Source organism: Microbispora triticiradicis (genome assembly GCF_005864065.1).
GTDB lineage: Bacteria > Actinomycetota > Actinomycetes > Streptosporangiales > Streptosporangiaceae > Microbispora > Microbispora triticiradicis.
Genome location: NZ_VANP01000025.1, coordinates 1 through 57,671 on the forward strand (window position 1 = coordinate 1; position 57,671 = coordinate 57,671).

The window sequence follows — 57,671 nt, forward strand, 5'->3', positions numbered from 1 at the left end:
GAAGAAGCAGACCCGCCGCGACCAGCAGACGCCATGATGGGCGGCACGCGGGTCGGCCGGGCGGAGTCCCGCAAGGCGCTCAATGACGACTGGCAGGTCAACTCGGATATCGCAATCTCAGCTGGTCTATTGAGCCCTTTTTAATCCTGAGTAGGGGTCGGCTTCGACGGCGTGCAGGACGAGGACGGCCTGCACGATCGCGGTGGCCCGGCGAGGACAGCAGCGTGCCACCTGCGCCTTGGTAGCCCTTGTCGGCGAAGGTCAGCACGCCGTTGGCCGTCAGTGCGTCGATCAGACCCACGATCCGGGCTGCGCTCAGGTCGTGCATCGCACCGGGAAGAGCAGGAGAGGCCCAGACCAGGCGGCCGGCGGGATCGGCGAGGACCTGGACGTTCATCCCGTGGCGCTTGTGCTTGCCGGAGTAGTACGGCTTCTGGTCGGCGACGTGGTCGATCGGGATGAGCGTGCCGTCGAGGATGGTGTAGGCCAGCCGGGAGGCCCGGGTCGCGGCGGCGTGGACATCGTCGGCCAGGGCGGCGAGCAGGTCGACCGACTCGCGCACGTACCGCCAGGCGGTGGTGGTGCATACCGCCGAGGTGAGCGGCCTGAGCTGCATGAACGCCCGGCAAAGCCCGAACCTCTCCCACGATTGTCCCAGGCAGGCGTCCGCCCATGACTTTGGTGGTGCCCTTGACCACCCTCGCCCCCGCTCTCGCCCCGCGACCACGCCCCAGCTCATCGACACAGTGCACGAAACGACATCAAGTGTGCAGAAAAAGACAAGACACTCATGTCCGTTCGCTTGCATGCTGGTTCAGCGGATCCCGGCAAGCGGTCGAAGCGTAGCGTTACGCAGGATGAAAAATACTTAATGTATTCCTCATCACACCAAGGGGCTGAAACGTTGCATGTCGGCGTGCGGGTTTTACTTAGGTGAGCCGGGAAGATGTCCTGTTGTGCAGGGGTGGTGACATTACCGCGTATCCGATAGTTAAGGCATTGTCAAGATCTATGCGGCTCGTACATAACGGGGCATATTTTTCGGGTGAAAGCGATCTAGCGTGTGGTTCTGCCCACGCGGCGCGACATAGCCGGATGGTCGAGGGGAGCGGAAACCGTGATGGAGCGTAGTGACGGGGGCGCGATGCAGGATCCCAGTCCAGATTGGCGGGACGCGACCATCACGGACCTGTTGGACGAGCAGGTGCGTCGCAGGCCTGACGCGGTCGCCCTGCGCTTCGACGGGCAGGACATGACCTATATGGACCTCGACCGGCGCGCCGAGCTGCTCGCCCGTCACCTGCGCGACCTCGGCGTGCGCACGGAGGCCGCGGTAGGGGTGTTCTTCGAGCGCTCGTTCGAGATGGTGATCGCACTGGTTGCCATCCTCAAGGCCGGCGGTGCCTACGTGCCGCTGCACCAGAACGAGCCCCCCGACCGGTTCCGCTACATGCTGGAACAGGCCGGTTGCCGCGTCGTCCTGACCCACGATGCCCTGGTCGATCGGATTCCCAAGATCGACGGGACGGTGGTGAACCTCGATCACGAGCCGGCGACGACGCCCGGCGCTGAACCGGTCGATGGGGCGATAAGCCCAGACAATCTCGCCTACATCTGTTACACGTCCGGCTCGACCGGCATGCCCAAGGGCGTGGCCGTGCGGCATCGCGGTGTCGTGCGCCTGGTCCAGGACGGTGACTACGCCTCTCTGACCGAGAACGAGACATTCCTGCAGCTGTGCTCGCTGCGGTTCGACCCCTCGGCCTTCGAAATCTGGGGTGCGCTGCTCAACGGAGCCCGTCTGGTTGTTTACCGTCCGGGTACGCCGGCGCTGCACGAGCTGGCGGACTTCCTCGAGGCCGAGCGGATCACCACCCTGTGGATGACCACCGGCCTGCTGCACCGCATGGTGGACGGCTACCTGGATCGCCTGGGCGGGTTGCGGCAGTTCCTCGGCGGCGGCGAGGCGCTGTCACCCGTGCTCATCAACAGGCTCCATCGCACCTACCCGGATCTGCTGGTGGTCAACGGGTACGGGCCCACCGAGGACACCTGCTTCACCTCGTGTCACGTGGTGTCGGAGGAGGTCGGCGACACCGTCCCGATCGGACGGGCGGTCACCGATACCCGCCTCTACGTCCTGGACGAACGACTGCGGCCGGTGCCCGACGGCGAGTGGGGTCTGCTCTACACCAGTGGAAGCGGACTCGCCCGTGGCTACGTGGGACGCCCAGGGCTGACCGCGGAGCGGTTCGTGGCCGACCCGTTCGTGCCCGGCGAGCGGATGTACGCCATCGGCGACCTCGTCCGCCGCGTGGAGGGCGGTGTGCTGGAGTTCCGTGGCAGGCTCGACGACCAGGTCAAGGTGGACGGTTACCGCATCGAGCTCGGCGAGATCCAGGCCGTGCTGGCCGGGCAGCCCGAGGTGAACGAGGCGGTCGTGGTCGTAAGGGAAGGGCTCACGCCTGGCCGCAAGATCCTGGTCGCTTTCGTCGTACCGGTCAGCGGGACCGAGGGCCTGGTGCCGAAGCTGCGTGTGGCTCTCCACCGCAAGCTGCCGAGGTACATGCATCCCGCGGCGATCATCGAGATGGAGGCGCTTCCGGAGACCCTCGGCAACAAGATCGACCGGAAGTCGCTGCCGGCCCTCGAACAGCTTCCCCGCGACGTGGACGCGGACTACGAAGCGCCGCGTACGCCCTTGGAGGCGCTGCTGGCCGACCTGCTGACGGACGCGCTCGCCGTACAGGACATCGGCGTCCATGACGACTTCTTCGAACTCGGCGGCAGCTCACTGGTCGCCATGGATCTCCTCGCCCACGTCCGCGAGGTGTTCAACGCGGACGTGCCCGCAGGCGAATTCTTCGCCGGCGCCACGGTCGCCGGACTGGCCGAGCTGATCGGCGAATTCGCGCCGCACGCGGACGCCGCGGAGCCGCAGTCCTGGATGTCGGCGAAGAGCGGGTCGGTGCGGTGACGGGCCCCCGCTTTGCGACTTTGGCCGTGCGGGGCTCTTACGATCACGAAGAAGCGGCGTCCAATCGCGGTTCGCTCAGCGAGCCCGCGTACCTTACGACCGCGCAGCACTTCGACTCGGCGGAGACGATGCGCGCTACCGCCGCCGGTGAGCGAGAGGGCTGGGTGTACGCCCGGCGCGGCAATCCGACGGTCGGCTACCTCGAGGACACCGTTGCCGCGTTGGAGGGCTATCAGGTCGACGCCGAGGTGAGCGCGGCGGTCACCACGACGGGGATGGCCGCGATCACCCTGGCCACGAGTTCGTTCCTCAGCACGGCCGTCGGCGCCAAACCCAACATCGTCGCCTCCCCCGCGTGCTACGGGTCGACCGTCATGGTCTTCGACAAACGGTACGGCGATGAACGTGGGGTGTCCGTCCGGTGGGTGGACGACCCACTGTCGTTGGATGCCTGGGAGCGGAATGTAGACGAGGACACCCGGTTTCTCTTCGCGGAGTCGCCGTCCAATCCGATGGTCCAGCTCGTCGACATTCCGGCGCTGGCCGCGCTCGCCCACCGGGCCCAGATCCCGCTGATCATCGATGCGACGCTGGCAACGCCGGCGTTGATGCGCCCGCTTGCCCTCGGTGCCGACATCGTTGTCCATTCGCTCACCAAAGCCGCCGGTGCCAGCGGCCGCAGTATGGGCGGTGCGGTGATCGCCCGGCACGACCTTCACTTCCGCGGGCAGCCCGCGCAGATGACCGCGGACTTCGCCGGTTATCTCCGGCGCGGCCCGATGCGTGACATGGGCAGCGTGCTCAGTCCGTTCAACGCCTGGACCCTGCTGGCCGACATCCGCGAACTTCGTGCGCGAGTGGACACGATGTCGACCAGCGCGCTGCGTGTGGCCGAGTATCTGGCCGATCGCGGCGACGTCGTCGAGGTCTTTTACCCCGGCCTGCCGAGCCATCGCACCCACCACCTCGCCAAGCGCGACATGTGGTTGGTCGACAGTGGCGGTCCCGGTCGCGAGGCGGTCAACCGGTTCGGGTTCCTGCTCGGCTTCCGGCCGGCCGGTGGGGTGCCCGCCGCGCACCGGGTGATGGACCGGCTCGACCTCGTCTGGCGGGCGAACAATCTCGGGCAGGTCAAGAGCACCGCGACCATCCCCGCGATCGGTACGCATCAGCAGATCGCGGGGGACGCCCCGGTACCGCCCGACATGATCCGGTTGAGCGTCGGCCTCGAACATGCCGACGACATCATCGAGGACCTGGCCCAGGCGCTCGGCCGACCCAGCTGAAGCCGTGGCGGAGATCGCAGCCGATCGAGTCGAGTAAGGGAGTCGTGCAATATGGAGACCGACCTGGCCGAGGCGTATCCGCACCGGGTGGTGCTCATCTCGCCACCCAGGACCGGCTCAACCGCGGTGGCACGGTTGCTGTGGCAGCACGCGCTGATCACCCACCACTGCCACGAGCCGTTCGAGGCTTGCTATTGGGGTGGTCAGGGCGCCGAATCGGTGACCGCCTGCCTGGGTAACCCCATGCGGGTGGCCACGGGCGATCGGGTCAGGCTGGCCGACGTGCCACCCGGCAGTGGCCTGCTGATCAAGGAAATGAGCTTCCAGCTGACCACCGACCAGTTCGACGACCTGGCCGGAATCGCCACCGCGCCGCTGATCTTCGTGATGTCCGATCCCCGGCTGTCCACCACGTCGCGGCTACGCATCGTGCGCGAGTTGTCGGAGGCGTCGACGTTCCCGCCGTTCGAGAGCGGGTGGCCGTCGTTGGCCGGGCAGGTGGCGCGATGCCGCGAGCTGGGCATCCCGTACGTGTTGGTCGAGTCCGACGACCTGCGGGCCGACCCGGCCGGGATGACCGCCGCGCTGGTGGCGGCGGTCGGGCTTCCGTCGCAGGCGGGACTGGAGAAGTGGTCGCCCCGGCCCGGCCTGCAGTTGTGTTCGCCCGAGGTGGGCGCGCTGATGAGCGACTCGCGACGGACCGATGACCCGTTCTACCGCAAGGTGCTGAGCAGCACCGGTATCCAGCCCCGCGCGCGCGTGGACTGGGCCCGCGAGGAGGCGCTGATCTCGGCCGCGGGCCTGGCCGGTGACGTCGAGACGTGGCTGGGCCTCTACCGGGAGTTGCGGGCGGATCCGGGCCGGCTCGGCGTCCCCGGACAGGCCGCGACTCCCCTGCAAAGGGATGAGACGGGCCGCGATGACGAGACGCGGCTCGGCCCGGAGTACGTGGAGACGGGCTCGTGACCGCTGACCGTGCCGGCGGATCGGCATCCGACTGCGTCGACGTGATCGGTGTGGGGTTCGGGCCGGCGAATCTGTCACTGGCCATCGCGCTGAAGGAAGAATCGCCCTCGACGACCGCAGTGTTCCTGGAAGCCGAGATGGACCCGGTGTGGCAGGGCGGCATGCTGCTGGACGGCTCCAACATGCAGAACCATCCCAGCCGCGACCTGGTCACGCTGCGCAACCCGCGCAGTCATTACAGCTTCCTCAATTATCTGTTCGAGCAAGGGCGGCTGCTCGAGCACCTGAATCTGCCCATGGAATTCCCGCTGCGCAAGGAGTACGCGCACTACATCCGATGGGCGGCCCACCAGTTCCGCGAACAGGTCGGCTTAGGCGTACGGGTGAGCGACATCGCCATCACCGAAGTGGACGGCACACCGGCGTACGTGGTGACCGGATCGGACGGTTCGCGCCGGTACGGCCGGGCGCTGGTCCTGGGTACCGGCCGGACGCCGTTCGTGCCGAGCCCGTTCGACACGATCGACTCGCCTCGGGTCGTGCACCTCACCCGGTATCTGCCGACCGTCCAGAGCCTGGATCAGGATGCGCCTGAAACGATCGCCGTAATCGGCGGCAGCCAGAGCGCCGTCGAGATCGTCCTCGACCTGGCTGCCCGCTTCCCGCACGCCCGGATCGTCAACTACGTCCGCCGTTTCGGGCTGCCGCTCAAGGACACCAGCCCGTTCAGCGAAGAAGGGTTCTTCCCCGGCTTCACCGACTACTACTACCGGGCGAGCCGGTCGGCCAAGAACACGCTCGACGCGTACATGCGGCCGACCAACTACTCCTCGACCGACGCCGACGTCCTGCACGAGCTGTACGTGCTGATCTACGAACAACGTCTCGACGGAGACCAGCGCGTCTTCGTGCAAGGCAACCGTCAGGTGCGCGCCGCCCAGGTGGAAAGCACGGGCGTACGGCTGAATGTGGAGGAGGTGCACACCCACGACGTGGTCACCGACCGGGCCGACCTGGTGGTGCTGGCGACCGGCTTCCGCAACCTTGGGCCACATCCTGACCAGGAACGCTATCCCGCGATGCTCGCCGGCGTGATCGACCGGTTCCAGTTCGACGCCGACGGCTACCTGATCGTCGAGCCGGAGTACCGGCTGCGGCCGGTGCTGGACGGCACGCCGCCGCTGTTCCTCAACGGCCTGTGCGAGTCGAGCCACGGTATCGGCGACGCCGGGTCATTCAGCCTGCTCTCGCTGCGCGCGGCGACCATCATCGACGGGCTGCGCAAGGAAGGGATCGCATGAGAGGCCGGTCCGGGGTCTCCTCACTCCCGAGTCGTCTGATTGGAGCCGTCGACCATGTCCCATGCACCTGACACTCGGCAGTCCGTCATGCACCTTGACTACGACGACGACGTCTCCAGGCGGCGTACGATCCCGGAATTGTTCTCCCTCGTTGCCGGCTCACGGCCTGACGCGGTGGCGCTGATCGGTCCGGCCGGCCAACTGACCTATGCCGAGCTCGACCAGCTGGCCGAAAAGCTTTCCAGCAATCTGGTGGCACGCGGCATCGGCCCCGAGAGCCTCGTCGCGATCAAAGTGCGAAACCCGATGCACAGCATCATCGCCATGATTGCCGTGACGCGGGCCGGAAGTGGTTACCTCGCGATCGACCACACCTACCCGCCGGACCGCCTGAAATTCATCCTCACCGACGCGGCGCCCCAACTCGTCCTCAGCGACGACGCCGACTTGGGCGTCGAGCTGAACGGCAGCCTGCCGGTCCTCACGTTCTCGCCGGACGTCGCGGGAGGCGAAGGCGAAGTTCCTCGCACCGAGCGTCGTCCTGAAGGACCGGGTCTCTCCTCGGAGAATCTGGCGTACGTCGTCTACACCTCCGGGTCAAGCGGTGTTCCCAAGGGCGTAGCCGTGTCGCACACGGGGATCGAAACGCTGGTTCGAGAACAGTCCGTCCGCTTCGGTGTCGGCCCGGATGATCGAGTACTGCAATTCGCCTCGCTGAGCTTCGATGCCTCGGTCTCCGAGATCTGGGTGACCCTTCTGGCCGGGGCTACGCTTGTCTGCTCCGACGGCGAGCGCATCCTCCCCGGCGGCGACCTCGTCCGCCTGGTCGAGCAGTTCGCCGTCACACACGTCACGCTGCCTCCTTCGGCGCTGCTCGCGATGGTGCCCGAGGACCTGCCCGGCACCACGATCATCGTGGCGGGCGAGGAATGCCCAGGTCACTTGGCGGCGCAGTGGGGCCGGGGCCGGCGTTTCATCAACGCCTACGGCCCTACCGAGACCACGGTATGCGCCACGATGAGTGACCCACTCGATTCAGCAGAGGTGCCCATCGGTCGTCCGTTGGCCGGGCGGTGTGTGTATGTGCTGGATGCGGCGCTGCGGTTGGTGCCGGCGGGTGTGGTGGGGGAGTTGTACGTCTCCGGTGCGGGGGTGGCGCGCGGTTATGTGGGGCGTGCGGCGCTGACTGCGGAGCGGTTCGTGGCGGATCCCTTCGCTGGTGGTGGTGCGCGGATGTATCGCACCGGTGATCTGGTGCGGTGGGGCGCTGATGGGGTGCTGGAGTTCGTCGGCCGGGCCGATGCGCAGGTGAAGATTCGCGGGTTCCGGGTGGAGCCGGGCGAGGTCGAGGCGGCGCTGCGTGGGATTGCCGGTGTGGCGCAGGCGGTGGTGGTGGCCGATGGTGAGGTGGGTGTTCGCCGACTGCTGGGTTATGTGACTGCCCAGCCTGGTGCGGTTGTCGACGGTGACGGTGTGCGGCGGTCGTTGTCCGCGATGGTGCCGGATTATCTGGTGCCTGCGATGATCACGGTGCTTGACCGTTTTCCATTGACGGGTAACGGGAAGGTCGATCGCGCTGCCCTGCCGGTGCCTGGTGGCGTCGCGGTGGCAGGGCGGCGCCCGCGTACCCGTTGTGAGCGGGTGGTGTGCGAGGCGTTTGCTGATGCGCTCGGGCTGGAGTCGGTGGGAATCGACGCTGACTTCTTCAACCTCGGCGGCGACAGCATTCTTGCCATCAAGCTGATTTCGGCCGCGAGAAAGGCCGGCCTCGTGATCAAGCCACGAGACATCTTCCGGCACCGGACGGTTGTTCGCCTGGCCGCGGTCGCCGGCCAGGTGAAAGACTCGCCGACGAATGCGGGGACGGACGATCTCGGCATCGTCCCACGCACACCGATCATGAATTGGCTCGCGGAACGCACTGACGACCTGCGCGAGTTCTACCAGTCCATGGTGATCCAGGTTCCTGCCGGAGTGTCCCTGCCGACTCTGGCCGGCGCGCTGCAAGCCGTAATCGACCACCATGACGCCCTGCGGCTGCAGGTCGTCCGCGGTGAGACGGACGAGACCTGGAGTGCGCTGGTCCAAGCCCCCGGCAATGTCGATGCCATGGCCTGCCTGGTCCGTTCGGATATGCGGAACCAAACGCCGCGTGCCCGATCCGCGATCTTCGATGCAACCCTCTCCACCGCTCGTACCCGCCTCGAGCCAGAGGCCGGGGTCATGCTGCAGGCGGTGTGGTTCGACTGCGGACGACAGCCCGGCAGGCTCCTGCTCGTCGTCCATCACCTGGCGATCGACGGCGTGTCCTGGCGAGTCCTGTTGCCGGACCTTCAGGCCGCATACGAAGCGATCGAGGCCGGCCGGAAGCCTGATCTGCCGGCGGTCGGCACTTCTCTGCGGCAGTGGGCACGCCAACTGCAAGCGGAGGCCACCAACCCGGCAAGAACAGCCGAGACGACCTTCTGGCAGGCGCTCACGGCGGCGGACCAGGTGGAGATCGGTCGACGGCCACTGGACCCCGCGGTCGACACCGCCGCCGCGGCCGAGACCCTCACCACGGAAGTGTCGGCCGATGTCACCGCGGCCGTACTCGGCAAGGCGCCGAAGTTCATCCACGGGAGCATCAACGAGGTTCTGCTCGCGGGTCTGACACTCGCGGTCGGCCGCTGGCTCGCCCAGCGGGGAAGGCGCGGCCCCCTTCTCGTGGATGTGGAGGGCCACGGCCGGGAGGATATTTTCGCGAATACGGACCTGTCCCACACTGTCGGCTGGTTCACGACGGTCTATCCCGTCCGGCTCGACCTGGCAGACGTCGAGGACGATGCCGCGACGAGTGGTGGGCCGAGCGTGGCCGCAGCGTTGCAGCGGATGAAGGAACATCTTCGGGAGATTCCCGATCACGGCATCGGCTACGGCATTCTGCGTCATCTCCCGGGGCCGGCCCAGGAGACCTTGCTCTCCGGCGCACGACCCCAGGTCGCGTTCAACTACCTCGGGCGATTCCCCGAACCGGCGGATGCCGACTGGCAACCCGCGAGCGAAGCCAACGGCGTGCTCCAGGGCGACTTCGGGCCGTACCAGCCGATGGCTCATTCGCTGGAGATCGGCTGCGTGACTCTGGACTCCGCCGACGGTCCGCGGCTCGTCAACACCTGGACGTGGCCCTCCGCAGTGCTCAGCCGGGACGAAGTGGCAGAGCTCGCCGCACATTGGTCGCAAGCACTGGCGGACATCGCGCGCCATGTCTCCGATGAGCACACACCCGCGGATTTCCCGCTGGTGAACCTCACCCAGGACGACATCCAGGTCATCGAGTCGCGCTTCCCGGCCCTGGAGAACATCCTTCCGCTCACGCCGCTCCAGAGCGGGCTCCTCTTTCACTCCCTCTACGACGAGCACGGCGAGGACGTCTACATCGTCCAACTCGGTATCCGATTCCGAGGCGACCTCGACCCTGGGCGGATGCGATCCGCGGTACGGGCACTGACCGTACGGCACCCTGCTCTCCGGGCCCGGTTCGTCCGGGACGGCCTTCGCGAACCGGCACAGGTGATCGCCGCGGCGGAGCCGGTGCCATGGGACGTCCGAGACCTGCGGTCGATGCCCGCGGCCGACCGAGACGCCGAGTACGCCGCTCTGAGCGTCGCCGAGCGAAGCCACCGCTTCCGGCTCGACGCCGATCTGCTGCTGCGCGCCATCTTGGTTCGCACGGACGACGACGAACATAGGCTGCTTCTCACCAGCCACCATCTGACTTTCGACGGCTGGTCCTCCCAGCTGATGGTCCGTGATCTCCTGGCGCTGTACGAGGCGGGGGACCACGGGGGCGCCCTACCGGCGATAAGGCCCTACGAGGACTACCTGGCGTGGTTGAACGAACAGGACCACGCAGCCGCACTCAGCGAATGGCGCTCGGCCCTGGCCGGGCTGCAAGGCCCCACCTTGGTTGCGGACAGCGGTCGTCGCGACGAGGAGGCCGCCAAGCGCCTTGAGATGACGCTGACCAAGAGCGAGACCGCGGCCCTCGTCACCACGGCCAGATCGGCGGGCCTGACACTCAACTCGATCTTCCAAGGCGCCTGGGCCCTGGTCCTCAGCGATCTCACCGGTGTGCACGACGTCGTCTTCGGAACCACGGTAGCCGGCAGGCCGGCCGATCTGCCTGGCATCGAGGAGACGGTCGGCCTGTTCATCAACACGTTGCCGGTGCGAGTCAACGTCCATCCGGCCCGCTGCGTCGACGACGTGCTCGCGAGCGTCCAGGACGAACAGGCACGCCTCATGGAGTTCCCTTACGTCAGCTTGAGCCAGATTCAGGATCTTTCCGGCCATCGGACCCTGTTCGACACGCTTCTCGCCTACCAGAGCTTTCCCGCCGGACAAAACGAGGAGAGCACTGACGGATCATCGTCGCTCGACCTCATCGGCATCGACGGGTACGACGCGACCAACTTCCCGTTGGAGCTCGTGATCTTTCCGGGCAAGCACATCGACCTGCACCTGAACTACCGTCACCCGTCGATCTCCGACGAGCTCGCGCAGCAGATTCTTCCCCTCTTCCGGCATGTACTCACCCAAGTCGCCGGCAGGAGCTCGGAACCGGTCGGCCGGTTGGCCCTGCCGGCACCGGAGCAGGCAGAGGCACTGCTCACGCTCGGCGTGGGAACCTCTACTGGGCACCCGGAACCGGCCATCGGTGTGGGCGAGGCGATCAGCCTGATCGCCGAGCAGAAGCCGGATGCCGTCGCTGTGCGATACGCCGACACCGCGATGACCTACGCCGAGCTCAACGCGTCGGCCGACGGTTTGGCGAAGCACCCCGCCTTCGCCCGGTTACCGGGCGAGAGTCCTGTCCTGGTGGTGCAGGAGAGCTCGCCGCACCTGATCCTGTCCCTTCTCGCCGTGGCGAAGGCGGGTGGCGCCTACCTGCCCGTGCCGCCCGAAACGCCCTCGGAACAGCTTCGCGGCATCCTCGAGGAGGTCGCGCCGACGGTCATCCTGACCGACCGAGCCTCGGTGCGTCACGACGTCTTCCAGCCTCTTGTGGATCGCGGCATCACGACCGTCATAGTCGTGGACGAGATCGAACTCCCGGCATGGGAGGGCGACTCCGCCGGCACTCCGCCGATACATCCGGAGCAAGTGGTCGGACTCGTCCACACGTCTGGGTCGACCGGCATCGCCAAGGCGGTCGGCATGACACACGCCGACTTGCTTCGACTGGCGGCGGACCCGAGCTGGACCAGCCACCGACCCACTGTGCTGATGTACACGCCGCATGCAGGGGACTCACTGGCGTTCGAGATGTGGATTCCGCTACTGCAGGCAGGTGAGGTCGTGCTGGCCCCGGCCGGCGACATCGACCCTCTCCAGCTCGGCCAGTTGACACGGCATCACGGCGTGACGCGCATGTGGGTCAGTGCCGACCTGTTCGACACGCTCTCCCGTGATCGTCCGCAGGACTTCGCCGGCCTCGCCGAACTCTGGACCGGAGATGCGGTGTCGCGGGACGCCGCACGGAGGTTCCGGGCCGCGGCGCCTCAGGTCGCGCTCGTCAACGGCTACGGGTCCAGCGAGACCGCCGTGTTCACCACCCGTCACCGGGTGTCGGCGGATGATCCTGGATCCGCGGTGCCCATCGGTCGTCCGTTGGCCGGGCGGTGTGTGTATGTGCTAGATGCGGCGCTGCGGTTGGTGCCGGCGGGTGTGGTGGGGGAGTTGTACGTCTCCGGTGCGGGGGTGGTGCGCGGTTATGTGGGGCGTGCGGCGCTGACTGCGGAGCGGTTCGTGGCGGATCCCTTCGCTGGTGGTGGTGCGCGGATGTATCGCACCGGTGATCTGGTGCGGTGGGGCGCTGATGGGGTGCTGGAGTTCGTCGGCCGGGCCGATGCGCAGGTGAAGCTTCGCGGGTTCCGGGTGGAGCCGGGCGAGGTCGAGGCGGCGCCGGGTGCGGTCTCGGATGCGGGGCGGCGTCCGCGTACCCGTTATGAGCACGTGTTGTGCGAGGCGTTCGCTGATGCGCTCGGGCTGGAGTCGGTGGAACTCGACGACGACTTCTTCGACCTGGGCGGCAACTCGTTCGCCGCTATGCGCCTTGCTGATTATCTGAGCCGGGAGTTGAACTCCGAGGCGAGCATCCGCGACATCTTCGAGGCCCCGACAGCCGGACAACTGGCCGCCCGACTGGCCGAAGCCGACGAGCGGCATCATGACGCGTTCGCCGTCACCTTGCCGATCCGGCACACCGACCAGGGACCGGCCATGTTCTGCGTCCATCCCGTGGCCGGCCTGGGCTGGAGCTACGTTGGGCTGCTACCGCACGTGCCGCCCCAGGTGGCGGTGTACAGCCTGCAGTCCCGGGGCCTCTCAGAGGAGACCGACGCGCTGCCGGGTGACGTGGACGAGCTTGTCGCCGACTACCTCGACCAGATTCGCCGCACGCGGCCTCACGGGCCCTATGTGTTGCTCGGCTGGTCGTTCGGCGGCAAGGTGGCACAGATTCTCGCGGCTCGTTTGCAGGAGCGGGGCGAGCGGGTGATGTTGGTGATCTTGGACGCGGCTCCCATCGTGCGCAGCCACGACACCGAACGCACACCGGAAGGGGCAGCGCGGGCCCTGCTGCGACTGGCGGGACACGACTGCGACGCTCAGGGCTGCCGTCCCGAGGATCCCTCGGCCCACGTCGCGGCGGTACTCGCCGAACCGCACAGCCGGCTCTCGGCCATCCCCACCACCCACATACCTCGAGTTCTCCTCGTCACCGCGAACAACATGAGACTGGCTTCCTCGCTACGGCAAACCCGTTTCGACGGCGAGAGCGTGCTGTTCCTTGCCAGCCGGTCGGAGTCGGATCCGGAGACCGTAGCCCGATCCTGGCAGCAGTATCTGAGCACGTCGATGCACGTTCATTTCGTCAACGTCACTCATGACGACATGACCGAGCCTGACGCCCTGGTCACCATCGGCAAGGTGTTGACACCGGCGATCGAAGGCTTCGCGGCAACGGACGCGAACCATCAAGGGAGGTAACGATGACCAACCCATTCGAAGACGAAAGCGCTCGCTATCTTGTTCTGGTCAACGACGAGGGCCAACACTCGCTGTGGCCGGAATTCGCAGAGATCCCGCAAGGGTGGGTGGCCGTCTGCGGACCGGACAACCGTGACGTCTGCCGGGCCTACGTCGAAACCCACTGGACGGATCTTCGCCCGCGGAGCCTGGTGCGCCGGATGCAGGAAAGGGCCGCGCTCAGCTGACGCGACGGGTCGGATGACAGTCCACTCGGTTTCGGCGGTCACTGACTGCTCGCCCCACGGCACGTCGCGGCGCGTCCGAGAGGCCACCGGCATTACGTTATCGATCCGGTCGTTCCTCGAGGCGGGCCGCGGCGGCCGTGCACGCCGGTATCAAGCACACGGGAAGGCGACATGACCGAAGGAGCGACCGGCGGGTGGTTTCCCTCTGACATCGGCACCGGTTCCGCCGAGTACCTGCTGTTCTGCTTCCCGCACGGCGGCGGCGGGGCAAGCGCGTTTCGGCACTGGAAGGCGGAGCTGTCACCACGCATCGAGGTCGTCCCCGTGCAATTGCCCGGCCGAGAATCCCGATTCACCGAGCCGCTTCTGACGTCAGCCGAGGCTGTCGTTACCGCACTTCTGAAGCCACTGTCCGCCCACGCGCGGGAACCCTTCGCCCTGTTCGGGCACAGCATGGGCGCGCTTCTGGCGTACGAGGCAGCCGTTGCCCTGACGGAGCAGGGCTTGCCTCCGGCCCGTCTTTTCGCTTCAGGCCATCATCCACCACATCTCCCCAACGCGACGCCAGCTCTGCGCGGTGCGACCGATCAGGAGTTCGCCGAACGGCTGGCCGATTTCGGGGGAACGCCCGCCGAGCTGCTTGACAATCCAGTGATGATGGACTGTCTGATGCCGCGCCTCCGGGCCGACTTCGAGATCTGTGAGACGTACCGGCATTCGCAGCGGTCGCCCATCCCCGTGCCCATCACCGTGTTCGCCGGCAGGGAAGACCCGGCCGTCGATGTCAGCGAACTCGGCCGATGGGGCGAACTCACGACCGAGGGCGCCGAGGTCCACATCCTCGACGGCGGCCACTTCTGTCATGTGGGCCCGAATGAAGCCGGCGTTCGCGAGATTTTGGCGGAGTCACTGGAAGGAACCAGCCAGCGATGACGAATGCGACCGTTCAGGGCGTTGCCGACCTGGGTGATCCGCATATCTACCAGACAACAGACCGCTATCGCATGTGGGAGAAACTGGTAGCGGAGGACAGGGCCGTGTGGAGTGCGCCGGAGACCTCGCCCGGCGGATTTTGGTCCATCTTCTCTCATCAGGCATGCTCGGAACTGCTGGCGCCGAACGCTCCCTTCACGTCCGAATACGGGATGATGATCGGGTTCGACCGGGACCATCCGGACAAGGCCGGCGGCAGGATGCTGGTCGTCAGCGAGGGCAGCCGGCACAATCAGCTTCGCCGCCTCATCGCTCCGTTCCTGTCGCGCACGTCGGCGCAGTCTTTGTCGGCATTTATGCATCAGGAAGTGACCGAAATCCTGCGGAGGCTGCGTACCGACGGGAGCTCGATCAAGTCGACCGCGACCGGCCAGGACATCGCCTCACACGTCGGGTCCCGCTTGCCCGCCGCCGTGGTCTGCGAACTCCTCGGCATCCCGGCGAGCGACCGCGACCTGGTGGTCGGCCTGACCAACCACGCCTTCGGCGGAAAGGAGCCGGCATTCGCTGACATGGAGCCTTCGGAGGCCCATACGCAGATTCTGAGCTACTTCGTGGACGTCATCGTACGGCGACGCGCCGCCCCAGGCGACGACCTCGTAACGGCCTTGCTTGCCGACGGATCGTTGAAGGACAGCGAAATACTGATCAATTGCGACAACGTCCTGATCGGAGGAAACGAGACCACACGCCACGCAGTGACCGGTTGCTTCCACGCCCTGGCCGAGAATCCGGAAATTCTGCCCGCCCTGCGAGCGGAGCCGGCCCTGATTTCCGCGGCCGTGGAAGAGATCCTGCGATGGGCCTCGCCGGCGATGCACGTGCTGCGGGTGTCCACACGGCCAACCGTCGTCGCCGGCCAGGAGATCGACGAGGGCGTCGCCGTGGTGGCCTGGCTGCCCGCTGCGAATCGGGATCCCGGCGTCTTCCCCAGCCCGAGTGAGCTACGACTGGACCGCCATCCGAACCGTCACCTCGCTTTCGGCCACGGACTGCACCACTGTCTCGGCGCCGCACTGGCCAGAGCAGAGCTGACAGCACTGCTCGAGGCGCTTGCCAACACTCTGGACAGTGTGGACCTGCTGGCCGAGCCGCAGTGGATGAGCGTCAACCAGGTACAGGGATACCGCGCCCTTCCTGTGGTTCTGCACTGGAGGTGAAAGTCCGGTCCAGACCTGCTGATCATTCAGATGAGTGTTCCCGAAGAAGCATTGGAAAATGACCGAAAAAACACAGCCACCGAACACCGGTGAAGCGACCACGCTGATCCGCAATCGAGACTTCGTCCGCCTCTGGCTGAGCCAGACGCTGTCCGCCATCGGCTCGCGGGTCAGCTATCTGGCCTACCCGCTCCTCATCCTTGCCATCTCCGGATCAACCGCGGCGGCGGGGGCGGTGGCAGGAACTGCCGCACTGGTCGAGATCGCGGTGCGCATCCCGGCAGGCGTACTGCTGGACCGGTTCGATCGCCGGAAACTGATGCTGTGGACCGAGGCTGCGCGAGTGGCGGCGATGATCACCGCATTGACCGCAGCGGCCCTCAACTGGATCTCGGTTCCTCTGGTCTTCGCCGTAGCGGCTGTCGACGCCGGCGGATCTGCCCTGTTCGAATCCGCCGAGCGTACGGTCCTTCGGCACATCGTCGCCCAGGGTCAGATCCCGGTCGCGATCGCTCGCAACGAGGCCCGTACCTTCACCGCCGAGCTGCTCGGTCCGGCGCTCGGCGGCGCTCTCTTCGGACTTGCTCGCGCCCTGCCCTTCCTCTTCAACACTGTTGCGTACGCCACATCGTTCTTCGCGGTCCTCGCCATCAGGCGATCGTTTCGAGGAAACCGCCCGGAACAACACGAAGGCATCACGAAGGCCTTCGCCGCAGGATTCGAATTCATCTGGCGGCAGCCGTTCCTCCGTGCCGTTGCGATGGTTGAGCCATTGCTCAACATGGCATTCTCCGGCACCCTGTTTGTGATCATTGTCGTACTTCATGACGCCGATATCCCCGCCTATGGCATCGGTGTGGCGATGGCCGTCATGGCTGTGGGTGGAATTCTCGGCGCGGTGGCTTCCCCATGGCTTCAAAGGTTGCTCTCCCCGCGGCTGCGCATCGTGCTCTTGGCGTGGACGAGTGCGCTGATGGCGGCAACCTGTGTCGTTCTTCCGTCGGGATACTGGGTCGTTGCGCCGATGCCGATACTCGTATTTTTCGCCCCCTGCACGACAGCCACCGTCTTGGGGCACCAGACCGCGATCACCCCGGACCACCTGCACGGGCGAGTGGTGGCGGCGCTGCGGCTCTTCATGACCGGGATGAACCCGATAGCTCCGCTGGCGGCCGGCGTTCTGCTTGAGCATCTGAGAAGCCCGGCGGTCTTTGCCATATTTGCGTCGGTCTTTGTGCTGGCCTCCGTCATCGTGACTTTCAGCAAGGGGATCCGAGAAATGGGTGAACATGCGCGACTCGAACCCATTGCCATGGGCAATTAGCTGCGGCCGCTTCTCGAGGCGACATCGGAGGAATGGTTGAATGGTAAGCATGGACTTGCACCGGAAAGAGCGACCACGACTAATCGTCATGTTCGAAGAGGGTGCGGTCACGCCTGCGGAGATCATGCTCAGCCTGACCGACTGGGCCGACGTCATGCTCGTTGTCGGCACCTCGCCGTACACCGCAGCGGTGAAGCCATTCCTCTACGAAATCGCGGAGGCGATCACATGGGACCAGCCGCGCGCAGAGCTTCTTGATCGCCTGCGCAGGTGGCGGCCGGACGGCATTATCACTTATGCCGAGAGAATGCTCGTACCGACCGCCGAGGTGGCTGCCGAGCTGGGACTCTTGTTTCACTCCGTAACGACTGCGAACCTGCTGCGCGATAAATTCCAGCAGCGCAGGCGCTTGGCGGAGGCCGGAGTGCAACGGACGAGATCGGTATCACTGACCGGAGTCGACCAGTGGCGAGATGCCGCCGCCCAGGTAGGATTTCCCCTGGTCGTGAAGCCGCGACTGGGTGAGGGGAGTCAATACACCCACCTGGTCCACAGTGTCGCCCAAGGGGAAGCGCTACTCTGTGACCTGTCGAAATCCTACTCCGGAGTTCTTGTCGCAGAGGAATTCATAGCCGGAAAGCGGCGGCCGCCGTTCGGTGACTACGTGTCGGTGGAAAGTTGTGTGGTGGATGGAAAGATCACACATCTGGAGATCACCGGTAAGTTCCCCATTCTGCCCCCATTCCGTGAACAGGGACACTTCTGGCCGGCGCCCGTCTCCGACTCCGAGAGAGACGACATTCTCGATCTCACCCAGCGGGCATTGGCCGGTCTCGGTATTTCGACAGGATTGACTCACACCGAGGTGAAGCTGACCGCTGACGGGCCGCGCCTCATCGAGGTGAACGGGCGTATCGGTGGCCAGATCAACGAGCTGGCGGTTCGTGCCTGCGGAACCGACCTCATCGCTGCCGGAGCGCGAATAGCTCTGGGCCTGAGCAGCGATGAGCTCGTATTGAAACCGAGCAAGACCTACTTCCAATATCACAACTTGCCGCCTCTGGAGGCTCGGCGACTAACAGGCGTTCGGGGTGCCGCAGCAGCCAAAACAGTGGCGGGGGTCACCTCCTACGAGATCTACCTGCATCCACCGGCGCCTTTGGAAAGAGGTGTCATGACGACGTGGATCGACGCTGTCCGGGGAGAGGCGCATGACCATGACGAGATGCTCGCCGTCTTGGACCAGGCGAATGAACTCTTGTCGTTTGTCTACGAGACCCCTTCGGGTGAGGTCACCTTGCCGGCGATGTGGACACAGCAGCGAACGAGCCACAGATCGTGAGTGAGCCGGTGTGGCCGGCCGAAGACGGCGACCGAGTGAACCGGCCGCTACCCGACCGACCCACAGAACTATTGACAACGGAGGACGAGCAGTGAGCGTCGTTGCACATCGTGAATCCGAGGTGCGTAGTTACAGCCGTATTTGGCCGGCGATGTTCGACCACGCCCGTGGCAGCTGGCTCTACACGAAGCCAGGCACCGCCTACTTGGACTTCTTCTCCGGCGCAGGCACGCTCAGCTACGGGCACAACGAGCCGCGCCTGAAGCGCGCGCTCATCGACTACCTCGAGCGCGACGGGGTGACCCATGGCCTGGACATGTTCACGACCGCCCGGGCGGACCTGATGAACACGCTCAGCACGCTGATCCTGGAGCCCCGCAGTCTGGACTACAAGATTGTCTTTGCCGGCCCGGCCGGCGCGACTGCGGTAGAGGCTGCACTGAAGCTGGCCCGCAAGGCGAGCGGCCGCAAGGTTGTCGGCTACTTCAACATGGGCTACCACGGCATGACCGCCGGTGCGCTGTCGGTGGCCGGCAACGCGGAGCGCCGTGCGAGTGCCGGCGTGCCGTTGGGCTACAGCGTCGAGTTGCCGTACGACCTCGATCCCAACGGGCCGGCCACCGAGGTGCCGGACTTCGACCGGCTGCTGGAGGGCACTGGTCGGTTGGCTGACCTTGCAGCGGTGATCGTGGAGACGGTCCAGGGCGAAGGCGGCATGAACACGGCACGCAGCGCCTGGCTGCGAGCTTTGGCCGAAGCGTGTCGGCGGCACGGTGCTCTGCTCATCGTGGACGACATCCAAATGGGCTGCGGGCGGACCGGACCGTTTTTCAGTTTCGAGGACGCCGGACTCGTGCCGGACATGGTTTGCCTGTCCAAGGGAATCGGCGGGTACGGTTGCCCGCTGTCGCTCTTGCTGATCCGGCCGGAGCTGGACGTGTGGCGGCCCGGTGAGCATAACGGCACCTTCCGCGGGTTCAATCTGGCGTTCGTGACCGGGGCGGAAGCACTGCGCACCTACTGGAGTGACGACAAGCTGGAGCGATCGACCCGCGGGCGAGGTGAACAGGTCGATCAGGCGCTGCAGAATATCGCCGACGAGTATCCCGAGGCCGGACTGAACGTCCGCGGTCGCGGTCTGGCGCGCGGCCTTGGGTTCCCCGACCCTGCGCTGGCCCGGCAGGTGCAGTCCGCGGCGTTCGAGCGGCGTCTGCTCATGGAGACCTCCGGTGCGCGCGACGACGTAGTGAAGCTGTTGCCGCCGCTGACCATTACCGATGACGAGTTGGAGGAGGGCCTGGCAATCGTGCGGGCCTCCGTCCGGGCGGCGCTCGGAGGCGAGTGAGCACGATGGCGAAGCACCCCTGGTTTCCCTTCGGAACAGGGCCGGACGCGCCGGTCCGGTTGCTCACCCTCCCGCACGCCGGTGCCGGCGCAGCCGTATTCCGGGCATGGGCGCGGGGGATGCCCGAAGGGGTCGCCGTTTGCCCGGTTCAACCGCCGGGAAGAGAGGGGCGGTACGGGGAGGCTCCGTTCAACCGGGTCGCACCGCTGGTGCGGGAGCTTGCCGAGCAGATCACCGCATCGGTTAGCGTGCCGTACGCGGTGCTCGGTCACAGCACTGGGGCGCTGTGTGCGTACGAGGTGGTTCGCGAGCTACGGCGCACCGGTGGCCCCCTGCCGGTGCATCTGTTCGTATGCGGCCGCCCGGCACCGCATCTGCCGCCGGCCCGGCATGATGTGGCCGGTCTGTCGGTAACGGAGCTGGCGGCGTTCCTGCGTGAGCTGGAGGGCACCCCGGAGGGGATGCTGTCAGATCACCGCGCGCTGCAATGGATGCAGCCAATCCTGGTCGCCGATCTCGCGGTCAACGAGTGTTACACGTTCTAGTCGGAGGCACCGCTCAACATCCCGATCACTGCGTTCGCCGGCCGCGCCGATCCCGTCGCCGGCGAGGAACTGATGGAGCCTTGGCAGTCTCAGACCGTCGCCGGGTTCCGGCTGCACCTGCTCGACGGCGGTCATTTCGCCATATTCGACCGCGCGACCTATGTCCTCGCGGAAATCGCGGCCGCACTGGCCGAACCGGTCAGTCGATCCTTGGCCCGGGCGCAGCCGCGAACCATCTCGCCACCTGCGGGCCGCCGACCTGTCCGGCCTGCGTGAGCCGGGTGTCGTCGTGCGGACCGGCGCTCAGCCGCCGACAACCGCGGCCCCAGTTCTGGATCTTCCAATCGTGCAGGAGAGGTAGGCCGTCGTCCATGGTGGATTCGTCGATCAAAAAGCCGAACTGGCTGCTGCGCCGGCCCGACCCGGACGCCGGGGCGCGCCTCTTCTGCTTCCCGTACTCGGGATCCGGGGCCACGATGTACGAGCGTTGGCCACGGCGCATCGGTGATGTCGAGATCTGCCTGGTCCAGCCGCCGGGACGGCAGAACCGGATCCGGGAGCCGCACTACGAGACCTATGAGCGCCTCGCGGCGCAGCTGATCGAGGTCCTGGTGCCGTACCTGGACCGGCCGTTCGCATTCTTCGGGCACTGCAGTGGCGCCCTGCCGGGAGTGGAGATCACCCGGCAACTCGCCGCGGCCGGGCTGCCGCTGCCACAGCGCCTGTTCGTGTCCGCGCAGGTCGCCCCGCACGACGGCCCGTACGGCCGGCTCCTCGAGCTGGACCACGACGGGCTCCGGCAAACGCTGGCCGACCTGATCACCAACATGGGCGGCACGCCCAGCGATGCCTTGCTCGACTTCGGTCTGGACCTCCTGATCCGGGACGTGGAGGCGAACAAGCGCTATGTCGTGCCGGCACCGCTGGACATCCCGTGCGGAATCACCGCAATCGGCTGGAGCCAGGACAACCAGATCCCGTTCTCACTAATGGGGGGCTGGGAGGCGATGACGGCGGACTGCCGGTCGATGCTGCTCGACGGCGGGCACTTCTCTTTCCTGGCCGCGCCTCCGGCCCTGCTGGCCCAGATCGCTCGCGACCTGACCGGCGGCGCGGGCGCCCGGGGCCCGGCTTGATCGTGCGGTTGACGTGGCTCATCAGGAACTTCTGCGGGCCTGCACTAGGATTGCAGCCCGTGGATAAATGGGGCGCAAACCTGTATGGGGATCCGTGCGCTGGTTGCGGCTTCGGGTGGTCACTGACCCCGCAAGAAGCAATTCGAATCGTCGAGGAACTGCCGACTCGATTCCGTGTGCTTCTCTCGGGGCGTACGGGGTTCGAGCGTCATCCCGACCTGGCGTGGACTCCGGCGGCTTACGTCAGCCACGTCACGGACAACCTGCGGAACTGGGCTGAGCGGCTTGCCGGAGCCCGGCTGTCCGGGATGGTCGAAGTCCCGGGCTACGACCCAGACCTTGTCGCTCAGGGTCGCCGCTACAACGAGATCGCACCTGTCGCGGCTCTCTGGTCACTGGAGCACGCGGTCGATGCCTGGATGGCAGCGGTGACCGCCGCGCTCGAGAACGACATCGTCCTGCAGCATGCCAGTCGGGGAACCCAGCGGGCCGAGGATGTCGCACGGAACAACGCCCACGACGGTCATCACCACGCCTGGGATGTCGAGCGCATCCTGCAGTACGCCAGCCGATCGGACGCCTGAGTTCAGGCGCCTGAGAAGTCCTGACAAAGTGGCCGAGAACGCCCGCCTGAGGGGCAAGAGCTCGATCATGCGCATGGGGCCGAAGCAGTTCATGATGTGCGCGTGGTTTGAGTACGTGTAGCCCTCGCGGGTGTCGTCGACCATCAGATCGGCTCCCAGGGGATGGACTCGTACAGGCCGGTCACGACCTCGGTGATCCCGGCGTTCAACGGGATCCTCAGGCCGTCGACGCGGCCGACCGGGGCGATGCCGTGGGAATTGGTGACGAAGACCGCCCGGTACGACGGCAGGTCGGAGCAGCGGATCGGGCGGCGTTCCGCGAGCATCCCGGCGCGGCGGAGGAGTTGCATGGTGGTGCCGGGCAGGGCCGGCGCGTTCGGCCAGACGAAGGTGTCGCCGTCGTGGCACAGGAGGTTGGCGATACTCGTTTCGATGACATGACCGGAGGAGGTGAGGAGCAGCGCGTCGTCGAAGCCGTCACGCCTGGCGAGGTCTCGGTAGAAGAGCTGCCCGAACGTCCCGGTGTGCTTGATGTGGGGCGCGGGCCGCTGGTAGGCGAATGTCCTGAGGCTCTGAGGGGTGGTCGCGGCGTCGGCGGGCGGACGCACTGTCACCATGACGGCGACAGAGGCGCCGCGGAACACGCTGACGCGAACGGTGGCGTCGGAGGTGTCGAGCAGGGCATGCCGGATGTGACGGCGAACCCTTTCAGGGTCGAGAGGCTCGCCGAAGAGTTCCCTGTTGGCGGAGTCCAGCCGGGCGAGATGGAGGTCGAGACCACGTACCAGCTTGGCGCGGATCTGCATGACGGTCACGTGGCCGTAGTTGAAAAGGGCCGGGGCGAGGAGCTCGTCGGCCGTGGGCGGTCGCCCGTCGATCTCGGTACGCGGTAGCACGATCTTTCCTCAGACGGTTTCGGTCGAAGCGAATCGAGTGCGCGTCCGGCGCGCGGTCAGGGGCGCTTGGGTTCCGGAGGACGGTCAGCTCTCGCTTGCCCACGTGCTCGCTCCCGGTGTGTCGCGCGGGATCGGCACAGAAACCAGGCGGCGGGATCAGGCGGAGTGCGCTTCGTCGTCCGCGGGGGATTCGTCCGCGGGCAGGGCGCGCAGGGTCGCCGCGGCCTTCAGAAGCATCTCCTCATACTCCTCGACCGGGTCGGAATCCAGGACGATCGCGCCGCCCGCGCCGATCCGCCACTCGCTGTTCACCCGTACGGCGGTCCGGATCACGATGTTGAGGTCGGCGGTGCCGTTGAGGCCCAGGAACCCGATGGCGCCCGAGTAGACGCCGCGGGCCTCCGTCTCGAGTGAGTCGATGATCTCCAGGGTGCGCAGCTTGGGCGCCCCCGTCATCGAGCCGCCGGGGAAGCAGGCCCGCACGCAGTCGACGATGTCGGCGTCACCGCGCAACCGGCCCCGGATCGTGGAGACCAACTGGTGGACGGTGGCGTAGGTCTCGGTGACCATCAGCTTCGGCACATGCACACTACCGACCTCACACACCCGGCCCAGGTCGTTGCGGAGCAGGTCGACGATCATGAGGTTCTCGGCGCGGGTCTTGGAGCTCTCCACGAGTGAGTCGCGCAGTCGCGCGTCTTCCGCGGCGGTGACCCCGCGCGGAACGGTGCCCTTGATCGGCTTGCTCTCGACCGTGCGCTCCCGGTCGACGCGCAGGAACCGTTCCGGCGACGAACAGGCGATCTCCAGCTCGCCGAATCGCAGGTAGGCGGCGTATGGCGCGGGATTGACCCGACGCAACCGCCGGTAGAAGTCCAGCCCGTCTGAGGCGGCCGGCAGGCGCGCCTGGCCCGTCAGGCAGATCTCGTAGCTCTCGCCGGCGAGCAGCTGCTGTTTGCAGGCGGCGATGTCGGCCAGGTACCGAGTGCGGCCCCGCGCGAGCCAGGGTTCGGCCAGGGAGAGCGAGGAGGTACGGGCGGGGGGCGGCCGGTCGCCGCCCCCGCCGGCGCGGCCCATCGTGGTGCAGCGGTCCGCGGTCGCGTCCAGCCAGCTCAGCGTGTCCGCCGGTGCACCGTCGCTCAGCGCGAGCAGGTAGGTGACGCCCTGCTCATGGTCGATGGCGACCATCCTGTCGGCGAACAGCCATGCGGCGTCCGGCGTGTCGGCGTCGTGGCGGTTCGGAGAACCGCAGTCGGCCTTGAGCCCGTATCCGAAGTAGCCGACATAGCCGCCAGTGAAGTCGAACGGCAGTTCGGGAGCGATCACCCTGCGCGCGCTGAGTTCCCGCTTCAGGTAATCGAAGACGTTCCCCGGCAGGGACTCGAACTCCCGACGGCCCCGCCGGATCTTAGTCCGGCCCTCGTTCACCTGATAGCTGACGATTTCGGCGAGCGGGCCGGAGGCGTCCCCGAGGAACGAGAACCGGGCGATCCCGTCGTCGACGTAGGCGCTGTCCAGCCAGAAGGCCCAGTCCGAACCGCCGAAGAGCATCACGAACGCCTTTTCGGCGTCCACCTCGTACGGCAGTTCCCGCACGTGGAGCCGGTATGCGACCGGCGGCGCCGTCCTGCCCTCGGCCGAACGGCTGGCCGCGCTCGGCGTGGCGCCACGCTTGGTCTGCCCGACCCCAGTGCGCGCCGCCTGCTCGGCGCGCCGGGCGAGCCCGGGGCGTCCGGTACGGCCCCGGCGGAATCGGTGGTGGCCGGTGAGGGCCCGGAAGTTGGCCAGCAGTTCCCGCCCGAACTGGGTGGCCACAGACTCGGGGTGGAACTGCACGCCCCAGAGCGGGCGGGTACGGTGAGCCAGCGCCATGACCACGCCGTCCTCCGCCCACGCGGTGGCCTCCAACTCGGGTGGCAGCGGTTCGGGGACGCACAGCGAGTGGTAGCGGACCGCGACGAACTTCTGGGGAAGACCGCGGAACAGGTCCTCGCCGTTGTGGGTGACCAGAGTCAGGTGGCCGTGCCTGGCAGCCGGCGCGGACACGATGGGAACGCCCTCACCGGCGGCGATTCCCTGGTGCCCGAGACAGACCCCCAGCACGGGGATGCAGGCGTTGGCGATGACGGAGGCCGAGATGCCGAAGTCGCGAACCCGGGTCGGGCGGCCCGGGCCTGGAGATATGACGATGTTGTCGAACTCTTCGAGGTCCGGCTCCGTTCCCGGTGGAGGGTCGTTGGTGAGGACCGTGGGCTCCTTGCCGTTCACCTCCGCGATGAGCTGGAAGAGATTGTAGGAGTAGGAATCATAGTTATCGATCAGAAGCGTTCGCACCTCGGATCCTTTCGAGGGAACCTTCGGTCTCCGCGACGACGCCGGCGAGGGATTCCTCCTTGGCCGTAGGGGATCAGGCCATTCGTTTGATGGGGAGACGGCGCCGCCATGACAACAGATGCTGCCGTCGCACACCCGAAGAACCCAACTTCAAATAACTGACAGCCGACAGATCCTGCGCTCGGGCGTGCTTAGAGTAGATCGCCGGATGCGTCGGCGACAAGAAACCATGCGCATAGTCGCGGGCCCGGCGGCGGTGCTTATGGATGGGTTCCTGTGTGCCGGCAGGACGTGCGTATCGACAGGTGCGGCATCTATTGGCGACGCAGGCGCCGCGACCGGCGAAGAGGAGTTCCAGGAGCCGGGCGAAGGGAACGCGCCGCCCTCGTACCAGGCCTTTCAGCGAAGTGCCCGACCGTTCCGGGGGCCGATTCCGAGGGGAAAGCGCCCAGGGGCGCCCGCCGGTCGGATGTCGCCGCCGTCTCCCATATTCACGGTAAGAACGAACGCCTGAATCTCGCTCCGGAAATTCACATCCCGCTACTTGGTCTCTGCGCTCGGTGACTTTTTCGGTCGGGGTGGCCGCATGAATATGGATGACGGAAAGCCGGTGCTCCGGCCGAATGGAACCACTGGTAAGTTGACTACTTGTTAAGTGATTGTCACTATTTCGTCTCGTTGCCTGGTGGCGGATCGGGGCCGCGCCAGATTACGTCGTATGGAGGTTCCCGTGGCGGGAGGGCAGGGATTGGCCGGCCACGAGCCAGAGGTCTCGCCGGATCGGTGCAGCACGCCGCCGGCGTCCGGGTGCGCCAGCAGGGGCCGGAGTGACGGCCGGCATCCAGACAATCTGCCGTCGATTTTGCAAGACGTATGCATAGAACGGTTGCCGATTACGAAGTTCTCCATCGCCGATCTGGTTTGCGACGAGACGATCCGCCTGGCCGGCCCGGATCGCGAGCATGTACGCCTGCTGGCCGAGGCGGAGCTGCGGCCGCCGCCGGTCCTGGTGCACCGTCCGACGATGCGAGTCGTCGACGGGGCCCATCGCGTCAGCGCCGCGAAGCTCAGAGGGGAGCGGGAGATCGATGCGCACGTGTTCGACGGAGACGCGGCCTCGGCCTTCGTCCTCGCCGTCCACGCGAACGCCGAGCACGGGCTGCCGCTGACACGGGCTGACCGCGTCGCGGCGGCGACACGCATCCTCGAGTTCTATCCGATGTGGTCGGATCGCGCCATCGCGCGGGCGGCGGGGCTCGCCGCCGGCACGGTCGGCCGGATCCGGAAGCGTTCGACTGCGCGGAATGGACAGTCGAACGTCCGGCTCAGCCGCGACGGACGTGTGCGGCCGCTGAACACGGCCGAGGGACGCAGGACCGCGAGTCGGCTCCTGCGCGAGGAACCTGACGCGCCACTGCGTGAGATCGCGAGAAGGGCCGGCATCTCGCCCGCGACGGCCCAAGACGTGCGGCGACGGCTCGCCAAGGGTCAGGACCCGGTGCCCATAGGACAACGCGGAACCGGCACCGTCTCACTCACACTGCAGGACGGCGGGGCGCCCGCCGAGGGCCGGAACACGCGCAAGCAGCCTCCCCGGCCGACCAGGGCGCTGCTCAACTGTCTAAGCAAGGACCCTTCGCTACGGTTCAGCGACGCCGGGCGAGGGGTGCTGAGGTTGCTCAACGAAATCATCTACAGCGTCGACGAGCTTTCCGGCCGCCTCGACCGGCTCCCGCCGCACAGCACCGTCCTCGTGGCCGAGTTCTCCCGTTCGCTCGCGCAGAACTGCGAAATCATCGCCAATGAGCTGGACCGACGATCGATGGACGCGGAGGGATGATCCCGGCCGCGGCGACGGCTGTGCCGGGCTTCCGGTCGACGTGAATTCCGGGCCGGCCCGGAACAATGGCCGACCGCGCAACCTGGACACCACATCGCCAATGACCTAGCTTTGGACCGTCTCTCAACGGATCCGGTTTTCCAGTGCAAATCCGCGATACTCCAGAATTGAAGTATAAAGCATGGACTTTGCTCAGACGCCGGCGCAGCGACGGCTATGCCAGGCCGTGCGGGACTTCGGTCAGCGCGAGCTGAACTTCGAGAACCCGGGCGATGGGCCCGCGGTGCCGTTCAATCGGGAGGGCTGGCTCAGGTGCGCCCGGTTCGGCGTGCTCGGCTGGCCGGTGCCGAAGAAGTACGGAGGGAGTGGGCTCGATCCGCTGTCGACGATCCTCGCCCTGGACGCCCTGGGTTACGCCTGTCGCGACAACGGCCTGGTCTTCGCCGTCAACAACCATCTGTGGGCCTGTGCGATCTATTTGGTCGAGCACGGCACACCAGAATTGTGCGAAACCTATCTGCCACCCATGTGCGAAGGGCGGTGGATAGGCGCGCACGCACTGACCGAACCCGGAACCGGGTCGGACGTCCTCTCGATGACGATGCGGGCGGAACGCGCCGGCGACCACTACGTTCTGAACGGCACGAAAACGTTCATCAGCAATGCGCCCGTCGCCGACGTTTTCGTGGTGCTCGCCCGAACGGCACTGGAAGGGCCTCGGCAGCAGGCGCTTTCCGCGTTCGTCGTCCCGGCGCATCTGCCTGGTGTGCGGGTCGGCCGGGAGTGGAACAAGGCGGGACTTCACACGACGCCGATGGGTGAGGTGGTGTTCACCGATTGCCGTGTTCCCGCCCGCAACCTGCTGGGCGGCGAGGGGGACGGGTACGCCGTGTTCACGTCGACGATCGAATGGGAACGAGCCTTCATGTTCGCCAGCCAGGTGGGCGTGATGGAGCGGATCCTCGACGACTGTGTGCGTTATGCGACCACTCGGCGGCAGTTCGGAAGGACGCTTGGCGGCTTCGACTCCATCAGCGGCAAAATCGCCGACATGAAGGTCCGAATCGACCTCGCCCGTCTGCTTCTGCACAAGATCGGGTGGTTGAAGGACGCAGGGAGGCTGGCGATGATGGAGTCGGCCATCGCGAAGCTCTTCATCAGTGAGAGCCACCTGAATACCGCGCTGGACGCCGTGCAGATTCACGGTGCCCGGGGCTACCTGACGGAATTCGGCATAGAACGGGAAGTTCGGGACGCGCTGTGCGGACCGATCTACGGCGGAACCTCCGAGATCCAACGGAAACTCATCGCCGGAATGCTTGGGATCGCAACCGGTGACGAAACGGGTTGATGATGTATCGATATCGAGTGACCCTGGACGAGGCGTTGCCCGCCGAACGGGAGCAGGACCTGCGCTCGCGCGTCTTCTTCGTCGACGAGGCGATCAACGATTTCTCGCTGTCGGTCGGCGACGAAGGCATCAACGAGGTCACGCTGATGACGGGGACGCCGGTCGACGAGAGCGAGCTCGGCCGCAAGCTTCGGCGGCTCGTCGAAGGCCAGCTCCGCGACATGCGGACGGTCCCCGCCGGCCAAGTCTGGCGGTCGTCCCATCCGGCCCACCCCAGGCCTGACGTATTCGAGGATCTCGTCGAGTCCGGGGCCGTGGCGGAACTGGGCGAGGGTCAGTTCTGCCTGGACCAGAGTTTCCTGACCCTGATGGACTACCTCGACGGCCGGCTGCGGGAGATCGTACGAAGACGGCTGCACGGCCGGGAGTACCGGTACCCGACCCTCCTGTCGGTGGACACGCTCCGGCGCGCCGGCTACCTCTCGTCGTTTCCCCAATTCCTGATGTTCGTCACGCGCCTGCACGGTGACGTGGACACGTACTCCGCCTTCCTGAACGAGGAGAGAGGATCTGCGGACGGTGTTCGCGACCCGCTTCGGTTCTGCGACAACTCAGACTATTGCCTGCCGCCCACCATGTGCTTTCACACCTACCACCAGTGGAGTGGGAAGGCCGTCCCGAGCATGGTGGTGACCGCGCGCGGGAAGTCGTTCCGCTTCGAATCCCGCTATCGTCGCTCGCTGGAGCGTCTGTGGGACTTCACGATCAGGGAAGTGGTGTTCCTGGGGGATCGCGACCATGTTCTCTCGTGTCGTGAGACGCTCATGAACACGGTCTTCGAACTGCTCACCGAGCTCGGTATGGCGGGGACCTGCGAGCTGGCGAACGACTTGTTCTTCAGCGATTCCGAGACCTCCCCGCAGACCATCTCCCAACGTATGCTCGCGCTCAAGTACGAGCTGCGGCTTCCCGTCGCCCCGGACCGGACGGTGGCCGCCGGATCCTTCAATTTTCACGAACGTCTGTTCACGGACTCCTTCGACATCCGGCACGTCGACGGAATTCCTGCCTACACCGGCTGTGCGGGCTTCGGCCTGGAGCGCCTCGCCTATGCGTTCCTTTGCCAGCACGGCGTGACACCGAAGGGCTGGCCGCCGCCGGTCCGGGAACATCACGAAAGGGCGCGGGTGTGAATGATTCAGGAAGCCTCATCGGCGTGGTCGGTGCGGGGACCATGGGAGTCGGCGTTGCCCACCTGTTCGCGGAGAACGGCTTCGACGTCACCCTGCACGACATCTCGGCGCCGGCGATCGAACGCGCCCGGGAACTGATCGAACGAAATGCGCGGTTCTACTGTCTGATCCGGCCGGTCGAGAAGCCGGCATCGCCCGAGGAGATCCTGTCCAGGATCACGTTCACCACCGACCTGGAGTCCTTCAAGGAAATGGGCTTCGTGGTTGAGAACGCGACGGAGAGATTCGATGTCAAGCGGCCCATATACGAGGCCCTCGACAACATCTGCCCGGACGACTGCATCTTCGCCGTCAACACTTCTGCCATATCCATCACGAGGCTGGCCGGGCTGACCGGCCGGCCGGGGAATGTCGTTGGCGTGCACTTCATGAACCCCGCACCACTCAAACCGCTGATCGAGGTGGTCCGCGGCGTCCACACCGCCACGGAGACACTCGAAACCACACGTGGGCTGATCGCCCGTCTGGGCAAGGACAGTCTGGTCGTCGCCGACTCGCCTGGGTTCGTCACCAACCGGGTCCTCATGCTGACCATCAACGAGGCGATTTTCCTCCTCTCCGAGGGCGTCGCTCGCCCCGACGAGATCGACCGTCTTTTCAAGGAGTGCTTCGGGCACAAGATGGGTCCCCTGCAGACCGCCGATCTGATCGGTCTCGACACGGTCCTGCTGTCACTCGAAGTGCTCTATGAGAGCTTCAACGACAGCAAGTACCGGCCCAGTCCACTGCTCCGGAAGATGGTCTACGCGGGATTGCTCGGTGAGAAGAGCGGTCGCGGTTTTCACAACTACGCCTGACGACTCTAGGAGAGGACTGGTAGACGTGGACGCCCTCGTCGAACGGATCAATGACTTCATCGGCAGGCATGCGGGCCATGCTCCCGAGAGCATCGATACCGACATCTTCGAGCAGGGCTATGTCAGCTCGATCTTCTCCGTCAACATCCTGACCTGGGTGGAGAAGACGTTCGGGCTGGAGGTGCTGAGCGAGGACCTGCGAATCGACAACTTCCGGACGGTCAGGTCGATCGCTGATTTCATCGAACGGAAGCAGGCTGCGTCGGCCACGCAGTGAGACCCGATCTCGAAAGTGCGCTATGACGACCATCTATGTGTTTCCGGGACATGGCTCACAACATGTGGGCATCGGTTCTGGCCTGTTCGCGCGGTTTCCCGAGCTCGTCGCCGAGGCCGACTCGATACTGGGATATTCCATCGAGGAACTCTGTCTCGGCGGTCCTACCGATCGCCTCGCCGACAACCGCTTCGCGCAGCTGGCTGTCTTCACGGTCAGCGCGCTCGAATACCTGGAGCGCGTCGAGAGACGCGGTAGGCGGCCCGACATCGTCGCCGGGCACAGCCTCGGCGAATACACGGCCCTGTTCGCCGCCGGAGCCATGGATTTCGGCACCGGGCTGCGCGTTGTGGCAAGGCGAGCACAACTGATGAACAACCGGCCGACCGGGAGCATGGTCTCGGTGATCGGCATCGCGCCGGAGCGCATCCGGGCACGGCTGGATGAGACGGGCTTGAGCGAGGTGACCTTCGCCTGCTTCAACTCACCCGAGCAGACCGCGCTGAGCGGCCCGGAGGAAAGTGTCCGAGCCGCCGCGGAGCTCCTCCGTCCGGACGCCACCGCGGTGTTCTGGGTCTCGCCCACCACCGCGCCGCATTCCCCGTGCATGGCGGAGGCCGCCGAGGAACTGGGCGAATTCCTGCGCTCGGTGGACTTCCGCAGCCCGGAGGTCCCGGTCGTCGCCAATGTCACCGCGCGTCCGTACCAGACGGGGGAGTTGCCGAGCCTGCTGGTCCGCCAGCTTGTCGAGCCCGTGCGCTGGGTCGACACGGTGCGCTATCTGGAGGGCCTGGAGCGTCCGCGCTACGAGGAGATCGGCCCCGGCGCGGTTCTGACCGGGCTGATCGAGGCGATTCGTGCGGCCCCGCCCAACCGGCCCGCCGGGGAGGATTCCGGCGAGGCCCTGCTGGCGACGGCCGCCGATCTGGTGCGCGAAGCCATCGCCAGGAAGGCTCCGCGGCTTGGCGGGGCGATGCCGCCCACGACTCTCCTCATCGATCTGGGCCTCAGCTCCGCCGAGATGATCAACATCCTTGTCGAGCTGGAGGGAAGTCTGGGCCCGCTTCCGGTGACACTCTTCTTCGAGCAATCCGACCTCGCCGGCATCGCGCGGTATCTGGCCGACGAGCACCGTCCCGCCCTCGCGAGCCTCGCCGCGGGGAAAGCGCGGCCCCGGCCGCCTCGGCACCAGGGCGTGGAGGAGGCGCCCTCGATCGTGCCCACGGCGCGGCGTGCCGCGGCAGCGCCCGCCGCGCTCCCCGAACGCGCGATCGCCGTTGTCGGGATGGCGGGTCGCTTCCCAGGCGCGGCCGATGTGCACGCGCTGTGGGACCTGCTTGCCTCGGGCCGAAGCGCCGTCCGAGAGCTGACCGACGAGCGCTGGGAGCACAGGCGCTACGTCTCGGAGGGTGAGGGACAGAGCGGATCGACCTACTCCCGATGGGCCGCGCTCCTCAGCGACGTCGACCGTTTCGATTCCTTCTTCTTCCGCATCTCGCCAGGCGAAGCGGAGCAGATGGACCCACAGCAGCGGATCTTCCTGGAGACGGTTTACGAGGCGTTGCAGGACGGCGGCCATACTCGGCAGAGCATCGGCCGCGACGTCGGCGTCTACGTAGGCGCGATGAACAGTGACTACGCCGTTCTCAGCGCGCAGGGGGCACTGGCCGGCGCCTGCCCGTTCCCGTACGCGGGCAACTACCAGATCGCCAACCGTGTCTCGTACTTCCTGGACCTGCGCGGGCCGAGCCTCACGGTCGACACCGCGTGCTCGAGTTCGCTCGTCGCCGTGCACCTCGCCTGCGAAGCCCTGCTCGCCGGCTCGATCTCGACGGCGATCGCGGGCGGAGTCAACGTTCTCGCGCACCCGGCCCGTCACATCCAGTACGCCACCATGGAGACGCTGTCACGGACCGGCAGGTGCTCCACTTTCGGTCGCGACGCGGATGGGATCGTCCTCGGCGAGGGGGTGGCGGCCTTCATCCTCAAACCCTTGGAGCGGGCGGTCGCGGACGGAGACCCCATCCACGGGGTGATCCGGGGAACCTGGACCGGTGCCGAGGGACGCACCAACGGTTTCACGGTGCCCAGTCCGGAGGCGCAGTCCGCCGTCGTCGCCAGTGCGCTCGAGCGGGCGGGCGTCCCGGCGGCCACGATCGGTTATGTCGAGGCGCACGGAACCGGCACGCCGCTCGGCGATCCGATCGAGATTCGCGGGCTGAACCGCGCGCTGGGCCCGCTCGACTCCGGAGCGCGAGCCGTGGGGAGCGTGAAACCGAACATCGGGCATCTAGAAGCGGCCGCCGGAGCGGCGGGCCTGGCCAAGGTGATGCTCCAGTTCCGCCACAGACAGCTGGCGACGTCCTTGTACGCCGACCCCGCGAACCCTTTGATCGACTTCGCGGGCGGTTCGTTCTACGTTCCCGACCGGCTCGTCGAGTGGCCGCGAGTCGCACCTGACATCCCCCGCCGAGCGGGGATCAGCTCGTTCGGGCTGGGCGGGGTGAACGCCCATATCGTGGTGGAGGAGTTCGCGGAGCCGCCGGTGGAGCCTCGCCGGCACAGCACCGCGGGTGCGCGGTTGTTCCTGCTCTCCGCCCGTACTCCGCAGGCTCTGCGGGAGTACGCGGCACGCCTCGGAAAATGGCTGGCCGCGGAGAGGAGGGAGCTGCGCGACGTTGCCGAGACCCTCCGGACCGGACGCGAGGAGTTCGCCGAGCGTGCCGCGTTCGTCGCACGGTCACACAGGGAGCTCGCGCACGCACTGGAACTCGTGGCGGGCGGAGGTTCGGCGGACGCCGCCGGTGTGTACACAGGCACGGCGGGCGCCGGGGTTGAGCAGGCGACAGGGAACGAACCCCTGGCCGAACTGGCCCGGCGCTGGTGCCGAGGGGCGGACCTGTCGCGGTACGAACCGCCGCCGGAAGAACGAGGCCGTCGCGTCCCCCTTCCCACCTACCCGTTCGCCGACGCGCGTCACTGGGTGGAGATCCCGGACGTCTTCCACTACGGCTCCGCGGTCGCGGCCGACCGCGCCGCGGCCGGCAGGGCGGACGACCGGGAGCCGGCGCGCCTCGCGGACCGGCTCGCGGACTACCTGCGCGGCACTGCCGCCGCAGTGATCAAGGCTCGCCCGGACGAGCTCGCCGGGAACGTCGACATGAACGAATACGGATTCGACTCCGTCCTGCTCGCGCGCCTGTCCGGTGAGATCAACCGGGGCCTCGGCCTCGCACTGACGATGACGGTGCTGTATGAGCACCGGACGCTCTCCGCTCTCGCCGCCTACCTGCTGACGGAACACCGGCACGCGGTGGCGGTCGCGCTTCCCGATACCGCCGGACGCCCTTCCAGAACCGAGGACGAGTCCCCGTGAGCGACAACGACCACTACGCCGTACGAATCCTCAACGCGCTGTCGACGGAACCGGACAAGCCGGCTCTGTGGTGGCGCGGCGACGTGATCACTGCCGGTGAGCTGCGCACGAAGATCGAGTCCGCCGGACGGGCCATGCTCGGCCACGGTATCGGCGCCCGTGCCACCGTCGCCGTTCTCACCGAGTCCAACAGCCCCGACATGCTCGCCGCGAGGTACGCGGCGAATCTCCTCGGGGCCGCCGTCTTCCACCTGCGGTCGACCAACGCGGTCACCTCCCGCCGCCACATCAGCGAGGAATCCCAGCTGGCGATGGCGCGGGAGACGGGCTGTGCGCTGATCGTCACCGACGGGCCGAACGCCGAACGCGCCCGAGGTTTCGTGCGGCGGCTCGACCCCGCGCCGCGGCTGGCGGCCTTCTCCGATCTCGGCGCCGACATCGCCGACCTGTCCGCCGCGGTCGGCGGCGACCCCGTGGACTGGCCGCCGGTGGACCCGGAGGCATTGGCGATCATCACGTACACGAGCGGCTCCACTGGCCGGCCGAAAGGCATCTGCCGGTCCTTCCGGGCGTGGCGGCACGCTGTTTCCACGACGGTGGACATGACCGACGAGCCGCGCATGCTCGTGACGACGCCGCTCAGCCACACGGTCGGCCCCATGGCGGATGCCGCGCTGTCGACGGGCGGCATGCTCTTCCTGCACGAGGACTTCGAGCCCGAAGCGGTCTTGGACGCCATCGCCGAACACCGGATCACCCGGGTCTTCTGGGCCGCCCCGCAGATATACCAGGTGCTCGACCACCCGAAACTCGCCTCGGCCGACACCTCCAGCCTCAACCTCATCCTGTACGGGGGAACGCCCGCCGCACCCGACCGGCTGGCCCAGGGGCTGAAGGTCTTCGGCCCGGTCTTCGTCCAGACCTACGGGAGCACGGAGACCTGGGAGATCGGGACGATGTCGCGGGAGGACCACCTCGACCCCTCCCTGCTGGGCACCTCCGGACGGCCCTCCCCGGGCACCCGGGTCGTCGTACGCGACCCGGACACCGACGAAGACCTCCCGGTCGGGGAGATCGGCGAGATCTGCCTTCAGTCGCCCGGGATGCTCAACGGATACTGGAACGACCCGGACCTCACGGCGCGCGCACTGCGGGGCGGTTACTTCCACACCGGCGATCTGGGCCGCTTCGACGAGCGCGGTTTCATCCACCTGGTAGACCGGCTCTCCCACGTGATCAAGTACAACGGCGTGAAGGTCTATCCCAACGCCGTGGAGAATGCCCTGCTCGGGCACCCGGATGTCGCGCAGGCCGCCGTCTACGGAGTCGTCGACGAAGACAGCGTCGAGCACGTCCACGCGGCGATCGTTCCGAAGGCCGGCAGCGTGGTCACGCCGGACGCGCTGCGTGAGCACGTACGCGCCTCGCTGCCCGCAGAGTACGTCCCGCAGGTGATCACCATGCGCGACGAGCTGCCGTTCATCAGCTCAGGCAAGCTCGACAAACAGCGCCTGAAGGCGGAGGCGCAGGAGCGGCGCGGATGACCACGCGGCGTGAGGCGCCCGTCGCGGACGCGGTTCCGTCTCCGGAGGCCGGACGGCTGTCCCGGCTCGCCGACGGCGATCTGAGGATGCTGCTGCTGATCCGGCACTTCGAGCAGGCCCTGCTGGACCTGTTCGGGCGCGGCCGGCTGAACGGCACGACGCATACGTGCATCGGGCAGGAATACGTGCCGGTGGCATTGCGGCCGCTGCTCTCCGAGCGGGACTTCGTCTTCAGCAACCACCGCGGGCACGGCCACTATCTCGCTCGTTTCGACGATCCCCACGATCTGCTGGCGGAAGTCATGGGGCGTGCGGGCGCCGTCTGCAACGGAGTGGGCGGAAGCCAGCACATCCGCCGCGGCCGGTACCTCTCCACCGGTGTTCAGGGCCAGAGCCTGCCCGTCGCGGTCGGGACCTCGCTGCACCTGAAGACGCAGGAGAGAGGCGCGCTCACTTGCGCGTACATAGGCGACGGCACCTGGGGGGAGGGAGCCGTGTACGAAGCGCTCAACATGGCGGCGCTGTGGCGGGCGCCGCTCGTCGTGGCGGTGGAGAACAACGGCATCGCTCAGTCGACTCCGACCGCCAGACATATGGCGGGGACCATCGCCGGCCGTGCCCGGGCGTTCGGCCTGCGGCATCATCGGACCGAATCGCTCGACGTCAACCGTATTCGCGCCGAGCTGGCACCACTCATCCGGGAAGTCCGCCTCGGGCGGGGACCCCTGGTCGTCGAATTCGTCACACACAGGGTCGCCGCGCACAGCAAGGGGGACGACACCCGGCCTCCAGGCGAACTGAAGCGTGTTCTGAGCCACGACTGGTACCGGCTCTACGCCGCGGAGCATCCGGGTCACTTCGCTGAGTGGGACGACGAAGTCCGGGAGCGCGTCACGCAGGTCGTCGAAGAAGTGACCGGGCGGCCGCCGGCGGAGGTCCCCGGACCATGAGGCTCGCCGAACAGCTGAACCGTGCTCTTCACTCCCTGCTTGAGGATCCACGCGTCTACCTGCTGGGTGAGGACATCGCCGACCCCTACGGCGGTGCTTTCAAGGTGACCAAGGGGTTGTCGACGCGCTTCGGAGAGCGGGTCGTGACCACCCCCATCAGCGAGTCCGCGATCGTGGGAGCCGCGACCGGGCTGGCCCTGGCCGGCGACGTCGCGATCGTCGAGGTCATGTTCGCGGACTTCGTCGCGCTGGCGTTCGACCAGCTGGTGAATTTCGCCGGCAAGTCCGTCTCGATGTACGGCCACCGGGTGCCACTCCGCCTTGTGGTGCGGTGCCCGACCGGGGGAGGCCGGGGTTACGGGGCGACCCACAGCCAGAGCCTGCAGAAACACTTCATCGGCGCCCCCGGGCTGTCTGTTTATGAGATGTCGCCCTTCCATGAGGTCGGGGCCGTCTTCCACGAGATGATCGACCGTGCCGAGCCGGCCTTGTTCTTCGAGGACAAGATTCTCTACACACGGCAGTCGTTCAGCGGCGGCGTCGTCGACGAGTTGTTCCGCTACGACCACGACCCGGCCGGTCACGCACGGGTTTTCGTCGACCGGCCCGGCGACGCGGACTGCGTACTGATCACCCCCGGGGGTGTGGCCCACCGCGCCCTGGACGCGATGCGTGCGTTGCTGCTGGAGTATGACATCACCTGCATGCTCGTCGTTCCGGCACGGCTCTACCCGCTTGACGCCGGTGCTCTGCTGTCGGCCATCGGCGATGCCACCACGGTGTTCGTCGCGGAGGAGAGCACAGCCGGCGGCACCTGGGGAGCCGAAATCGCGCACCTGCTCCACCGGCGGGCGTGGAAACGCCTCCGTCGGCCGGTCGTCACCATACATTCGGATGACAGCGTCATCCCCTCTGCCGCCCATTTGGAGGAGCGAATGCTCATCAGCGGAAGGCGTATAGAGCATGCGGTGATGGAGGCGCTTCGTGAGTGACATCACGATTCCGAAGTTGAACAACAACGACAGCACGTACCTGCTCCTGGAATGGCTTGCCGACGACGGGGCGAACGTCGAGGCGGACGAGCCTGTGGCGAGCATCGAGACATCGAAGGCGGTCGACGAACTGGTCGCCGGGCAGGCGGGAGCGCTCCGGCAGGCGCTTCCTGCGGGAACGCGGCTTTCCCCCGGCACCGTGATCGGCCGGATCCTGCCTCCGGGCGTGCCGGACCCCGGCCCCAGGGCTGGGGAGCCGGAACCGGCCATGCGCGAGGCGACGCCGGGGGACGACGCACCGCTGCCGGCGGAGTCCGAGCCGATCGTCACGCAACCGGCCCGCGCACTCATGGAGCAGCTGAACGTCACTCCCGACCAGGTGCGCGGCCTGGGCAAGAAGCTGGTCCGGGAGGCCGACGTCCGGCAGCTCGCGACGACCGGGCAAGGGACGCGCCTGCACGCGCAGAGCCCTGTGCAGGCGGCTGTGGCCCGGACCGTCACGACGTCGCACAGCACCATCCCGGCCGCCTTCACCGCGATGCGTGTGACGGTCGACGCGGTCCTCGTCGAGGCGCGGACGCTCAGCAGGCGGATGCGCTGCCTGGTCGGGCTGCCCGAGTTCGTGATCGCGGCCGTCGCTTCACTGCACCGCGACTTCCCGCTGTTCTTCGCCTCCGACGCCGGCGAAGGGACGTGGGCCGAAGCCGCCGGCGCATGCGTCGGGCTCACCGTCGACGTCGGCAAGGGGCTGTACATCCCGGTCGTCAAGGACGCCGACGGATTGACCCTCGCCCAGATCATCGACGCTGTCACCGTGTACCGTGACACGGCGCTGCACGGCCAGTTCAGTGAAAGAGACCTGCAAGGGGGCAACATCACCGTCACTCTGCACACCGACCCGGACGTGGTCGTCGCGCAGCCGCTGGTGTTCCCCGGCCAGACCTGCGCCCTGTCGCTTCCCGGCATCCGTCGTGAGCTCCATCTCGACGCCGGCGGCGAGGTCGGTCACCGAAGCGTCGTCGACGTGGGAATCAGTTACGACCATCGGCGAGTCAACGGCCGGGACGTGATCCAGTTTCTCGGCGCTCTCAAGAGACTGCTCGAGTCCCCGCGTGATCTGCTCGGCGCGGGGGGCGCGTCCGAGGACGAGGCTCCGGGCGGCGGCGGATGACGTCCTTCCCCGACCTCGATGCCACGGCCATCGCGGATCTCGTGACGCGGCGGGAGGCGTCGGCGGTCGAAGTCGTCGGCGCCGCGCTCGACCGGCTCACCGAGGTGGACGGGTGCCTGCGGGCCTTCCAGGAGGTCTGGCCTGAGCGGGCGATCGAGTCCGCCCGAGAAGTGGATCGCGCGGTCGCCCGGGGCGACCGCCTCCGCATGGCCGGCGTCCCTATCGGGGTCAAGGCGTGGCAGCGCGGCGAAGCACCGCAGACACGCCGGCTGCGCCACGAGGGGTGCGTCGTCCTCGGACTGACCTCGGTTCCGCTGCCCACCCGGGACTGGCAGACCTGGGGGATCACCGACCGCGGCCTCACCCTCAACCCCTGGCGCCTCGACCGGACTCCGGGCGGATCGTCCGCGGGTTCCGGAGCCGCCGTGGCGAGTGGCATCGTCCCCCTCGCCACGGGCAGCGACGGGGCGGGTTCCCTGCGCATCCCGGCGGCGTGGTGCGGGGCCATCGGGCTCAAACCCACCAACCACACGAAGGCGCTCGCCGTTGACGGGGCGATCGTCCGCACCTCTCGCGACGCCTTGCTGCATTCCTCCGTGCTGAACGGCACGGAGTTGGAGAACGGCCATGGCCCCGTCCGGGCGGCGTGGTCGAGCACGCTCGGGTTCGCCGCCGTCGATCCTGAGCAGGCCGGCATCGCACGCGCGGCCGCCGAACGCCTCCGTGTCGCCCGTGTGATCGATTGGGGTGATCACCCCGTGGTGCTCGCCGACCCGGAGCCTGCCTGGCGGGCCGCGGTGAACGGCCGGCAGCATCCTGTGCGGCAGACGAACGATGACGCCCTGGCGGAAGTCTTCCGCTTCGCCGACCTCCTGTGCACACCGACGACACCGATCGCTCCGCACGGCCACGAAGGGCCGGGCGACGCCTTCGCCGTGGCCTTGACGTGGGCGTTCAATCTGTCCGGACATCCGGCGCTGAGCGCTCCCGCGGGGCTGGCGGCCGACGGGACACCGGTGGGTCTGCAGATCGTCGCAGCGCACGGCCGCGAAGGTCTGCTTCTGAGAATCGCGCGAGAACTGGAAGACGTCTCAGGCTTTGGAACCTCCGTACAGCGTCCCCGAACACCCTGAGCTCCGCGTCCATCCGCATTGGCGGACGACCACGGGGGCGTCGCCGCCGCAGCCCGTGCCGAACGGCCGATCCCTCGTGGCCTCGCGGGCGCCCGAGGAGACGGCGCTCGGGAGGGATGGGCCTGGGGCAGCTCGCGGGTCGCGCTGATCGTGGAGCTCGCCGGTTCCCTAGACCAGGGTTCCCGGCTGGAGCGGCTGTCCCATCCGGACCTTCCCGAACAGTTCGCGGGCACCGTCGACGTCGCAGACGATGTGGCTCTTGATCGTGTTGACGTCCCGCTGGGCTCGCTGGAAGGGAGAGTGGAGGAACTGGGAGCTCGCTCCCGCCGCCTCGACGAGGAGGTTCACGACGGAGGCGGCCGCGTCCGTGACGTGGGCGGCGATGAGACGGCAGCGGGCCCGCCCGTCCAGGTCGAGCGAGGCTCCACGCTCGTACGTCGAGTCCACCCAGCGCACGGTCTCGTCGAACAGCAGGCGGGCGGCCTGGAGCTCGGCGGTAGCCCGTCCGAGCCGCAGCTGCGCCCCCACGGCCTCGGCATAGCGTGCCCCGCTGTAGGCGAGGCGCCGATTGCGCATGAGTTCCTCGAACGAGGCGAGCATTCCCTCGGCCGTGCCCAGGGAGGGGCCCGCGGCCGAGAGCGCGACCGCCGGGATCGCCGGCATCCGGTAGGCGGGCAGGTCGTGCAGCTCCGTCCCCGCCGTCTCGCCGCTCAGCAGCCCGGCTGTCGGCATCGTCCGCCAGTCGGGTACGAACAGCTGCCGGGCCTCGATGTCGTTGCTGCCGGTGGCGCACATACCGCTGGTGAACCACACGTCGTGGACCACCAGGTCGGCCGCGCCCACGAGGAACATCCGCCGCTCGATGACGTCCTCGCCGATCTCGATCTGGGCGGCGACGAGCGCGTGCGTGCCGTGCTGGATCCCGCTACCCCAGCGCCAGCGTCCGTTCAGCACGTAACCGCCGTCCACCTGTCTCGCGGTGCCCGTCGGGGCGAGCGTCCCAGCCGGCAGCACCGGGTCGCCCGCGCCGAAGACCTCGTCCTGCGCCCTCTCCGGCAGCATCGCGATCATCCAGTTGTGGATCGTGTAGATCGTCGAGACCCAGGCGGTGGACGTGCAGCCGTGGGCCAGTTCGCGGCTCACCGCGAAAGCGGTCTCCAGGCCCAGTTCGAAGCCGCCGTACCGCCGCGGCAACAAGATCCGGTGGAACTCCGCGGCCAGCAGTTCCTTCAGGGTCTCCTCAGGTAGTTCGCGCCGCTGTTCGGCCTCGGCGGCACGCTCCCTGAGGGCCGGCACCATGCGCCGAGCGCGATCGAGCAGTTCGGCATGGTCAGTCATACTGTCCTCCTGGCTTGTACGGCGACCCTTTGCGGAGGCCGCCGATGTCATCCCGTTCGGCGCGGGAGAGGGGCTCATCGTCTTGCTGGCGGGACGAGGTCGTCGCCCCGCCCTCCGCGCAGCACGGCGAAGGCGACGAGCGGGCGGAAGAGCGCGGCTCCCGGACCGGTCATGTGCAGGGCGTCCAGCAACGCCAGCGCCGTCCGCCTGTCCCTCGCGGCGACCTCCAGCAGTCGCTGCATGTACCACCCGAGCAGACGGCTGCGCAGCGGCAGCTTCATGGGCCCCAGCCACCTGAGATCGGAGCCGACCGACATCTTCCACGCCGGCTCGAAGATCTCGGCGGCCTTCCGGCGCAGGGAGGCCACCGCCTCGTCGATCGACCGCTCCTCGCGCAGCGCCGTCTCCAGAGCCAGCGCGGTGCGGACCGCCACGGAGATGCCCTGGCTGTAGGAGGGATTGAGGTATCCCGCGGAGTCCCCGAGGGGGACGAAGCGCCGGGGCAGACGGGGCATGGCGTCGAAACGCCGCCATCTGTTCTCCGTGACCCCGTAGGAGCTCACCGGTGTGAGCGGCTCCGCGCCCTTGACGGCGTCCGAGATGACGGGGCTGCGCAGGGTCGCCGCGGCCGCGCGAAACTCCTCGACGTCCGCGGGGGCCGGGCGCCCGCCCACCAGCGCCAGGGAGACGAGCCACCTGCCGTTCTCGAGCGGGATCAGGATTCCCGCCTGGGGGGAGTCACCGGTCGCCTGGATGAGTACGCTCTCCCAGCCGCCGTCGTGGAGTTCCGGCCGTTCGAAGACACAGGTCGCGTAGACCGTCCTGGAATCGATGACGATCTCCTCCGGGGTGCCGTATCCCAGTCGTTCGAGCCACTTCGGGGCTCGTGAGTGACGCCCGGTGGCGTCGACGACGAGATCGGCGGGCATCCGGGCGGGCTCGCCCCAGCCGTCGTTCTCCGCGTTCCGTTCCCGGACGAGCACTCCGGTCATCCTGCCGTCCTCCGCGCACAGGCCCGTCGCCTCGGCGGCCTCACGGACGCGCACCCGGCCCGCCTGCTCCAGACGTGTCCGCACCACCTGGTCGAGCAGCGCCCTGCTCCCCGCCAGCATCATGTGCCGACCTCGGAAACGGGGCATCCATCCGCCCGGAGTGAGGAGCAGGACGTCCTCGGGCATCCGTACCCGCCGCATTCCCTGCGCCACGAGTTCCCGCTCGACACCGGGGAACAACCGCTCCAGGGCCGCCAGCCCCGACTGGAACAGGTTGTGCGCGTGGCCGCCATGCGGAACGCCGCGACGCCAGACCGGGCCGTCCGGATACCTGTCCCGCTCCACGAGCGTTACCTCGCCGAAGAACCGTGAGAGCACGTGGGCTGCGCACAGCCCCGCGATGCCACCACCGAGGACGATCGCCCGCTCGCCCATTCGCCTGCCGGTCAACGCGGACCGCCTCCCCGCCGCTCCATCAGGAGATCTCGAAACTCAGGTGCTTGACGCCGTTCACGAAGTTCGACCAGAGCCGGTCGGGCTCCCCCACACTGCGGATGTCCGGGTACCGGCGCAGAAGCTCACGGAGCATCACCTTGATCTCCTGCTTCGCCAGGTTGGTCCCCAGGCAGTAGTGCGGCCCGTGCCCTCCGAAGCCCACGTGCGGATTGGGGGTTCGCGTGATGTCGAACCTGTCGGGATTCTCGAACACCTCGGCGTCCCTGTTGGCTGAGGGATAGAAGAGGAGCACCTTGTCCCCCTTGCGGAACCGGTGTCCGTTCATCACGTGATCCCTGGTCACGGTGCGGCGGAACTGGATGACCGGTGACGAATAACGGATGATCTCCTCCACGGCGCCGGGGATGTACCGGTCGAAATCCGACAGGAGCAGCTTCCGCTGGTCCGGGTGGTCGGTGAGGAGTTTCAGCCCGTGCGCGATCGCGGTCCTGGTGGTCTCGGCGCCGGCCACGACGAGCAGGATGAAGAAGGAGCCCAGTTCCTGGCTGGTCAGGCGCTCCCCGTCGATGTTGGCGTGGACCAGCAGCGACGTGAGGTCGCCGGTCGGCGCCTTGCGGCGCCGCCGGCCGAGGTCCGACGCGAGCCGGTGCAACCGCCTGCCGGCCACGTACCAGCGGCCCAGCATGCGGGCCGTCGAGAGCAGCGAGAGATCCACCGGACCGCCCAGGTACTCGGGGTCGTATCCGGCGAGGATGACGTTCGTCTGGGCGAGAATCTCCTCGTGCCGGTCTTCGGCGATCCCCATCAGCCGGCAGATCACGCGAACCGGCAACCGTGCCGCCACCTGCGTCACGAAATCACGGCACCCGTCTTCCTCGACGCGCTCCACGATCTCCCGTGCCGTGTCCGAGATGTAGGCGTCCAGCTCGGCGAGCTTGCGGGGGGTGAAACTCCGCGACACGATGCGCCGGAGCCGCGCGTGCCGGGGGTCGTCCATGTTGATCATCGAACCGAAGTACCGCGCCATGTATCCCGGCATGTCGACGATCGTGTTGGCGCAGGGCTCGTTGCTGAAGACCTCCGGGGTTCTGCTCGCCTCGACGACGTCGGCGTGCCGCGTGAGCGCGTAGTAGCCCTCCCCGCTCTTCAGCAGCGGGAACCGCAGTTCCTTGAAGAAGACTGGATCGTCCTGCTCACGAAGCAACGCGAAGGCCGCGTCGCGTTCCTCGTACGGCAGCTTCCAGAAGCCGACGTCCGACAGATCTATCTCCGAGAGGTCCGGAAAACGCAGAGCGGACATCGTCGGATCACTCCTTCCCGCGATGCTGAGAGGGCCGGTGCATCAGGTCCAGGCGCCCGTGCCGAACGTCTCCGAGCTGTGGAGCAGCCGCCGTCTCAGCTCGGGACGCCGGACCTTCCACGTCCCGGTGCGTGGGAAGTCCTCCCACGCGATCACCTTGGGTTGCTCCATCGGCGGCAGGTCCCCGGTGACCCGGCCCCAGGTGCCGGGATCCAGCTCCCCCGAGACCGTGCTGATGATCGGCACCGGTTCGCGCCCGGGGACCCCGAGCACGATCACCTCGGTCGCCTGCGGAAGCCGGTCGAGGAGCAGGCTCTCGACCTCGATGCCGCTCATGTTCGGCAGCGAGTCGACCTCGCGGTCGATCAGGATGATTTTCCCCATCCGGGTGTGGACGCCGATGTCACCGGTGTTCCAGTACCCGTCCCAGTTCTTCTCCGCGTGCCGGTCCGCCTCGCCCAGATAGGTGAGGCAGCGTCCCTTCGTGCGGACGAGCACGATGCCCTGTTGCCCGCGCGGGACCGGGCGCCGTGTCTTCGGATCCACCACCCGCACCTTGGTGACCAGGGGAATGGGGCGTCCCACGTCGCTGGTCACCGCGCTGATGCCGGACCTGCGCACCGAGCGCCTGGTGTAGATCCCGAGGGTCACCGGGCCGGTCTCACTCTGCCCCCAGCTCTGCCCCCAGACCACGCCACGCCGCGGCGAGGCGTTGAGGAAGCTCCGTACGGTTCGCGGGTGGACGAGGTCGAACGTGTTGAGGTACGCGCGGATCCGGGAGAACAGCTCCGGGTGCTCGGTGGGCAGCGCCTCCCAGCGCTGGAAGATGTTGGGACAGGCCTCCAGTGTGGTCGGCGGGTGCTCGCGCAGGGTGGCGATCACGCTCTCGGGGTCGGAGTCGGCGAGCACGACGGCCTTCGCCGGCGGCAGGCCGAGCTGCGCGAAGGCCCAGACGGCGCTGCGGCCGTGGACGAACGCGATGCAGGCGGCGATCGTGTCGTCGGGCCGGGTCGACAGGTAGGGGATGCGCATCGTCTCGAGCCTGGTGATCACGCCGCCGAGGGTGTTCGCGGAGTGGACGACCAGCTTGGGCACACCCGTCGTCCCGGAGGTGTGGGTGCAGATCATCGGTTCGTCGTCCGCAACGGGCCGGGCCGGCGGGACGGGACCGTCCATGAGGCCGGCGAGCCTGGGCGGGGAGCCCGCCGGCGCGTCGCCGGAACCCACGGTCAGGAGGCGGACGCCGCCGTCGTCGAGTGCGACGCCCTCACGGGTCGCGCCGGCGAGCACCTGGTCGCCCACGACCAGCACCTTGGCTTCCAGACGCCCGAGCAGGGTCCGCAGCGCCTCCGGCGGCACGGTGTCGGAGATCATCGCGGGCAGCGCACCGATCCGGGCGGCCGCCGCGGCGAGGAGCACCACGTCGAAGTGGTTGGCCTTGCAGATCGCCACCCTGTCCGAGGCCCGCACTCCGGCGGCGTGCAACGCGGCCGAGGTCCGGGCCACGAGATCGGCCAGCCGGCCGACGCGGTAGGTCGTCCCCCCATCGGGGTGCAGGTCGAAGGGCCTGCTGAGCTCGAAGACCGGAGCGGTCGCTCCGCGATGGGTCTCGAAGAGCAGGCCGAGGTTCCTGGGGTTCTTGCGCTTCCTGGGCATGACACCTCTCTGCCGCGCGTCGACGGGATGGGATCAACCGACAGTGAGCAGGTTCGCGACGCACAGCCCCGCCACACCGAGCCGCAGGGCGTTGATCCCGAGCTTGCGTGCCGTGAGGGCGTCCGGCGCGGTGACCCACCCGTACAGCTGTCTGGCCCGCACGGCCGCCGAGGGCGCGAGCGCCACCGCGAGGACGGGCACCCGCACCGCGCCGTACACGATCACCGCCAGTTCGGCCGCGGTGAGCACGACGAGGAACACGCGGTAACCCTCGGGTGAGGCGGTGGTCGCCACGTTCTTCCGTCCCGCGAGCCGGTCGCCCTCGATGTCGTTCAGGTTGGAGTAGACGGAGATGAGGAGGCTCCACAGGCCGAAGAGCACCGCCTCCACGAGGGTGCGGCTTTCCAGCCGCCCGGTGAGCAGCGCCGTCGGGATGACGACCGTGAGGGCCGGACTGAGAAACAGGACGAGCTCCTGCGCGCGCCGGTAGCTGAGCCGCAGGCCGTAGGAGTACTGGACGCTCACGGCGACCACCACCACCATGAGGCCGACGACGTAGCCGGGCCGGTACGGCGCGATCGCGTAGGCGGCGGCCAGCAGAACCACCGCTCCCAGCGTCGTCAGGTATCCGAATCTGACGGCCGCCGCCACGCTGATCTCTCCGATCAGCAGCGGCTTGCGCCTGAGGGACCGGAGCGCGACCTGGTCCGGCGCGTAGTTGCGCCGGTCGCTGCCGTCCCGGAAGCCCGTGACGTCGTCGAAGGCCACGGTCGCGGCGACGATCATGACCCACGCCAGAGTGAGCGACGACAGCACCACCAGGTCGCGGGTGGTCAGGCGGCTGTGGGGGTCGAGCAGCGTCCAGACCACCAGGGTCGACAGGTAGAAGTCGAAGAAGGCCAGCTTCGCCAGGCGGGCGTACGCTCCGACCCCGCCGCTGACGGGCTCAGTGGCCGTCATCGGCGCGACCGCCCTTCCGTCCCACGACCGACAGCATCACCTGGCTCAGCCAGCGGTGGTCCGGGTCCTGCAGAAGCCTCCGCGCGGCCGCGATCCCGGCGTCGCCGACCAGGCCGGCCGCCCTCATCCTGGGCGCCAGGTAGTCGAGCCAGAGCAGGTAGTTCTCGGCCTCCGCGCTGCCACCCCTGATCACCGCCACCCGGCCGTCGGCCACGACGTCGGAGAAGCCGCACCGCAACAGCGTCTCGATGTCGGATTGGCCGCCGCGGTCGTCGAACCCGGCCTCCCGCATGATCTGGTAGCCCGCGGCCTTGACCGCCGACAGCGCGTCCTTGGCCGTGCCGCGGAAGACCGGGCTGGGATCGGTGTCCTCGACGTAGAGGAACCCCCCGGGGCGCAGTGCCCCCGCGAGCCGGCGTACCACCGCGTCCCTGCCCTCTCCCAGGTGCTGCAGCAGCATCCGGGCATGGATCAGGTCGAACGCCTCCGCCGGCAGGGGATCGGAGCGTACGTCGTGGCGCCACACCTCGACGCCGCGCCCGGCCAACCATCCGAGACGTTCGGTGCTGAGGTCCGCCGCCACCACCCGGCCGCCGGGCCCGCTGCGGTCCGCCAGCCACCCGGCGATCGAGCCGCAGCCGGCCCCGACCTCCAGACAGCGCCAGCCGTCTCGCACGCCGAGCCGTTCGAGATGGTCGATGGTCCCGGCGTCCCAGATGACCTGGTTCGCAAGCAGCCGCCTGGTCTCAAGCTGCCAATCGGAGTCGTAGACGTAGGCGACGCCCTCCGAGACACTCACATCGTTCATTCGAAGAACTCGCAGACGGAGTCGGCTATGTATTCCACTTGCTCGTCGGTCAGGTGAGGCCAGATCGGAATCGCGAGATTGCGGGCGCTCACCAGGGAGGCGTTCGGCCAGGACTCGCCGGGCGTGGCGAAGGCCGAGAAGGCCGGTTGCAGGGGAAGGGGCACGGGATAGTAGATATGGGTGCCGATCTGGCGCTCGGTGAGGTAGGCCCGCAGGTCCTCTCGCCGCTCGACCAGGAGCGAGTACACGTAGTAGCACCGGCCGTTGCGGCCTTTGGGCGGCGGGACGAGTCCTCTGCCGGTGAATTCGGAGAAGCGCTCGGAATAGTAGTCGGCTATCCGCGCGCGCCGTTCGAGCCGTTCGGCGAAGCCCGGCAGCCGGTGTGACTGGAAGCGTGCGAGGACCTCGTCGAACCTGCTGTTGTATCCGATGCGATGGTGAAGGAAGCGATGCTTCCCGTCCTGGCCATGGTTGCGCAGCTGCCGCACGATCGTGGCGAGGTCCGGATCGTCGGTGAAGACCATGCCGCCTTCCCCCGCCGTGCCGAACGCCTTGACCTGGAAGAACGAGACGACTCCGAGGTCCCCCCAGCAACCCGCCTGACGCCCGTCCAGAACGGCGCCCTGCGCGACGGCGGCGTCCTCGATGAGGGCGACGCCGTGACGTTCGGCCATCCGCCGGTAGCGCGGCATGTCCGCCATGATCGAGAAAACGTGAGCCGGCATGATCGCACGGGTGCGCGAAGTGATCAGGCTCTCGGCGTGATCCGGATCCATCACCATGGTCAGCGGGTCGACGTCGGCGAACACGACCGTGCCGCCCAGGTTCGCGACCGTGCTCGCGACCGGCTGGCAGCAGAACGCGGGCACGACGACCTCGTCTCCGGGGCCGATGCCGGCGGCGTGCACAGCGAGGGTGAGCGCGCCGGTGCCGCTCCCGCACGCGATGACGTGGCGTGCGCCGGTCAGGTCGGCGATCTCCTGTTCCAGCATGGCGGTCGACTCGCCGAGGATGAACCTCTGCTCCGGCGAGGTGCCCAGTTCGTAGAGGATCTTCAGCATCACCTCCCGGTCCGCCTCGAACAGGTCCGGGGGAAAGAAGGGGATCATCCGGTCCTCCCCGTGTAGAACTCGCGTACGGCGTCGCAGACCATGTCGACGGCGGACTCCGGCAGATCCGGGTAGAAGGGCAGCCCCACCGTCCGTTCGCACGCCCGCTCGGCGTGGGGGAAGTCGCCGGGGGAGTGCCCCAGGGCGGAGAAGCACGGCTGCAGATGCAGGGGGATCGGGTAGTAGACCTCGGTGCCGACACCCCGGTCGGTCAGGTGCCGGACGAGGTCGTCTCTCCGGTCGGCCTCGACGACGAACACGTAGAAGACGGGGTTGGTGTCCGACGTCCGCTTCACGATCGTCGGAAGGCGGGTCACGCCCGGCACGTCACGCAGGCGCTCGGTGTAAGCGGTCGCCAACCGGGCCCGGCGCTCGATCTGCGCGTCCAGCCCGGCGAGCTTGGCCAGGAGCACGGCCGCCTGGATGTCGTCCATCTTGCTGTTGGTGCCCGAGACGCCGGAGAGGTTGGAGATGCCGGCGATGTGGTCGATTGTCTTGCCCATCCGGCCGTGGTGGCGCAGGATTCCGGCGAGACGGGCGATCTCGTCGTCGTCGGTGAGTATCATCCCCGCGTCGCCCAGGGCCCCGAGGGTCTTGGTGGGGAAGAAGGACAGGACGCCGCCGGCCCCGAGCAATCCCGCGTGGACACCGTTCCATCGCATGCCGATGGCTTCGGCGCTGTCCTCGACGACCAGGAGGCCATGGTTCGCGGCCAGGACGCGGAGGGCGTCCATGTCCGCCATCTGGGTGAAGAGGTGGACCGGCATCACCGCCCGGGTCCGCTCGCTGATCACGGACGCGGCCGAGGCGGCGTCGAGGGCGTAGGTCTCCGGCTCGATGTCGGCGAAGACCGGTCGTGCCCTGGCCAGCGCGACCGACGTCGCCGAGGCCGCGAAACTGAACGCGGGGACGACGACCTCGTCGCCCGGCGCTATCCCGGCCGCACGAAGCAGGAGAACGAGCGCGTCGGTCCCGCTGTTGACCGCGATCGCGTGCCGGGCCCCGGTGTACCCGGCGACGGCCTTCTCGAGTTCGGAGACCTTCCGGCCGTGGGAGAACTTCCCGCGGTCGAACACTTCCTCCACATGCCCGCTGATCGCCGGCCAGGCCTTCCTGAACGTCTCGGCCTGGTCGAAGAACGGCACTTTCACGGTACCGCCGGAGAGGACATCTCTGCCGCTCAACTAACACCCCCACCGAGTTGCCGTGCGCTGGAGAAATCCGACAGGTGAATCCGCGGCCCAAGCTATGCAGCGCCCCCTGCGCGATCAATAGCAGTGGCATAGCAATATCAGGGCGGGCATAGCAGGCCATAGCAGGGCTGTTTCGCTGGCGAGCCATTCATCTGCTATCCGTGATCTCCCCTGTTGACCGGGCCGAATGCCGCATGCAGTCTGAGGAGGACATCTCCACCGGGGTGTTCTTTTCATGCGCCGTATCGGCCACGCGAATTCGGGGGACGGGCAGGGTGGAGCACGAGGCGAGTTCGGCTGACGCGGCCGGCGTCGCAAAAAAGGTGATACTCGCGGAGCCGCGCGGTTTCTGCGCAGGGGTACGGCGGGCGATCACCGTTGTGGAAGAAGCGCTGCGTATTCATGGGCCGCCTGTTTATGTGCGGAAGGAGATCGTGCACAATCACCGGGTCGTGGCCGAACTGAGCCGGCGTGGAGTCGTATTCGTGGACTCCGAGGACGAGGTCCCCGAGGGCGCGGTGTGCATCTTCTCCGCGCACGGCGTCGCGCCGCAGGTGCGGCGCAACGCGGAGGCGAGGCGGCTCGACGTCATCGACGCGACCTGCCCGCTCGTCACCAAGGTCCACCAGGAGGCCCGCCGGTTCGCCGACGCCGGTCGCTCCATCGTGCTCATCGGGCACCGGGAACACGAGGAGGTGGAGGGGACCTACGGGGAGGCTCCCCACGAGATCACCATCGTGGAGAAGGCCGAGGACGTCGCCCGCCTGGAGCTGCCCGGCACCGCTCCGCTCGCTTTCCTGACCCAGACGACGCTGTCCGTCGACGAGACCGAGGACATCGTCCAGGCGCTGCGCCGCAGGTACCCATCGATCGTGGCGCCCGGCACCGGAGACATCTGCTACGCGAGCCAGAACCGTCAGGACGCGGTGAAGGCCGTGGCGGCCCGTAGCGACCTGGTGCTGGTCGTCGGCTCCCGGAACTCCAGCAACTCCCTGAGGATGGTGGAGGTCGCGCGGAGCCTGGGCGTCCCCGCCTACCTGGTGCCGGAGGCCGAGGCGCTGGACGAGGGCTGGCTGGATGGAGTCCGCACCGTGGGGGTGAGCTCCGGTGCGAGCGCGCCCGAGGTCCTGGTGGAGGAACTGCTGGGGCGGCTGGGGCGGCTGGGCTACCTGGAGATCGAGACGGCACGGACAGCCGTCGAGGACGTGGTCTTCAAGCCACCCGCCCAGTTGTCCGCCGGCCGGGCGGCGCGCGTCCCCGAAGAGTAGGAGGGCGCTGGATCCCGCGGCGGCGGGGCCGTCCGCGCGACGGCGTCCGGCGTGCCGAGAGCGACGACTCGGCGAGGCATGACCCGCACGCGCGAACGCGTCGGGCGCAAGAAGCGCACTGGACAGGACTGAGCCCGTACTCACCTCCGAGAAAGGCATGTCATGCCCCTGTCGACCACGAGCCCCCCGGCCGGAACCGAGGCGGCCGAGTTACGGCGTCGGCTTGTCGCGGACGCGGAGGACCGGATCCACCGGCTGCTGGATCTGGAGACGGAGAAGTGGACCGCGGCCGGCGGGAGACCCGCGGAGCTGGTGGCGTCCGTGCGGCGCATCGTGGACGCCGGCGGAAAGCGCCTGCGCCCCGCTTTCTGCGTGACGGGCTATCTGTCGGCCGGCGGTGATCCCGGGAGCGGTGACGACGTCGTGCGCGCCGCGGCGGCCCTGGAGCTGCTGCACGTGTTCGCGCTGATCCACGACGACGTGCTGGACGACTCCGCCGTACGGCGGGGGGCCGAGACCGTTCACAGCACCTATGCGAGCGACCACCTGCGCAGAGGCATGCTCGGGGAGCCGCGCAGGTACGGCGAGGGCGTCGCGATCCTGGCGGGTGACCTCGCGCACGTGTACGCGGACGGCATGGCCGCGCAGCTGCCTCCCGCCGCCCGGCAGATCTGGACCGAGCTGCGCACCGAGATGATCGTCGGTCAGTTCCTCGACGTGCTGGCCGCGGCGGAGGCCTTGATGGACGTGCGGACGGCACGCTGGATCGCGGTCTGCAAGTCCGGGCACTACACCATCCACCGCCCACTCACCCTGGGTGCCGCCGTCGCCGGCCGCACCGACCTGAACGGGGTCTTCCAGCGGTACGGCGCCCTGGTGGGTGAGGCCTTCCAGCTCAGGGACGACCTCATCGACGTCACCGGCGACAGCGGGATCACCGGTAAGCCGACGGGCCTGGACGCCGCGCGGCACAAGATGACGCTCCTGCTCGCGCTGGCCGCCGAGAAGGACGACCGGGTGCGGAAGCTGGTGGGGGCGCCCGCCCGGGAGCACGACGCCGCGGAGCGGCTGCACACCCTGCTCCGCGAGTGCGGAGTCGTCGACGACGTCGAACGGCTCATCCAGGAACTCGTCGACGACGCCTGCGCCGTGATCCGCGAGGCGCCGCTCGACCGGGAATGGCGCGAGGAACTGATCGAGATGGCCCATCGTGTCGCCTACCGCGACCACTGAACTGGGACGAATCCCTTGTTGCATACGCTGATCATCGGCATGGGCCGTTCCGGCATCGGCCTGCACTGGCCTGTGCTGCACCGGTTGAAATCCGATCCGCTGCACCGATCCCTGTTCTCGCCGGAACCCCCGCTGGGCTGGGACGTTCGCGGTGACGCGGCCGCCGTGCCGCCCGGCGTCAAAGTGATCCGCGTGCTGGAACACGCGCCCGACCTGATCGATCCGGCATGCACGGTCGTGCACGTCTGCACCCCGCCCCAGCAGCGGGTGGACACGGTTCGCCGGCTCGCGGAACTCGGCTTCCGACGGCTGCTCATCGAAAAGCCCCTCGCCGGTGACGCCGCCGCCGCGCAGACGATCGCCGAACTGCGCACGACGCTGGGCCTGGAGATCATCGTGGTCGCTCCCTGGCTGGACAGCGAACTCACCCGGCGGGCCCGTGACCTAATCGAGTCGGGCAGGCTCGGCGAACTGCGGACGATGTCGTTCGCCCAGCGCAAGCCGCGGTTCCAGCGGACCCTGCGGAGCACCGAGAACCTCACGGTCTTCGACGTCGAGCCGCCGCACTCCGTCGGAGTGGCCCTCTCGCTGGCCGGAGACGCGGAGGTGGCCGCCGCCTCCTGGAGCGACATGCGGGTGGATCAGTCAGTGGTCCCGACGATGGGCGCGGGGCGTCTGACGCTCCGCCACGCGGCGGCGCGCACCCGGATCTTCTCGAACCTCACCGCGCTCGTCCGGGAACGCCGGCTGACCCTCCAGTTCACCGGAGGCAGATTCGTCGGCCACTACCCCGCCAGCGAGAACGACCCGTTCGCCTGCACCGTGATCTCGACGCCGGCGGGAGTCGCCGAGAACCATTTCGTGGACGACTCGCTCACCGAGTTCATCCTGCGGGTGTATCGGCGGTTCGCCGAGAAGGACGAGACCGACCGCGACTTCGCGCTCAACCTGAGAGTGGTGCGGTTGCTCGACGACGCCAAGGCAATCTGCCGCGGATCGGGGCTCGGCGGACCTCCGAACGGACTGCCCACGTTAAAGGTGGTGCCGAGCAATGCGTGAAGCGCCCGCCGAGGGTATCCGGCTGAGCGGAATCGGAGACGAGGCCGGCTCGACGATCCTGGAACAGATCAGGGCGCTGGAGCTGGTCGGCTGGCGCACCATCGAACTGCGCACCGTCGACGGGATCCCCCTGGCCGACCTGTCCGACCGCCACTTCGATCGGGTGGCCGAGGCCCTGTCGGACGCGCGGATGTCGACGGTGTGCCTGGACTCCCGGATCGCCAACTGGGGGCGCCCCATCACGGGAGACCTGGAGGCCGACCTGACCGAGCTCAGGACGCTGGCCCGCAGGTGCGGGCAACTGGGCACCCGCTACGTGCGGATCATGTCCTACCCCAACGACGGCCTGGACGACGCCGACTGGCGTGACGAGGCGCTCAGGCGGCTGCGGATCCTGGCCGCGGAGGCCGAGCAGTCGGGAGTCGTGCTCCTGCACGAGAACTGCGCGGGCTGGGCCGGACGGGACGGCTCGCGCATGCTCCAGATGCTGGAGACGGTCGGCGGTCCGGCACTGCGGCTGCTCTTCGACATGGGAAACGGGGTGGAGTACGAGTACGACGGCTACGACCTGCTCCGGCAGATCGTCGACCACGTGGCACACGTGCACGTCAAGGATGCCCGGGGGCCGGCCTCGGCCGCCGTGTACACGCTTCCCGGGGATGGCGAGTGCCGCGTCGCCGACTGCCTCCGGCTGCTGGTCGCCCGGGGCTACTCCGGTGTCTGGAGCGTCGAACCCCATCTGCGCGTGCGGCCCCACGAGGGGCTGGCGGGCGCGGGGCACGAGAGGCTCGGCCCCTTCGTGACCTACGCGCGCCGTCTGGAGGAGCTCATCCGCGACGAGGTGACGCGGCCGGTGGGGGGCGCTCCGCGATGAGTCGTCTATCCGGCGCCGACCGGCTGCTGCTGCTCGATCTGCTCCGGCTTCCCACCGCGGGGCCCCTGGAGACGGGGAGCGACGTGGGCTGCGGGATCCGAGAGGCCCAGGTGCGGTACGCGAGGGCGGCGGCGGAGTTCGGCATGGAGGTCGCCCACCACGCGCCCGCGGACCCCGCCGTGCTGTCGCTGGAGGGCGTGCCGGCCGTGGTCCACGAGGCCGCCGGCGCCGACCCCGCCGCGTTCCTCGGCGCCCAGCCGAATCTCGTCCTGCGGCTGGGCCCCGAGCTGCCCACCGAGCGCACCGTGATGTTCAACGTGCACATCGACACGGTCTCCGGGGATCTTCCCGTACGCCTCGGCCGGGACCGCGTCGAAGGACGAGGAGCCATCGACGCCAAGGGGCCCGCTGTGGCGCTCCTGGCGGGGATCCGGAGCGCGTGCGCCCGCGAGCCGTCCGTGGGCCGGGACGTCGGCGTCCTGGTGCAGGCCGTCTCGGGCGAGGAGGGCGGGGCGATGGGAGTGTTCGGCACCAGGCCGCTCGTCGCGTCCGGCTACTTCGGCAGGCTCAACGTCTTCTGCGAACCGACCGGGATGAGGGTGCTGCCGCGCGCCACGGCGGCGATGACCGCCGGCATCTCGGTGGCCGGGTCCGACTCCGTCGACGACGAACCCGAGGCCGGGCACAACGCGACGGTGCTGCTCGGTTTCCTCGCGCAGCATCTCGCCGAGAGGCTGGGACGCGAGGCGGGCGACGGCGCGGTGTGCGTCGCCGGGCTGCACACGGGTCACCGGCACAACAGGGTGTACGGGTCCGGCAAGCTGTTGATCAACCTGTCCTACGGCTCGGCCGTGACCGCGCGCCGATGGGAGGACGCGGTGACCACAGAGCTTCGCCGGGGGCTCGTGGAGTTCTCCCGCAGGTTCGCCCACATCCCCCTGTTCGGCAGGACCGCGGCCGACGCCCCGGACATCACCGTGCTGCGCTGGGAGAAACGGGGACTGCCCGCCTTGCGCGGCACCGATCCCTGGGGTGAGGACTTCCTGTCACGGGAGGTCGGCCTCACCTCGTGGCCGCCGGAGAGGCCCGCGTTCACCTGCGACGCCATCTGGATGGCGGAGGTTCCCGGCGTGCACACCGTCGTCCTCGGCCCGGGGGAGCTGGGCAGGAACAACGCGCACGCCTCGGGGGAGTACGCCGGCTTCGAGGAGCTGGAACGGTTCGCGGAATGCGTCGAGCGCATACTCATTCGTTTTGCACGAAGCCGGAAGGAACGATGAACCGATGCGGAACGCCCGAGTCTCCTATGAGGCCCTGACAACCCTCGTCGCGCGCGTCTTCGAGCACCGCGGCGTCCCCGCCAAGCGGGCCGTGGTCGCCGCCCGGGCACTCTGCCATGGCGACCTCACCGGAGTCACGTCACACGGCCTGCGCAACCTGACACAGCTCTACCTCCCGCTTTTCGCCGAATCCCGGGTCGAGCCCGACGCGGACCTGGAGGTTCTCGCGGACCGCGGGGCCTCGGTGCTGGTGGACGCGAACCGGGCGCTCGGGCTGTGGGCGGCCGGCGAGGCGATGGACATCGCCGTGGAGCGCGCCCGCTCCCACGGCATCGGCATGGTCTCCATGCGCAACTGCACGCATTTCGGCCTCGCCGGTTTTCACTCGGCCCGTGCCGTGCGGCACGGCATGATCGGCATCGCGGCGTCCAACTGCGGCCGGCAGCGCATCGCGCGACCTCCCGGCGGGAGCGTCGCCATGCTGGGCACGAACCCGTACAGCATCGCGGCTCCCGCGCTGCCCAGCCACCCGTTCGTCCTGGACATGAGCACGACCGTGGTGCCCACGGGCAGGGTGCGGGCGGCCGCCCGCGCGGGCGGGAGGATCCCGGAGGGGTGGCTCGCGGACGACGACGGACACCCGGTGACCGACCCGGCGGCCTTCGACCGTGGTGAGGCCCATCTGCTGTGGCTGGGCGGCCGGCCGGAGGCCGGCGCCTACAAGGGGTTCGGGCTCGGGTTGATGGTCGAGGTCCTCGCGGCGCTGCTGGCGGGGGCGGGGCTGGGCCCCTCGGCCGAGGCGCTGCTCGGCGACGGCGGGCCGAGCGGCCGCGACGACGACATCGGAGTGATCACCATCGCCATCGCCCCGGACGTCCTGCGCGAACCCGGCGAGTTCCGGGCGGGCGCCGAGCACTTGTTCGGCAGTCTGGTGCGGTGCCCGCCCGTGGACGACGGCTCACCCGTCCGCTATCCGGGCTGGCTGGAAGCCGAGACGGCGCGGGAGAACCTCCGCCTCGGGGTTCCGCTGCCCGGCTGGCTTCTCGACGAGCTCGCCCGGGTCGCCGGGGAGGCGGGAGCGACGGTCCCGGCGCCGATGGGGGAGGACGCGTGAGGGAGCTGCGCATCGGCGTCATCGGACTGGGTGTGATCTCGCGGTTCTACCTGGCGGCCCTGCCCGGCCGTGCGGACATGCGGCTGACGGCGGTGTGCGATCTCCGCGAGGAGGCGATGACGGGCTTCGGTCCCGAGGTGGAGCGGTATCTGGATCACCGGACGATGCTCGGCCGCGGTGTTGTCGACGCGGTCGTCGTCAACGTGCCGAACGACCTCCACGCGCCGATCTGCCGTGCCGCCCTGGAGGCAGGAGTGGCGGTGTGTGTCGAGAAGCCCATCGCGACCGATCACGAGGACGCGCTGGAACTGCAGCGCCTCTCCGCGAAGACCGGCGTTCCGCTCTTCACGGCCTTCCACCGCAGGTACAACAGCAACGTGCTGGCACTGCTCCCGGACGACGCGGGCGCTCCCGCCGTCGAGTCGGTGACCGTGCGGTACTACGAGCGGATCGAGGAGCACGTCGGCGACGACGGCTGGTACCTGGACCCCGGCCGATGCGGAGGCGGGTGCCTGGCGGACAACGGCCCGAACGCCGTGGACCTCGTCAGGCTGTTCCTCGGCGACGTCGGCGTCACCCGGTCGGACGTCTCCTACGACGAGAGCGGTGTCGACAGGCAGGCGACGGTCGAACTGCGCGCGCCGTCGGGGGCGACGGCGGCCGTGCTGCTCGACTGGTCCTACGAGCATGGAGAGCTCAAGGACGTGACCGTCGGGTACGCCGACGGCAGCGAGCGCCGCGCGGACATGCTGGCCGGATACTCGGTCTTCAAGAGCTCGCTCTTCCACGAGTACGCCGGTGTCCTCGAAGACTTCGCGAGGGCCGCCCGCGGCCCCGGAGGCGCAGACCCGCACGGCGTGGCCGCGCTCGAACTCGTCCTGACAGCCTACGAACTCGCA

The 57,671-nt window shown here is 68.0% G+C and carries 42 protein-coding genes and 1 pseudogene (1 of these 43 running past the window's edge); 32 read left to right on the forward strand and 11 right to left on the reverse strand.

The window, feature by feature from the left end:
• Nucleotides 1–126: 126 nt before the first annotated feature.
• Nucleotides 127–577, reverse strand: a pseudogene (locus FED44_RS34580) (transposase family protein); the annotation flags it as partial.
• 543 nt (nt 578–1,120) lie between these two features.
• Here FED44_RS34580 and FED44_RS34585 point away from each other — a divergent pair.
• The 14 genes from FED44_RS34585 to FED44_RS34650 all read left to right on the forward strand — a co-directional run bounded on the left by FED44_RS34585 (nt 1,121) and on the right by FED44_RS34650 (nt 22,218).
• Nucleotides 1,121–2,977, forward strand: coding sequence for a non-ribosomal peptide synthetase (locus tag FED44_RS34585; RefSeq protein ID WP_187406130.1), 1,857 nt, complete (start codon nt 1,121–1,123; stop codon nt 2,975–2,977).
• 26 nt (nt 2,978–3,003) lie between these two features.
• The gene (locus FED44_RS34590; protein ID WP_167521668.1) at nt 3,004–4,263 is read left to right on the forward strand and encodes a trans-sulfuration enzyme family protein; all 1,260 of its coding nucleotides are present in this window, start codon (nt 3,004–3,006) and stop codon (nt 4,261–4,263) included.
• Nucleotides 4,264–4,314: 51 nt separating this feature from the next.
• A complete protein-coding gene (locus FED44_RS34595; RefSeq protein WP_138463292.1) occupies nt 4,315–5,229 on the forward strand; it encodes a hypothetical protein in 915 nt (304 codons plus the stop codon).
• Complete coding sequence (locus tag FED44_RS34600) at nt 5,226–6,530, forward strand: lysine N(6)-hydroxylase/L-ornithine N(5)-oxygenase family protein (protein WP_138463293.1); 1,305 nt, start codon at nt 5,226–5,228, stop codon at nt 6,528–6,530. The genes FED44_RS34595 and FED44_RS34600 overlap by 4 nt, the downstream gene beginning before the upstream one ends.
• Nucleotides 6,531–6,617: 87 nt before the next feature.
• Entirely contained in the window at nt 6,618–13,562 is a 6,945-nt protein-coding gene (locus FED44_RS34605; RefSeq protein WP_167521669.1) for a non-ribosomal peptide synthetase, read from the forward strand.
• 2 nt (nt 13,563–13,564) lie between these two features.
• Nucleotides 13,565–13,789 carry an MbtH family protein gene (locus FED44_RS34610; RefSeq protein ID WP_138463295.1) on the forward strand — a complete coding sequence of 75 codons (225 nt, stop codon included), beginning with the start codon at nt 13,565–13,567 and terminating at the stop codon, nt 13,787–13,789.
• Nucleotides 13,790–13,960: 171 nt separating this feature from the next.
• Nucleotides 13,961–14,722 carry a thioesterase II family protein gene (locus tag FED44_RS34615; RefSeq protein WP_138463296.1) on the forward strand — a complete coding sequence of 254 codons (762 nt, stop codon included), beginning with the start codon at nt 13,961–13,963 and terminating at the stop codon, nt 14,720–14,722.
• Complete coding sequence (locus tag FED44_RS34620; RefSeq protein ID WP_138463297.1) at nt 14,719–15,942, forward strand: cytochrome P450; 1,224 nt, start codon at nt 14,719–14,721, stop codon at nt 15,940–15,942. Before FED44_RS34615 ends, FED44_RS34620 begins: the two co-directional genes overlap by 4 nt.
• 34 nt (nt 15,943–15,976) lie before the next feature.
• Nucleotides 15,977–17,266, forward strand: a complete 1,290-nt coding sequence (locus FED44_RS34625) for an MFS transporter (RefSeq protein ID WP_138463298.1) — start codon at nt 15,977–15,979, stop codon at nt 17,264–17,266.
• A gap of 49 nt (nt 17,267–17,315) precedes the next feature.
• On the forward strand, nt 17,316–18,608 hold the full coding sequence (locus FED44_RS34630; protein ID WP_167521670.1) for an ATP-grasp domain-containing protein: 1,293 nt from the start codon (nt 17,316–17,318) through the stop codon (nt 18,606–18,608).
• 91 nt (nt 18,609–18,699) lie between these two features.
• A complete protein-coding gene (gene ectB / locus FED44_RS34635; protein WP_138463300.1) occupies nt 18,700–19,953 on the forward strand; it encodes a diaminobutyrate--2-oxoglutarate transaminase in 1,254 nt (417 codons plus the stop codon).
• Between the two features lie 5 nt (nt 19,954–19,958).
• Nucleotides 19,959–20,498: a thioesterase II family protein gene (locus FED44_RS34640; RefSeq protein ID WP_138463301.1), complete on the forward strand. Its 540-nt coding sequence runs from the start codon at nt 19,959–19,961 to the stop codon at nt 20,496–20,498.
• A gap of 371 nt (nt 20,499–20,869) precedes the next feature.
• Complete coding sequence (locus tag FED44_RS34645; protein WP_138463302.1) at nt 20,870–21,634, forward strand: thioesterase II family protein; 765 nt, start codon at nt 20,870–20,872, stop codon at nt 21,632–21,634.
• Nucleotides 21,635–21,693: 59 nt separating this feature from the next.
• Nucleotides 21,694–22,218 (forward strand): DinB family protein, encoded by a 525-nt coding sequence (locus tag FED44_RS34650; protein ID WP_138463303.1) that lies wholly within the window; start codon nt 21,694–21,696, stop codon nt 22,216–22,218.
• A gap of 143 nt (nt 22,219–22,361) precedes the next feature.
• On the opposite strand, the gene FED44_RS34655 is transcribed toward FED44_RS34650, so the two are convergent.
• Complete coding sequence (locus FED44_RS34655) at nt 22,362–23,114, reverse strand: aminotransferase class IV (RefSeq protein WP_138463304.1); 753 nt, start codon at nt 23,112–23,114, stop codon at nt 22,362–22,364.
• Nucleotides 23,115–23,270: 156 nt separating this feature from the next.
• The gene (pabB, locus tag FED44_RS34660) at nt 23,271–25,448 is read right to left on the reverse strand and encodes an aminodeoxychorismate synthase component I (protein ID WP_138463305.1); all 2,178 of its coding nucleotides are present in this window, start codon (nt 25,446–25,448) and stop codon (nt 23,271–23,273) included.
• Nucleotides 25,449–26,166: 718 nt separating this feature from the next.
• Between pabB and FED44_RS34665 the strand changes: the two genes are divergently transcribed.
• From FED44_RS34665 to FED44_RS34715, 11 genes are all read left to right on the forward strand, one after another.
• On the forward strand, nt 26,167–27,288 hold the full coding sequence (locus tag FED44_RS34665) for a ParB N-terminal domain-containing protein (RefSeq protein ID WP_138463306.1): 1,122 nt from the start codon (nt 26,167–26,169) through the stop codon (nt 27,286–27,288).
• Nucleotides 27,289–27,469: 181 nt separating this feature from the next.
• The gene (locus FED44_RS34670; RefSeq protein ID WP_138463307.1) at nt 27,470–28,639 is read left to right on the forward strand and encodes an acyl-CoA dehydrogenase family protein; all 1,170 of its coding nucleotides are present in this window, start codon (nt 27,470–27,472) and stop codon (nt 28,637–28,639) included.
• 17 nt (nt 28,640–28,656) lie between these two features.
• The gene (locus FED44_RS34675; protein ID WP_138463308.1) at nt 28,657–29,832 is read left to right on the forward strand and encodes a class-II aminoacyl-tRNA synthetase family protein; all 1,176 of its coding nucleotides are present in this window, start codon (nt 28,657–28,659) and stop codon (nt 29,830–29,832) included.
• On the forward strand, nt 29,829–30,689 hold the full coding sequence (locus FED44_RS34680; protein ID WP_262367390.1) for a 3-hydroxyacyl-CoA dehydrogenase family protein: 861 nt from the start codon (nt 29,829–29,831) through the stop codon (nt 30,687–30,689). The genes FED44_RS34675 and FED44_RS34680 overlap by 4 nt, the downstream gene beginning before the upstream one ends.
• A gap of 25 nt (nt 30,690–30,714) precedes the next feature.
• Entirely contained in the window at nt 30,715–30,966 is a 252-nt protein-coding gene (locus tag FED44_RS34685; protein WP_167521671.1) for an acyl carrier protein, read from the forward strand.
• 22 nt (nt 30,967–30,988) lie between these two features.
• On the forward strand, nt 30,989–34,342 hold the full coding sequence (locus FED44_RS34690) for a type I polyketide synthase (protein WP_138463310.1): 3,354 nt from the start codon (nt 30,989–30,991) through the stop codon (nt 34,340–34,342).
• The gene (locus FED44_RS34695) at nt 34,339–35,886 is read left to right on the forward strand and encodes an AMP-binding protein (RefSeq protein WP_138463311.1); all 1,548 of its coding nucleotides are present in this window, start codon (nt 34,339–34,341) and stop codon (nt 35,884–35,886) included. Before FED44_RS34690 ends, FED44_RS34695 begins: the two co-directional genes overlap by 4 nt.
• On the forward strand, nt 35,883–36,836 hold the full coding sequence (locus FED44_RS34700) for a thiamine pyrophosphate-dependent dehydrogenase E1 component subunit alpha (protein WP_138463312.1): 954 nt from the start codon (nt 35,883–35,885) through the stop codon (nt 36,834–36,836). The genes FED44_RS34695 and FED44_RS34700 overlap by 4 nt, the downstream gene beginning before the upstream one ends.
• Nucleotides 36,833–37,828: an alpha-ketoacid dehydrogenase subunit beta gene (locus FED44_RS34705; RefSeq protein WP_138463313.1), complete on the forward strand. Its 996-nt coding sequence runs from the start codon at nt 36,833–36,835 to the stop codon at nt 37,826–37,828. Before FED44_RS34700 ends, FED44_RS34705 begins: the two co-directional genes overlap by 4 nt.
• Entirely contained in the window at nt 37,821–38,999 is a 1,179-nt protein-coding gene (locus FED44_RS34710) for a 2-oxo acid dehydrogenase subunit E2 (protein WP_138463314.1), read from the forward strand. The genes FED44_RS34705 and FED44_RS34710 overlap by 8 nt, the downstream gene beginning before the upstream one ends.
• A complete protein-coding gene (locus tag FED44_RS34715) occupies nt 38,996–40,132 on the forward strand; it encodes an amidase (protein ID WP_138463315.1) in 1,137 nt (378 codons plus the stop codon). Before FED44_RS34710 ends, FED44_RS34715 begins: the two co-directional genes overlap by 4 nt.
• A gap of 168 nt (nt 40,133–40,300) precedes the next feature.
• On the opposite strand, the gene FED44_RS34720 is transcribed toward FED44_RS34715, so the two are convergent.
• The 8 genes from FED44_RS34720 to FED44_RS34755 all read right to left on the reverse strand — a co-directional run bounded on the left by FED44_RS34720 (nt 40,301) and on the right by FED44_RS34755 (nt 49,902).
• On the reverse strand, nt 40,301–41,470 hold the full coding sequence (locus FED44_RS34720; RefSeq protein ID WP_167521673.1) for an acyl-CoA dehydrogenase family protein: 1,170 nt from the start codon (nt 41,468–41,470) through the stop codon (nt 40,301–40,303).
• 74 nt (nt 41,471–41,544) lie between these two features.
• Entirely contained in the window at nt 41,545–42,912 is a 1,368-nt protein-coding gene (locus FED44_RS34725; RefSeq protein ID WP_138463317.1) for an NAD(P)/FAD-dependent oxidoreductase, read from the reverse strand.
• Nucleotides 42,913–42,937: 25 nt separating this feature from the next.
• Complete coding sequence (locus FED44_RS34730) at nt 42,938–44,218, reverse strand: cytochrome P450 (RefSeq protein ID WP_138463318.1); 1,281 nt, start codon at nt 44,216–44,218, stop codon at nt 42,938–42,940.
• A 42-nt stretch (nt 44,219–44,260) separates the two neighbouring features.
• Nucleotides 44,261–45,874 carry a class I adenylate-forming enzyme family protein gene (locus tag FED44_RS34735; protein ID WP_138463319.1) on the reverse strand — a complete coding sequence of 538 codons (1,614 nt, stop codon included), beginning with the start codon at nt 45,872–45,874 and terminating at the stop codon, nt 44,261–44,263.
• Nucleotides 45,875–45,907: 33 nt separating this feature from the next.
• Nucleotides 45,908–46,834 (reverse strand): UbiA family prenyltransferase, encoded by a 927-nt coding sequence (locus FED44_RS34740; RefSeq protein WP_138463320.1) that lies wholly within the window; start codon nt 46,832–46,834, stop codon nt 45,908–45,910.
• Entirely contained in the window at nt 46,821–47,633 is an 813-nt protein-coding gene (locus FED44_RS34745; RefSeq protein ID WP_167521674.1) for a class I SAM-dependent methyltransferase, read from the reverse strand. Before FED44_RS34745 ends, FED44_RS34740 begins: the two co-directional genes overlap by 14 nt.
• A 5-nt stretch (nt 47,634–47,638) precedes the next feature.
• Nucleotides 47,639–48,751, reverse strand: coding sequence for a DegT/DnrJ/EryC1/StrS family aminotransferase (locus FED44_RS34750; protein ID WP_138463322.1), 1,113 nt, complete (start codon nt 48,749–48,751; stop codon nt 47,639–47,641).
• A complete protein-coding gene (locus tag FED44_RS34755) occupies nt 48,748–49,902 on the reverse strand; it encodes a DegT/DnrJ/EryC1/StrS family aminotransferase (protein ID WP_244302521.1) in 1,155 nt (384 codons plus the stop codon). The genes FED44_RS34750 and FED44_RS34755 overlap by 4 nt, the downstream gene beginning before the upstream one ends.
• Before the next feature lie 236 nt (nt 49,903–50,138).
• Between FED44_RS34755 and FED44_RS34760 the strand changes: the two genes are divergently transcribed.
• The 7 genes from FED44_RS34760 to FED44_RS34790 form a co-directional block, all read left to right on the forward strand.
• Nucleotides 50,139–51,212 carry a 4-hydroxy-3-methylbut-2-enyl diphosphate reductase gene (locus tag FED44_RS34760; RefSeq protein WP_138463334.1) on the forward strand — a complete coding sequence of 358 codons (1,074 nt, stop codon included), beginning with the start codon at nt 50,139–50,141 and terminating at the stop codon, nt 51,210–51,212.
• A 162-nt stretch (nt 51,213–51,374) separates the two neighbouring features.
• Complete coding sequence (locus FED44_RS34765) at nt 51,375–52,445, forward strand: polyprenyl synthetase family protein (RefSeq protein ID WP_138463323.1); 1,071 nt, start codon at nt 51,375–51,377, stop codon at nt 52,443–52,445.
• Between the two features lie 15 nt (nt 52,446–52,460).
• Nucleotides 52,461–53,504: a Gfo/Idh/MocA family oxidoreductase gene (locus tag FED44_RS34770; protein ID WP_138463324.1), complete on the forward strand. Its 1,044-nt coding sequence runs from the start codon at nt 52,461–52,463 to the stop codon at nt 53,502–53,504.
• The gene (locus tag FED44_RS34775) at nt 53,497–54,378 is read left to right on the forward strand and encodes a sugar phosphate isomerase/epimerase family protein (protein ID WP_138463325.1); all 882 of its coding nucleotides are present in this window, start codon (nt 53,497–53,499) and stop codon (nt 54,376–54,378) included. Before FED44_RS34770 ends, FED44_RS34775 begins: the two co-directional genes overlap by 8 nt.
• Nucleotides 54,375–55,658, forward strand: a complete 1,284-nt coding sequence (locus tag FED44_RS34780; protein ID WP_138463326.1) for a M20/M25/M40 family metallo-hydrolase — start codon at nt 54,375–54,377, stop codon at nt 55,656–55,658. The genes FED44_RS34775 and FED44_RS34780 overlap by 4 nt, the downstream gene beginning before the upstream one ends.
• A 4-nt stretch (nt 55,659–55,662) precedes the next feature.
• Entirely contained in the window at nt 55,663–56,772 is a 1,110-nt protein-coding gene (locus tag FED44_RS34785; protein WP_138463327.1) for an Ldh family oxidoreductase, read from the forward strand.
• On the forward strand, nt 56,769–57,671 hold the 5' portion of the coding sequence (locus FED44_RS34790; protein ID WP_138463328.1) for a Gfo/Idh/MocA family protein. It continues 15 nt past the right edge of the window; the window shows 903 of its 918 coding nt (coding positions 1–903); it begins with the start codon at nt 56,769–56,771; the stop codon falls past the right edge of the window. The genes FED44_RS34785 and FED44_RS34790 overlap by 4 nt, the downstream gene beginning before the upstream one ends.

Coding starts and splice junctions, on each gene's coding strand:
- FED44_RS34720 (WP_167521673.1), bottom strand. CDS start 41,470: ATGACTGACCATGCCGAACTGCTCGATCGCGCTCGGCGCATGGTGCCG.
- FED44_RS34605 (WP_167521669.1), top strand. CDS start 6,618: ATGCACCTTGACTACGACGACGACGTCTCCAGGCGGCGTACGATCCCG.
- FED44_RS34645 (WP_138463302.1), top strand. CDS start 20,870: ATGGTGGATTCGTCGATCAAAAAGCCGAACTGGCTGCTGCGCCGGCCC.
- FED44_RS34735 (WP_138463319.1), bottom strand. CDS start 45,874: ATGCCCAGGAAGCGCAAGAACCCCAGGAACCTCGGCCTGCTCTTCGAG.
- FED44_RS34610 (WP_138463295.1), top strand. CDS start 13,565: ATGACCAACCCATTCGAAGACGAAAGCGCTCGCTATCTTGTTCTGGTC.
- FED44_RS34760 (WP_138463334.1), top strand. CDS start 50,139: ATGCAGTCTGAGGAGGACATCTCCACCGGGGTGTTCTTTTCATGCGCC.
- FED44_RS34585 (WP_187406130.1), top strand. CDS start 1,121: ATGGAGCGTAGTGACGGGGGCGCGATGCAGGATCCCAGTCCAGATTGG.
- FED44_RS34620 (WP_138463297.1), top strand. CDS start 14,719: ATGACGAATGCGACCGTTCAGGGCGTTGCCGACCTGGGTGATCCGCAT.
- FED44_RS34630 (WP_167521670.1), top strand. CDS start 17,316: ATGGACTTGCACCGGAAAGAGCGACCACGACTAATCGTCATGTTCGAA.
- FED44_RS34785 (WP_138463327.1), top strand. CDS start 55,663: ATGCGGAACGCCCGAGTCTCCTATGAGGCCCTGACAACCCTCGTCGCG.
- FED44_RS34615 (WP_138463296.1), top strand. CDS start 13,961: ATGACCGAAGGAGCGACCGGCGGGTGGTTTCCCTCTGACATCGGCACC.
- FED44_RS34705 (WP_138463313.1), top strand. CDS start 36,833: ATGAGGCTCGCCGAACAGCTGAACCGTGCTCTTCACTCCCTGCTTGAG.
- FED44_RS34765 (WP_138463323.1), top strand. CDS start 51,375: ATGCCCCTGTCGACCACGAGCCCCCCGGCCGGAACCGAGGCGGCCGAG.
- FED44_RS34750 (WP_138463322.1), bottom strand. CDS start 48,751: ATGATCCCCTTCTTTCCCCCGGACCTGTTCGAGGCGGACCGGGAGGTG.
- FED44_RS34670 (WP_138463307.1), top strand. CDS start 27,470: ATGGACTTTGCTCAGACGCCGGCGCAGCGACGGCTATGCCAGGCCGTG.
- FED44_RS34665 (WP_138463306.1), top strand. CDS start 26,167: ATGGAGGTTCCCGTGGCGGGAGGGCAGGGATTGGCCGGCCACGAGCCA.
- FED44_RS34715 (WP_138463315.1), top strand. CDS start 38,996: ATGACGTCCTTCCCCGACCTCGATGCCACGGCCATCGCGGATCTCGTG.
- FED44_RS34730 (WP_138463318.1), bottom strand. CDS start 44,218: ATGTCCGCTCTGCGTTTTCCGGACCTCTCGGAGATAGATCTGTCGGAC.
- FED44_RS34775 (WP_138463325.1), top strand. CDS start 53,497: ATGCGTGAAGCGCCCGCCGAGGGTATCCGGCTGAGCGGAATCGGAGAC.
- FED44_RS34690 (WP_138463310.1), top strand. CDS start 30,989: ATGACGACCATCTATGTGTTTCCGGGACATGGCTCACAACATGTGGGC.
- FED44_RS34780 (WP_138463326.1), top strand. CDS start 54,375: ATGAGTCGTCTATCCGGCGCCGACCGGCTGCTGCTGCTCGATCTGCTC.
- FED44_RS34640 (WP_138463301.1), top strand. CDS start 19,959: ATGGCGAAGCACCCCTGGTTTCCCTTCGGAACAGGGCCGGACGCGCCG.
- FED44_RS34740 (WP_138463320.1), bottom strand. CDS start 46,834: ATGACGGCCACTGAGCCCGTCAGCGGCGGGGTCGGAGCGTACGCCCGC.
- FED44_RS34595 (WP_138463292.1), top strand. CDS start 4,315: ATGGAGACCGACCTGGCCGAGGCGTATCCGCACCGGGTGGTGCTCATC.
- FED44_RS34700 (WP_138463312.1), top strand. CDS start 35,883: ATGACCACGCGGCGTGAGGCGCCCGTCGCGGACGCGGTTCCGTCTCCG.